Source organism: Acinetobacter nosocomialis NIPH 2119 (assembly GCF_000368085.1).
Lineage (GTDB): Bacteria > Pseudomonadota > Gammaproteobacteria > Pseudomonadales > Moraxellaceae > Acinetobacter > Acinetobacter nosocomialis.
Genome location: NZ_KB849239.1, coordinates 2682527 through 2740197, shown reverse-complemented (window position 1 = coordinate 2740197; position 57671 = coordinate 2682527). Strand labels below are relative to the sequence as shown.

General features: G+C 40.5%; 46 protein-coding genes and 1 pseudogene (1 of these 47 cut by a window edge). 20 read left to right on the top strand and 27 right to left on the bottom strand.

What is annotated here, in order from left to right; all coding sequences use genetic code 11:
- The 13 genes and pseudogenes from F984_RS16610 to F984_RS16555 all read right to left on the bottom strand — a co-directional run.
- A protein-coding gene (locus F984_RS16610; RefSeq protein WP_002156972.1) for a Na+/H+ antiporter subunit E crosses the window boundary here: on the bottom strand, positions 1–481 show its 5' portion. 47 nt of this gene lie to the left of the window's left edge; the window shows 481 of its 528 coding nt (coding positions 1–481); the start codon lies at positions 479–481; its stop codon lies off the left edge, out of view.
- 2 nt (positions 482–483) lie between these two features.
- Positions 484–2295 carry a monovalent cation/H+ antiporter subunit D gene (locus tag F984_RS16605; RefSeq protein ID WP_004710816.1) on the bottom strand — a complete coding sequence of 604 codons (1812 nt, stop codon included), beginning with the start codon at positions 2293–2295 and terminating at the stop codon, positions 484–486.
- Entirely contained in the window at positions 2295–2663 is a 369-nt protein-coding gene (locus tag F984_RS16600) for a Na+/H+ antiporter subunit C (protein WP_000624229.1), read from the bottom strand. Before F984_RS16600 ends, F984_RS16605 begins: the two co-directional genes overlap by 1 nt.
- Positions 2660–5509 (bottom strand): monovalent cation/H+ antiporter subunit A, encoded by a 2850-nt coding sequence (locus F984_RS16595; protein ID WP_031944811.1) that lies wholly within the window; start codon positions 5507–5509, stop codon positions 2660–2662. Before F984_RS16595 ends, F984_RS16600 begins: the two co-directional genes overlap by 4 nt.
- 314 nt (positions 5510–5823) lie before the next feature.
- Entirely contained in the window at positions 5824–7206 is a 1383-nt protein-coding gene (locus tag F984_RS16590) for an AAA family ATPase (RefSeq protein WP_004710811.1), read from the bottom strand.
- 23 nt (positions 7207–7229) lie between these two features.
- Entirely contained in the window at positions 7230–8732 is a 1503-nt protein-coding gene (locus tag F984_RS16585) for a UvrD-helicase domain-containing protein (RefSeq protein ID WP_002156955.1), read from the bottom strand.
- Between the two features lie 9 nt (positions 8733–8741).
- A complete protein-coding gene (gene hisIE, locus F984_RS16580; protein ID WP_004710809.1) occupies positions 8742–9515 on the bottom strand; it encodes a bifunctional phosphoribosyl-AMP cyclohydrolase/phosphoribosyl-ATP diphosphatase HisIE in 774 nt (257 codons plus the stop codon).
- Between the two features lie 162 nt (positions 9516–9677).
- Positions 9678–10075: pseudogene (locus F984_RS0104025) on the bottom strand (VOC family protein).
- A 26-nt stretch (positions 10076–10101) separates the two neighbouring features.
- Positions 10102–11415, bottom strand: a complete 1314-nt coding sequence (locus tag F984_RS16575; RefSeq protein ID WP_004710807.1) for an FAD-dependent oxidoreductase — start codon at positions 11413–11415, stop codon at positions 10102–10104.
- 120 nt (positions 11416–11535) lie between these two features.
- On the bottom strand, positions 11536–13155 hold the full coding sequence (locus F984_RS16570; protein ID WP_004710805.1) for an ABC1 kinase family protein: 1620 nt from the start codon (positions 13153–13155) through the stop codon (positions 11536–11538).
- Positions 13156–13167: 12 nt separating this feature from the next.
- The gene (locus F984_RS16565) at positions 13168–13836 is read right to left on the bottom strand and encodes a ubiquinone biosynthesis accessory factor UbiJ (RefSeq protein ID WP_004710803.1); all 669 of its coding nucleotides are present in this window, start codon (positions 13834–13836) and stop codon (positions 13168–13170) included.
- 11 nt (positions 13837–13847) lie between these two features.
- On the bottom strand, positions 13848–14795 hold the full coding sequence (gene ubiE, locus F984_RS16560; protein ID WP_002156970.1) for a bifunctional demethylmenaquinone methyltransferase/2-methoxy-6-polyprenyl-1,4-benzoquinol methylase UbiE: 948 nt from the start codon (positions 14793–14795) through the stop codon (positions 13848–13850).
- 148 nt (positions 14796–14943) lie between these two features.
- Positions 14944–15651, bottom strand: coding sequence for a DUF8198 family protein (locus F984_RS16555; RefSeq protein WP_002157018.1), 708 nt, complete (start codon positions 15649–15651; stop codon positions 14944–14946).
- A gap of 209 nt (positions 15652–15860) precedes the next feature.
- Here F984_RS16555 and pap point away from each other — a divergent pair, with 209 nt between their 5' ends.
- The gene (pap, locus tag F984_RS16550) at positions 15861–17279 is read left to right on the top strand and encodes a polyphosphate:AMP phosphotransferase (RefSeq protein ID WP_002157012.1); all 1419 of its coding nucleotides are present in this window, start codon (positions 15861–15863) and stop codon (positions 17277–17279) included.
- A gap of 23 nt (positions 17280–17302) precedes the next feature.
- On the opposite strand, the gene tcuC is transcribed toward pap, so the two are convergent.
- Positions 17303–18622: an MFS transporter gene (gene tcuC, locus F984_RS16545; RefSeq protein WP_004710798.1), complete on the bottom strand. Its 1320-nt coding sequence runs from the start codon at positions 18620–18622 to the stop codon at positions 17303–17305.
- 180 nt (positions 18623–18802) lie between these two features.
- On the bottom strand, positions 18803–19315 hold the full coding sequence (locus F984_RS16540) for a hypothetical protein (RefSeq protein WP_004710796.1): 513 nt from the start codon (positions 19313–19315) through the stop codon (positions 18803–18805).
- A 171-nt stretch (positions 19316–19486) separates the two neighbouring features.
- On the opposite strand from F984_RS16540, the gene F984_RS16535 reads away from it, so the two are divergent.
- From F984_RS16535 to recD, 3 genes are all read left to right on the top strand, one after another.
- The gene (locus tag F984_RS16535) at positions 19487–23122 is read left to right on the top strand and encodes an exodeoxyribonuclease V subunit gamma (protein WP_004710794.1); all 3636 of its coding nucleotides are present in this window, start codon (positions 19487–19489) and stop codon (positions 23120–23122) included.
- A gap of 3 nt (positions 23123–23125) precedes the next feature.
- On the top strand, positions 23126–26824 hold the full coding sequence (locus F984_RS16530; RefSeq protein ID WP_004710792.1) for a UvrD-helicase domain-containing protein: 3699 nt from the start codon (positions 23126–23128) through the stop codon (positions 26822–26824).
- A gap of 108 nt (positions 26825–26932) precedes the next feature.
- Positions 26933–28684 carry an exodeoxyribonuclease V subunit alpha gene (recD, locus tag F984_RS16525; RefSeq protein WP_004710790.1) on the top strand — a complete coding sequence of 584 codons (1752 nt, stop codon included), beginning with the start codon at positions 26933–26935 and terminating at the stop codon, positions 28682–28684.
- A 717-nt stretch (positions 28685–29401) separates the two neighbouring features.
- Here the strand turns inward: recD and F984_RS16520 are convergent.
- Positions 29402–30700 (bottom strand): serine hydrolase domain-containing protein, encoded by a 1299-nt coding sequence (locus F984_RS16520; protein WP_004710788.1) that lies wholly within the window; start codon positions 30698–30700, stop codon positions 29402–29404.
- 212 nt (positions 30701–30912) lie between these two features.
- On the opposite strand from F984_RS16520, the gene rpsO reads away from it, so the two are divergent.
- From rpsO to F984_RS16505, 3 genes are all read left to right on the top strand, one after another.
- Positions 30913–31182 carry a 30S ribosomal protein S15 gene (gene rpsO / locus F984_RS16515; protein WP_001229357.1) on the top strand — a complete coding sequence of 90 codons (270 nt, stop codon included), beginning with the start codon at positions 30913–30915 and terminating at the stop codon, positions 31180–31182.
- Positions 31183–31439: 257 nt separating this feature from the next.
- Positions 31440–33527 (top strand): polyribonucleotide nucleotidyltransferase, encoded by a 2088-nt coding sequence (pnp, locus tag F984_RS16510; RefSeq protein WP_170318156.1) that lies wholly within the window; start codon positions 31440–31442, stop codon positions 33525–33527.
- Between the two features lie 84 nt (positions 33528–33611).
- Positions 33612–34823: a magnesium transporter CorA family protein gene (locus F984_RS16505; protein WP_004710786.1), complete on the top strand. Its 1212-nt coding sequence runs from the start codon at positions 33612–33614 to the stop codon at positions 34821–34823.
- Between the two features lie 230 nt (positions 34824–35053).
- On the opposite strand, the gene F984_RS16500 is transcribed toward F984_RS16505, so the two are convergent.
- The 6 genes from F984_RS16500 to F984_RS16475 all read right to left on the bottom strand — a co-directional run bounded on the left by F984_RS16500 (position 35054) and on the right by F984_RS16475 (position 42441).
- Positions 35054–35383 carry a chaperone modulator CbpM gene (locus tag F984_RS16500; protein ID WP_002157040.1) on the bottom strand — a complete coding sequence of 110 codons (330 nt, stop codon included), beginning with the start codon at positions 35381–35383 and terminating at the stop codon, positions 35054–35056.
- Positions 35384–35394: 11 nt separating this feature from the next.
- The gene (locus F984_RS16495; protein ID WP_004710785.1) at positions 35395–36357 is read right to left on the bottom strand and encodes a DnaJ C-terminal domain-containing protein; all 963 of its coding nucleotides are present in this window, start codon (positions 36355–36357) and stop codon (positions 35395–35397) included.
- Between the two features lie 149 nt (positions 36358–36506).
- Positions 36507–37118: a LysE family translocator gene (locus tag F984_RS16490; protein WP_004710783.1), complete on the bottom strand. Its 612-nt coding sequence runs from the start codon at positions 37116–37118 to the stop codon at positions 36507–36509.
- Between the two features lie 136 nt (positions 37119–37254).
- Positions 37255–38130, bottom strand: coding sequence for an Hsp33 family molecular chaperone HslO (hslO, locus tag F984_RS16485; RefSeq protein ID WP_004710781.1), 876 nt, complete (start codon positions 38128–38130; stop codon positions 37255–37257).
- 165 nt (positions 38131–38295) lie between these two features.
- Entirely contained in the window at positions 38296–40137 is a 1842-nt protein-coding gene (locus F984_RS16480) for a monovalent cation:proton antiporter-2 (CPA2) family protein (protein WP_004710778.1), read from the bottom strand.
- 75 nt (positions 40138–40212) lie between these two features.
- Positions 40213–42441 carry a primosomal protein N' gene (locus F984_RS16475; protein WP_004710776.1) on the bottom strand — a complete coding sequence of 743 codons (2229 nt, stop codon included), beginning with the start codon at positions 42439–42441 and terminating at the stop codon, positions 40213–40215.
- 148 nt (positions 42442–42589) lie between these two features.
- Between F984_RS16475 and gspF the strand changes: the two genes are divergently transcribed.
- The 3 genes from gspF to F984_RS16460 all read left to right on the top strand — a co-directional run bounded on the left by gspF (position 42590) and on the right by F984_RS16460 (position 44944).
- Positions 42590–43795, top strand: coding sequence for a type II secretion system inner membrane protein GspF (gene gspF, locus F984_RS16470; RefSeq protein WP_004699003.1), 1206 nt, complete (start codon positions 42590–42592; stop codon positions 43793–43795).
- Between the two features lie 23 nt (positions 43796–43818).
- Complete coding sequence (gspG, locus tag F984_RS16465) at positions 43819–44334, top strand: type II secretion system major pseudopilin GspG (RefSeq protein ID WP_004710774.1); 516 nt, start codon at positions 43819–43821, stop codon at positions 44332–44334.
- A gap of 265 nt (positions 44335–44599) precedes the next feature.
- Positions 44600–44944: a hypothetical protein gene (locus F984_RS16460; RefSeq protein WP_004710773.1), complete on the top strand. Its 345-nt coding sequence runs from the start codon at positions 44600–44602 to the stop codon at positions 44942–44944.
- A gap of 60 nt (positions 44945–45004) precedes the next feature.
- On the opposite strand, the gene F984_RS16455 is transcribed toward F984_RS16460, so the two are convergent.
- Positions 45005–45265, bottom strand: a complete 261-nt coding sequence (locus tag F984_RS16455; protein WP_004710772.1) for a DUF2798 domain-containing protein — start codon at positions 45263–45265, stop codon at positions 45005–45007.
- Positions 45266–45505: 240 nt separating this feature from the next.
- Here F984_RS16455 and F984_RS16450 point away from each other — a divergent pair, with 240 nt between their 5' ends.
- On the top strand, positions 45506–45844 hold the full coding sequence (locus tag F984_RS16450; protein WP_004710771.1) for a tRNA-binding protein: 339 nt from the start codon (positions 45506–45508) through the stop codon (positions 45842–45844).
- Between the two features lies 1 nt (position 45845).
- Here the strand turns inward: F984_RS16450 and lnt are convergent, their stop codons facing one another.
- Complete coding sequence (lnt, locus tag F984_RS16445) at positions 45846–47405, bottom strand: apolipoprotein N-acyltransferase (RefSeq protein ID WP_002156963.1); 1560 nt, start codon at positions 47403–47405, stop codon at positions 45846–45848.
- Entirely contained in the window at positions 47402–48241 is an 840-nt protein-coding gene (locus tag F984_RS16440; protein WP_002156911.1) for an HlyC/CorC family transporter, read from the bottom strand. The genes lnt and F984_RS16440 overlap by 4 nt, the downstream gene beginning before the upstream one ends.
- A 184-nt stretch (positions 48242–48425) precedes the next feature.
- On the opposite strand from F984_RS16440, the gene tusA reads away from it, so the two are divergent.
- Positions 48426–48683: a sulfurtransferase TusA gene (gene tusA, locus F984_RS16435; RefSeq protein WP_002053527.1), complete on the top strand. Its 258-nt coding sequence runs from the start codon at positions 48426–48428 to the stop codon at positions 48681–48683.
- Positions 48684–48815: 132 nt separating this feature from the next.
- Positions 48816–49196, top strand: coding sequence for a hypothetical protein (locus tag F984_RS22955; RefSeq protein WP_004710769.1), 381 nt, complete (start codon positions 48816–48818; stop codon positions 49194–49196).
- A gap of 43 nt (positions 49197–49239) precedes the next feature.
- Here F984_RS22955 and F984_RS16425 read toward each other — a convergent pair whose 3' ends face one another.
- The gene (locus F984_RS16425; RefSeq protein WP_002053275.1) at positions 49240–50952 is read right to left on the bottom strand and encodes an electron transfer flavoprotein-ubiquinone oxidoreductase; all 1713 of its coding nucleotides are present in this window, start codon (positions 50950–50952) and stop codon (positions 49240–49242) included.
- A 184-nt stretch (positions 50953–51136) separates the two neighbouring features.
- Here F984_RS16425 and F984_RS16420 point away from each other — a divergent pair, with 184 nt between their 5' ends.
- The 5 genes from F984_RS16420 (at position 51137) to F984_RS16400 (ending at position 55546) form a co-directional block, all read left to right on the top strand.
- Positions 51137–51748: a DUF1285 domain-containing protein gene (locus tag F984_RS16420; protein ID WP_004710766.1), complete on the top strand. Its 612-nt coding sequence runs from the start codon at positions 51137–51139 to the stop codon at positions 51746–51748.
- 48 nt (positions 51749–51796) lie between these two features.
- Positions 51797–52663: a glutamate racemase gene (gene murI / locus F984_RS16415; RefSeq protein ID WP_000125351.1), complete on the top strand. Its 867-nt coding sequence runs from the start codon at positions 51797–51799 to the stop codon at positions 52661–52663.
- Positions 52664–52783: 120 nt separating this feature from the next.
- A complete protein-coding gene (locus F984_RS16410; RefSeq protein ID WP_002053430.1) occupies positions 52784–53788 on the top strand; it encodes a DUF4062 domain-containing protein in 1005 nt (334 codons plus the stop codon).
- Positions 53789–53861: 73 nt separating this feature from the next.
- Entirely contained in the window at positions 53862–54878 is a 1017-nt protein-coding gene (gene hemH / locus F984_RS16405; protein ID WP_004710764.1) for a ferrochelatase, read from the top strand.
- 23 nt (positions 54879–54901) lie between these two features.
- The gene (locus F984_RS16400) at positions 54902–55546 is read left to right on the top strand and encodes an MBL fold metallo-hydrolase (protein WP_004710763.1); all 645 of its coding nucleotides are present in this window, start codon (positions 54902–54904) and stop codon (positions 55544–55546) included.
- Here the strand turns inward: F984_RS16400 and F984_RS16395 are convergent.
- Positions 55543–55737 (bottom strand): DNA gyrase inhibitor YacG, encoded by a 195-nt coding sequence (locus F984_RS16395; RefSeq protein WP_001138289.1) that lies wholly within the window; start codon positions 55735–55737, stop codon positions 55543–55545. The genes F984_RS16400 and F984_RS16395 overlap by 4 nt on opposite strands.
- Positions 55738–55824: 87 nt before the next feature.
- On the opposite strand from F984_RS16395, the gene F984_RS16390 reads away from it, so the two are divergent.
- A complete protein-coding gene (locus tag F984_RS16390) occupies positions 55825–56463 on the top strand; it encodes a class I SAM-dependent methyltransferase (protein ID WP_080631572.1) in 639 nt (212 codons plus the stop codon).
- Positions 56453–57658 (top strand): TIGR03862 family flavoprotein, encoded by a 1206-nt coding sequence (locus tag F984_RS16385; RefSeq protein ID WP_004710761.1) that lies wholly within the window; start codon positions 56453–56455, stop codon positions 57656–57658. Before F984_RS16390 ends, F984_RS16385 begins: the two co-directional genes overlap by 11 nt.
- Positions 57659–57671: the final 13 nt, after the last annotated feature.

Below are 57671 nucleotides of genomic sequence, written 5' to 3'. Positions count from 1 at the left end.
GTGGAGCCTCATAGCGTTGTTTGATGTCTTGCACATCACTTTCAGTATTTTCTGTACTGAGCGAGTGTACCAAAATGTCACCACGCTCTTGATCAATACCAGCAGAGACCGTACCTGGTGTTGTGGTAATAATCATTGCGAGTAAAGAATTTACTTGTTCATGTTCTGTTTCTAATGGAACACGGTACCATTTGGGATGTAATTTTTTAGGTGACCCTAATACCAGTTTAGCAACGCGAAAATTGGAAACAATAATATCCCACAGTACAACAAAGCATAGTTTTACTGCTGGTTGCCAATGAATGTGCGGTGTTCTAGTAATAAAAGGTCGAACCAATCGAGGAATCACAAGCCCCAAAATTACAGCCATGAGCAGGTCACTTGCATCAAGACTATGCGAGAGCATTAACCAAAAAACGATAATTAAAAAAGAAACAAATGGATGCGGAAACCAGCGGTCAAGCAATTTAGATAGCTGCATTGTTATGGCTCCATAGGTTTCAGTTGACTTTCATCAGCAATGGTTGGGGTTTGCAATTTTTCTTGCTGCTGAATTTGGCGGTGTTTGTATTCGGAAATATGTACACCGTTGTATGTGTCTTTAGAAATAATGTCAGGTATCAGATAGGCATTATGATCTTCAACTTCTCCACCATATTTTGTTTCTGGTAAATAAGTTGAATCATAAGGCTGCACACTAATGATTTCGCCATTTTGATCAGTTTTAAGAATAGATTGCTGATATAAGGCGTGATTTTGAATTTGCTGAGCAGTGCTTGTGGTGTATTGCAACACAGGTGAAGCAAATACGACATAAGCCACTAAACCTGCAAGCAAAATATAAATCACTGAATCATTACGTGGTGGTGCACGTTCAGGTAAAGCCCGATAAATAATATAAGCAGGATTGATCGGATCTTCTTCTGGTGCTGAGGCACGCCAGAATAAAATAAATCCGACACGTGTTAACGCAATAATGCTTAATAGACTGACCACAAGTACAATACCAATTACCCAGCCTTGATATGCTGTTTCAACAGTTGCTTGTAAAATAAACACCTTTCCAAAGAAGCCACTAAAAGGTGGTAAACCAGCGAGCATCATGGCAATTAAGAAATAAGTCAGCATGGCTGCTTTTTCTTGCTTAATTCTTGGTGCGATTTTTAAGTGATCTTTGAAATCACCGCGTTGCGAAGTCATCCAACCACAGAACAAGTAAAATGCAGCACCGATCAGTGTACTGTGGACTAAATAGAATAGTGCCCCTGACCAAGCTTGCGTATTTGACATAGCAATTGCAGTCAATAATGTACCAATCGAAGACAGCACCATAAAACCAACAAAACGTCTAAGGCGATCTGCACCGATTGCTCCAACCACACCGTATAGAGACGTAATTAAGCCAATTGGAAGAAGCCAACTTTTAAAGATTTCTTGGCTAAGTACATCATTAAATACAGTCCCATTTACACGCAAAATGGCATAGATGCCCACTTTAGTCATAATGGTAAAGATCGCTGCGACAGGTGTACTTGCAACGGCATAAGTTTTTGGTAGCCAAAAACCCACTGGTAGCATGGCTGCTTTAATACCAAACACGACAAATAACAGTAGGGCACCAGCGACTGCTAATTTATGTTGATCTGCATCTAAAGTTGGTAAAAGGCGTGAAACGTCAGTCATATTTAGACTGCCTACACTGCCATAAATCATACCAAGGCCAATTAAGAATAGGGCAGAGGCTAAGAGATTGATAATGACATAGTGTACGCCAAGCTGAAAACGTGGTTTGCCTTGTCCATGCAACAGCAAAACATAGGACGCCATAAGCAAGATTTCAAAGAAAACGAACAGGTTGAATAAGTCACCTGTAAGAAATGCTCCGCATAGGCCCATTAAAAGAAAATGGAATATAGCGTGGAAATAGCGACCTCTCGTATCCCAATTCTCACTTGCATACCATAAAACCGGGACTGCTAAGGCATAGGTTAAAACCAGCATAAATGCTGAAAGTCGATCAAGTACCAGCACAATACCAAATGGTGCTGACCACTCGCTCAACTGGTAAACAGTAATTTGGCCTGTATTAGCAACAATCAGATAACTAACAGCAGTGACTAAACCTGCGATTGCTGAGAGCAAGCTAATGCCACGTCGCCAAGGTTGACGCCAGTCTTCTTTTAATGCACCAGCGCCAGGATTGCCTAGAAGCAGTAAAATAAAACCAGTAAATGCCGGGATGAGGATGCTGAAAATTGGTGTATTTACTTGCCAAAAAGATAAAAAATCAAACATCACGGCTCATCCTCACGTGGGTCGTATGTTGGAGAAATATCTTCTTTTGCATCAACGTGGTCACTACCTGATTCATAACGGCTGCGTAAAGCCAGTTGCACAATAAACGCTGTGGTTGCGAAACCGATAACGATCGCAGTTAAAACAAGCGCTTGTGGAAGCGGATCTGTAATATTGGTAGTCTCCGTTAGGATAGCTGGCGAGCTGACTTGCAGACGGCCCATCGCAAACAAAAATAAGTTAACCGCATAACCTAGTACGGCTAAACCCAACACAACAGGAAAGGTACGCGCACGCAAAATAAGATAGATGCCTGTAGCAACAAGTAGCCCAATGGCAGAGGCCAGTAAGAATTCTAAACTGATCATGATGATTTCTCCCCATGAGGTACAGGACCAGACATACTCGAGTGGCGAGAGTCTCCTAATACAGAAATGAGTAGCATAGTGGCACCTACCACGGTGATATACACTCCCAAATCAAAGCTTGCTGCTGAAGCCAGATGTAGTTTTCCTAAAATTGGTAACTCAACATAGACATGAGCACTAGTTAAGAATGGACGAGCCCAGAACCATGCGGCAATGCCAGTAAGGCCTGCAATTGTTAATCCGGAACCAATCCAGATTTCGTAAAGACGACCGGATTGGGCTTTTAACATTTGTTCTGCTTGATCTTGACCTAAAGCAATGTATTGAATAATGAGTGCCATTGAGGTAATTAAACCTGCAATGAAGCCACCGCCAGGGTAGTTATGTCCGCGCATAAAGATATAGACACTTACCACCAACGCTAACGGTAAAACCCAAGAGGCCGTAATACGGAACATAAGCGGAGATGGGTTAAAGCGGTAGGTGAGGCCTTGTGTCATGGTGGTACCGTGTACGCGCATGCCATCCATAAGACATAGCGCACCAATCGCAGCAATGCCTAATACGGTAATTTCACCAAAGGTATCGAAACCACGGAAGTCCACCAAAATAACATTCACGATGTTAGAACCACCGCCAAGTGGTAAAGATTGCTGAGCAAAGAACCATGAAATCGAATTGTGGTCACGCGTTAAAATGAGCCACGTAATCCAGCCGATACCTAAGCCACCAATGATTGCTAAAAATGCATCTCTTAAACGTCTTGAGCGAGTAGATTCATAAGGTGTCAGCTGTGGTAGTAAAGACAAACTCATCAACAAAAGAACAGTCGTAACCACATCTACCGTAATTTGAGTAAGTGCTAAGTCAGGTGCAGACATGGTAACAAACACCATGGTCACCACGAGACCAATTGCACCGCTAATGAGTACAGCTTTGATGCGTTCATGGTGAAACCAGAGCATCATCCAGCAACCTGAGAATAAGGTTAGCCAAAGCACAACTGCAATCCATGGGGCATGAGTAAGCTCGCGTGTACCAGTGGTAAGCCCTTGATTGAGCAAAGGCATGGTCACCATGATGATGCTAAAAGCAATGATTAAAAACAGGTAGCTTTGTAAAGAACCATTTTCGGTTTTTTGTTTGATTTTTCGGCTCGTTAATAATAAATGCTTTAAGAATAAATCAAATAAAATACGGCCTTGTAAGCGACCAAGTCTTGGGTCAAGGTCGATCTTACGAATCATGCCATCTTTTGCTAGGGCAAAATAGAAAAGCGTACCTCCAATCAAGGCAATAATACTCATGACTAATGGCGCATTGAATCCATGCCAAATTGCAAGATGAGTTCCTACAAAATCAGGCTGCATAAGACTTGCGCGTGTCACACTGTTAACTAAAGGCTCGACCAGTAGGGCAGGGAAAATACCGACCAAAATACATAGTGTCGCGAGCAATATAGCTGGTGCTCTCATGCCGATAGGCGGCTCGTGGGCATTTTTATTTGGAACTTGTTTACCCAATGGGCCATCAAAAAATACGCCGTGAACTAACCGAATTGAATAGCTCACTGCAAAAATACCGGCAAGGGTCGCAATAATACTGGCAAAAATAACAGCCGATCCTGAAAGGTTCGCTAACAGTTCGGTAAAGAACATTTCTTTAGAAATAAAGCCATTGGTAAGAGGAACACCTGCCATTGAGGCTGCAGTGATCATAGTGAGCGTTGCGGTAAACGGCAGTAGCTGCCAAACGCCACTTAATTTTCTAAGATCACGTGTACCTGTTTCATGGTCAATAATCCCTGCAATCATAAACAGGGCAGCTTTAAAGGTTGCGTGGTTAATAATATGAAAAATTGCAGCGGCAACCGCTAAAGGTGAACCAATACCTAACAAGCAGACAATAAGACCTAAATGACTAATAGTGGAATAGGCTAATAATCCTTTTAAATCTTCTTTGAAGATAGCAAAGCATGCCGCCATACAAAGCGTGAATAGGCCGACAAACGTGACAATGTTGTGATAAAGCGCCGCACCAATAAAGATAGGTGCAAGACGTGCTAATAAGAAAATACCTGCCTTAACCATAGTGGCAGAGTGCAAATAGGCTGACACCGGGGTGGGTGCTGCCATTGCATTGGGTAACCAAAAATGAAAAGGGAACTGAGCACTTTTAGTAAAAGCACCAAGTAGGATAAGCAAAAGCGCTGGAACAAAAAGATGATGACTTTGAATGAGCTCTTTCATTCCGACAATATCATTAATTTCATAGGTTCCTGTGATTTGCCCTAATAAGACAAATCCACCTAGCATGGCGAGTCCCCCCATTCCTGTAATGGTAAGTGCCATGCGCGAGCCACGTTGAGCAGCTTCGTAATGACTCCAGTAACCCACTAATAAGAAAGATGAGATACTGGTAAGTTCCCAAAACACTAATAAAATAATTAAATTGTTTGAAAGGGAAATACCCAGCATTGCTGCCATAAACAGCATGAGTAATAAATATAATTTACTTAATGAATTTTTAGGGCCTAAATAATAATAGGCATAAATATAAATGAGTGTACCGATACCGGTAATAAGAAGAGAAAATAATAAACCAAGGGCATCAAGTCTAAAGCTCAGATTAATTCCTAATTGCGGTAACCAATCCCAACTTTGTTGAATGCTTGCACCACCAAGCACAGTTTTAGCCTGAGTCAGTAATAAACCAAAACTGGTTAAACTGACTCCGATCGCCCCTAAAGCCGTTACTCCACGTGAAAACCGTTGAAGCAATGAAACAAGGGTGGTGCCTAATATTAACGGTAATAAGATAATTATCGGTAGCACACTCGTATCCATATATAATTTAGACCGAAGCCTAAAGGTGAAATTTTCATTTCAGAATAGATAGGAATTCAAAGAGATTTCCAAAGCTTATATTCTGAAAACCCGACCAAATTAGAAAAATAAAGCGAGAAACAAGTTGTATTGCGCAACTTGAATAATAAAAACGCAAAATGAAATTTATTGTACACTAAAAAATCATTAAAAATCTGATGTTATTACATGTGGTAACAACATCTAGTGATTTTTCAGCTCAAAAAACAGATTTCATCGTATATTTAGCGAATCCGGTTTTTATTATAAAAATTGAGCTATATGGATAATAACGTCTACAGAGATGAGGTTTCTTCCGAAGTATCTCCTGCATGAATCATACGTAATAATTCATTTTTTTGTTGTTCATTTAAGTTTTGAATTTGTTGGTACAAATTGTCGATCTGGGCTGTTGTAAGTTCAGTATCAGGTGGCAAAGTATCTATATGTGGTGCTAAAGCTTCATCTCGATGCAAGAGGGTATAAAGGTGTTCGAGCTGCTGCTGAGCCGTATTTAAATCAAGTTGACCTACTTTGCCATGTTCTAATTTAAAACATTGATAAGCAGTCGCATGCTCAAGTAATTCTTCACGGCTCCCAGTCACAATAATTTGTAAACGCGGAAATGCTTGATGAAGTCGATTTAAAATTTCTGAACAATGTTGAGCATCTAGTTGTGAATCAATCTGGTCAATTAATAAAATTCCTTCGCCTTCAAGGCAAGGATCTAAGCTGAGTGGGTTGAGCAAACAAAGTCTGCGTACAACATCCCCTACGAGTGCGATCCATGTTTTTGTGGTATTGGAAAGTTGTTGAAATGCTAAAGCTTCACCTTTGTAATGTACCATGAGTTGAAGCCGTGGATGATATTGTAGGTAAAGGTCTTCAAGTTCTGGAAATATAATCTTTAACGCTGATTTAAGCGCATATAGATTTGGTGAAGGAAGCTGTTTAGGTTGCCCTGCCAATTCGATTTGAAGCTGATGTAAAAGTTCTTCCTGATTTTGTGGATTAGATTGTTTTGAAATAATTCGTTGTACAACCTGCGCTGCTTGCGCATTTTCAATATCGCTAATTTCACGTAACCATTCAAAAAAGCGAGTAAAAGTTGTAAACGGGATTAAACTAATTTCATAAGCAGAAATAGACTGAGTAATACCTGGAAGGTTTTTATTGAGTAAATTTATATCGTTAACAAATCGTTCAGATGGGTAATAGGCAAGTAGAGGAAGTCCTTGAAGCGGGTCTTTTCTGGTGACTTGATGATAAAGCGTAACAGTTTGATCGAGCTGCTGAGTTTCAACTTGACTAATACCCACACCAGTTGCATTTAAGGTCTTAAATAGTTTCCAACTACAAACGGATGTGTCGGTTTGCTGTGCAGATGTAGTTTCAGGTAATTGCCCGAACTCTGAAGGAATATGGATACTCACTTCTATTTTAGATTGTAAACGAGAATGAGTAATGTCTTGATCGGGCATGACAACACCCGGAGTGCGGACATCTTTAAGACGCGCAGGAAACCACGTTAAAGCATGATAAATATGCTTAAGTAGCATACTTTTACCGGTTGCCTGCTCACCTAAAATTAAAGTAATCGGTTGCTTATCATATTGAAATTGGATCTTTAGGTCATGAAACAGAGCAACATGTTTAAATTGGATGGATTGAAGTCTCATAGGCTCACCTAATTATGAGCGCTTCAACCAACCGACTTACGAAGACTTAAAGGCGCCCTTACTTTTAATTGTTGTATCAGATCATAAAGATGATGGATGTTTAGACTTACTTTAGCACGAGTACAGGCCACGTAAAGTAATCTTAATTCCTCATCTGTAATCTTGTGTTCTAAACCATTAATTTTAAATTGATAATCATCTTCAATATGGACGCGGTTCCACTCTAGTCCTTTTGCTTTATGGGCAGTCGAGATGACATAGTCAGCTTGCTCAAGTGGGGTAATCTTTGCAAGTGCTTTTTTCAGTGGATCGGTACCGTGATCATCCACCAGTTTAACCAATGGTTTAATATCGCTTCCTTCATTGGTTTCGCAGTACTCATGAACATCATGCCATGAGTTAAACCATGCCAACTCAGGAACGTCAGTAACTCGTTTTCCTTGCTTCAAGAGACTTGCAGCATCTACAAAACGGTTTAGTTTTTGATGGTCAGCTTGCAAACTCACTTTATCGCCGTGAACTAAGCCTGCCAATAACAGCTCCATTGCGCGAGCATTAGTACGACATAAAATCGCATCACGCATTTTTGTATGCGGTTTATTGACTACGCTTGATTTTTGGTTCGGATTACCAAGTAAAGGAACTGTCTCATTTAAGCCACCTAATAACGCATTGGCAACATCGGCAATTGCCTCTCCAAAACGAAAAGAGGTCGTTAGGCGAGACTCTGGCAAAGGCAGTTGTTGCATGGCATTTACTGCACCACGCCACGCGTAGATTTGCTGGTGGGCATCACCTACATAAATAACCTGCGTACTTTTTTGACGTAGCAAAATACCCAACATTAAAGGGTCAGCATCTTGGGCTTCATCAAATAAGACATAATCTGCCGGAATGTTAGGTTCAGACAATGCCCAAAGCTTGAGATAAATATCATGACCAATTCCCGCTTGATGGTTTGGGTCGATGGACTCAAGCCAGCGGCGTTCAACAGCAGGGTAAAGGTGGGTCTGTAGCTCAGTAATATCGTCTGGATGTAACCAGTTTGGCGCCTGAATATGTCGAGGCGCTGGATATTGAGAACTGGTCGAACAGAAATAGCTTACTGCATTGGCGACAAGACTCGCTAATCGACTTGGCATTAAGACGTATTTTTCATAACGTCCACCCATCATGCGTCGTAAGGTAATCGGTTCTAGTCGATATTCTTTGGCAATAAAACTTGGACTTAAGCGAGGTAAGCGTAATTTATCAGTCACACCACGTGGCACACTACGAAACGCGAGTGAGTGAAAAGTACGGCAGTCTACATTGCGATGAAATTTGTTCTGAGCTTCGCCTGCAATGGCTTTGTTAAATGCCAAATACATTCCACGCCGTTCAGGCATGGCATCACTAATCATTTGTAAGGTAGTAGTTTTACCTGTACCCGCATAGGCAATCACTTTAAATGATTGCCCAAGACGTGCGTTATCTATGGCAATTGCTTGCTCATAGGTGGCTTTAGGTTTTTCGATATTCGACACTGAGTGATTTTAAACCTTATTGCGGTTAGCTTTTTCAACTAAACCAGATAAACCCTGACGACGAGCTAATTCGTCAATAATAAGCTGTGGATTAAGATCGAAATAACCCAACATGACAATGCTATGGAACCACAAATCGGCAGTTTCATAAATCAAGTCATTTAAATTGCTTTCTGTATTTTGAGCAGCGTAGTCTTTTGCAGCAATAATAGTTTCTACGCTTTCTTCGCCAACTTTTTCTAAGATTTTATTAATGCCTTTTTTGTAGAGGCTTGCAACATATGAAGTGTCTGCTTCTGCTTGCTTACGCTCTTGCATCAATTGCCCTAAGTGAGCAAGCACATCAACTTGTTCAGTGGTGTGAGCATGATCGTGGCTTTCAGTTTTAGCTTTGTCACCATAAATTGCGGTAGGGTCTTTTAATTGTGCATCGACAATTTCCCAACCCTGTGGGGTAAGTTTACGGTAGAAACAAGACTCACGACCTGTATGGCACGCTATACCGCCGTGTTGCTCAACTTGTAATACGATTACATCACCATCGCAGTCCAAACGAATTTCATAAACTGTTTGAAAATGGCCTGATTCTTCACCCTTGTGCCAGAGTTTTTGGCGAGAGCGAGAGAAGTATACAGCCTGATTTTTTTCTGCTGTGAGCGCAAGTGCTTCACGGTTCATCCACGCTACCATCAAAATACGTCCGGTTTGATGATGTTGAGCAATGGCAGGGATAAGACCTTGTTCGTTAAATTTTACTTCATCGAGCCATTGCGTGTTATTCATGAGGAATCACCAAAGAAATATGAACTATAAATTGATTTCTGTCAGATGCTAAAAAATAGCTTGTATAGTGTACGGCATCAACGCCACTTTGCGGAAAAATTCTTTGTTCTTTTTGTCTTTGTCAACGTAATGAATAGCTTGCACTTCTTACTTATGAAGAGCCTATTTAGGTGGCTGAGTCGTTATAATATTTGAAATCTCAATCAAATTTTGATCTGGATCGCGAATATAAACTGAAAGGATAGGGTGCATTGCACCAGTACGTTCAACGGGGCCTTCTTCAATTTGAATATTTAACTGATTAAGGTGTGCAACCACTTCTGAAATGGGAGTATCTGAAATAAAACACAGGTCGGCAGATCCGGGAGTTGGCTGTAATGCCTTAGGTTCAAACTCGTTACCTTGCTGGTGTAAATTTATTTTTTGATTTCCAAACTGTAGAGCCTTTCTATCACCTTTAAAGGTAATGACTTTAAACCCCAGCGCGGTTTGATAGAAATTACATGTATTCTCAATACTGGCAACAGTTAAACAAGATGATCAAGATGGCTGATTTTCATATGCTATTCACTATCATTTGGATGGGTTAATAGTCAGACAGAGATTCATTTTTTAAATGAAACGCACTGCTTTCTTTAGGTAATTGAGCTATTTGATCATATTCAAAATGTTGGAATGGCCCTGTCTTTAAGCCTGAAATCGTAATTGCCATTTCTTTTCGAAAATAAGGAATTTGATACATCCAAGGGAAAACTAGATCTCTTAAACTTCCCGCCCACCAATGGTCAGATTGATATAGTGGTGTTAGTAAGCGACTAAGAAATTGATAAAACTGGGTAGATGAACCGCGAAGCTGATGATAATGCTGCCAGAGCAGGGACCAATCAATATTTTGGTTCTTTTGAGCTTGTCGCAATGATTGAGAAAAAGCCCAAGCATCTAATAATGCCATATTGGCCCCTTGACCCAACTGAGGACTCATTGCATGAGCTGCATCTCCAATTACCCCAATTCGACCTTGACCAAATTGGGTCATGACGACATCACGATAGTTTGCAGATAACCATTTGGGCTGAGTTTGACTGTTATACAAAATTTCTTTGAGCCACTCTGCAACTGTAGGCCAACGTTCTGAGACTTGCTTTAACCAAGTCTGTTTAGCTTGTTCATCTTGCAAAAAGTTTTGTAATTGTGGAGTAGGTAGACTCCAAAATATACTCGAAAGGCGCTGTTGAGGTTTGGTTGGAACCGCTCCCGTAGGAAGAATTCCCATCATAATTTTCGAGCGATCATAAAATTGATGCAGAATTTCAGAATCGAGTACTTTACACTCAGGCACGATACTCCATGCCGCACCCCATGGATAAGCTTGATCAACTTTTACCCATGCTTTAGGGCGTAACTGGCTACGAGCACCATTGGCAATGAGTAGGCCATCAAAACAAGCATCAAACTTTTGGTTTTGATGACTGCCGAATATCCGAACTTCATCGTTATGTTCTTCAAATTTTTCAACAGAATGGTTCATATGCCAAGTAATCTGGCTTGAATACTCGCTAAGCTTTTGAGTGAGTACATGACACAAAGTGGCACGGTGTATACCTAAACCATAAAGATTTGCTGATGCTTCGTGATAGTGACTGTTAACTAAAAGAAGCTTGTCCGGAAGTTGCCCTTCTAGGCCTGTGACTCTCGCACCTAAGGTTAAGGCTTTGTCGAGTACACCTAAATGTTGAAATACAGCTAAGCCCGCGGGTTGTAGTAATAACCCAGCACCTACCGGGGATAACTCATCAACTTGTTCAAAAATAGTAACGTGGTTGCCTTCACGGGCAAGCAAAATGGCAGTTGCTAAACCTGCCGTGCCTGCACCAACAATGGCAAAATGAGGTGTTTTCATTGTTTGTTCTTTTCAAGCATTTACAGCTTCAATTTAGCAATGAACGAATAAACGATCTATATTTTTTAAAATTAAAGTTTAGGCATAAAAAAATCCCTTGCGAGGCAAGGGATTTAGAATTTATTTCAACACACGCCAAAGCGCTATTAAACTACTCAGCACAATTAAAATAATGGAAACAAACCAAGGGCTAATAATGGCAATGGTTAGTAAAATCAGCATGGTACTGCCAAACATCCAGCTACGACGCTGTTGATGTTCCATTTGCAAACGAAGTTGCTGAATTTCACGTAACTGACGGTCCTGCCAAGCAGATTGGTTCTTTAAACCATTTAAGCTATCAATAATTAAGCTTGGGAAATCTTGAGCACCTAAAAGCAGGTCAGGTAACTGCTGGCCAAGTTCTTTTACATTTTTGACTGGGTTCATGTTAGACTTAACCCATTCTGTCAAAATAGGTTTTGCCAATTTCCAGATGTCGAGTTGCGGATAAAGGTCCGTACCTAAGCCTTCTACATGCACTAAAGTTTTGAGCAGCAGCATGAGCTGTGGTGGAATCTCAAGATGGAAGCGACGGGCAATGTCCATCACTTGAATTAAGATACCTGCAAAATCAAGTTGATCCATTGGTTTAGACACCATTGGCCCAACAGTACGGCGCATCTCACGTGCTAAAGCATCTTGATCGGTACCCGGTGGAATCCAGCCAGCTTGATGCACAATTTGAATAAGCTGCATAAAGTTGCTATTCATTACGGCAAGCAACATGCGGGCAACCGTCATCTGGTCGTGCTTAGAAAGCTCACCCATGATCGCACAATCCAGTGCAATAAAGCGTGGATTGCTTGGGTTGATGGTTTCTACAAAGACATTACCGGGATGCATGTCGGCATGGAAAAAGTTATCGCGGAATACTTGCGTAAAGAAAATCGTTAAGCCTTTTTCTGCAAGTTGTGCGCGGTCCATGCCTAAACGGTCAAAGGTTGCCGTGTCTGAAATAGGCACACCAGTAATACGTTCAGCCACCATAACATCTTTGGTGTCCATGTAGACTTCTGGCACATACATCATGGTCGAACCAGTGAAGTAATGGCGCATACGACGAGTGTTATCTGCCTCAATACTCAAGTCCAGCTCATTTAAAATGATCTGGCGGTAGTCTTGAATAATTTCAGATAAATGTAATGCACGAGCAGCTTCAAGACGGCTTTCTAGTGTATTTCCTAGCCATGCCAAAATTTCAAAATCTTGTAAAATCTGGCTACGAATATCTGGACGAGTGACTTTAACAACAACTTCTCGGCCATCATGTAGTGCCGCTGTATGAACTTGTGCAATTGAGGCAGCAGCAAGGGGTTGGTCATCAAAGCGAGCAAATAGTGTATTTACGTCTGCTTTTAAAGAGTCTTGAATACGTTGTTTAGCAACATTGCTATCAAAAGGTTTCACCTGATCTTGAAGTAAAACCAATTGAGCGAGTATTTCAGGTGGAATTAGGTCGCGTCGAGTTGACAGTAACTGCCCAAGCTTAATTGCAAGTGGTCCCATGTCTTCTAAAGCTTCTTTAAGCTTTAAAGGATTCTTGCGCTCACGACTCGACCATGCTGCCGGATGCATTTTAATAATATTTAATGCATGTTTAGCTTTAACTGGTAGTTCATCCGCAGGGAACAACGTATCGAGTCTATAGTGCGCTGCAATACGCCAAAGTTCGAGTAAACGTGAAACGTGCGGAATCATATACGGTCTTACCTAGTCTTGAGTGGGTTGTAGTTGTGCATTGAGCTGCTGTAATTTAGCTTCTAGACGGTCAATATCTTGATTAAGCTTACGCGTAGCTTGATTTAAATCGTCCATTTCCCAACGTGGGGCAAATAAACCACTGTCTTCTTTTAAAGCATCTTCAGCGAAAAATAGATGGCTTTGAAGAGAGCGTTTTAGATGCTTGGGTGCAAGTTGAATCTTACCAATTTCATGAGCGAGTTGAGGGCCAACCCATTTTGATAAATGCGCAGCTAAATCAGGTTCAGTCTGCTGCATAATTTTTTGAATATCCTGTAATAGGTGATAGTCACCTTGTAGCGGGATATTACCAATCTGGTCGGGATCGCTCACCAATAGTTTGATGAGTTCAACAACATCTTTGACATGTAAAGTAGCTGTTGCTTCAGAAATTTTAAATTGCGGATCAAAAGGGCGTTGTTCAAAAATAGAAGGTTTTTCGCTGTGCCCAGTTGCAGTAGGTTCAAGACGTACTTTTTCTTGGTCAAAGAATACATCGACAGAAAGCTGCGGGCTATTGATGACAACACGCAACATTTTGCCCTGTAACTGATTGAGCTGAATGCGGGTTAATGCATCCAGATCGATCAGATGATGAATGATACGTTCGACTGCACCGAGTGCTAGAATCGACCACATATCGCTATCCCTTACAGTTTGAAACCGCGGTGAACAGCAACAATACCGCCAGTCAGGTTGTGATAGTCACAGTTCTGGAAGCCAGCATTTTCCATCATGCCTTTTAAGGTACGTTGGTCTGGATGCATACGAATTGATTCAGCCAAATATTTATAACTTTCTGAGTCATTGGCAACCAATTTACCCATAATCGGTAAAGCGGTGAATGAGTAGAGGTCATAAAGTTTTGAAAAAGGCTCAAATACTGGTTTAGAAAACTCAAGAATCAGTAAACGACCACCTGGTTTAAGTACACGGAACATAGAGGCAAGCGCAGCATCTTTATCCGTTACGTTGCGTAGACCAAAGCTAATGGTAACAAGGTCAAAGCTGTTATCTGCAAAAGGTTCTAAAGTTTCAGCATTGGCAAGTACGAAATCGACATTGGTACAGCCTGCATCAATCAGACGGTCACGGCCAACATTCAGCATAGATTCGTTAATGTCTGAAAGTACCACATGACCTTGTGGGCCCACTTCACGGCTAAATACTTTTGCTAAGTCGCCTGTACCACCAGCAATATCCAACACGTGTTGACCACGGCGAACACCAGACATGTTAATTGCAAAGCGTTTCCATAAACGGTGAATACCAAATGACATCAAGTCATTCATAAGATCATATTTGCTTGCAACCGAGTGGAAAACTTCAGCAACTTTTTGTGCTTTATCTTCGGTTCGAACTGTTGAATAACCAAAGTGAGTTGTTTCACCAACGTTGCCAGTGTTGCCTGCACCACGTGGTAAATTGTATTTTGGTACAGAACCGCTAACAGGTGTATCTGTTAAGGTTTGCTGTAAAGTTTGTTGTTGCCCTTGAGGGGTACCTTGCGGTAAAGGTGAGCTTAGGAATGGGCTAACTTTGTCTGAACTTTGTGCCTGCTCAGTTGGAGATGTTGGCTTTTGGTTTTCGTTAGACATATTGTCTCTCCTAGACTCAAACTCAAGTGAAACGGAATAAGTTCTGCATGATGACAGATTTTGTCTATTTTTACAGGCATCATCATGCAAATATAATGAATAAAATCTCAACTTCGCGAGGTTGAGTTTTTTCTATGTGCCGACCTTATCACACTCTAAACGGATTCGGATGTCCTGAATGTACTTTTTCAACAATCTGACGTTCTTTTTCCGTAAAAGTCTTAATAAAAGCCTCTGCTGATTTTAATGGTTTCATTGCGGTAAAACCATCTTGAATAAAATCATACATCAATTCGAAGTGATATTTTTGTGCAATACCTTTACACATTTTAAAAGCAGTGAACATCATAAATGAACGCATGTATTTATCGAGTGCTATCCCTAAGTCATCCAGAAGGGCAAGCTGCTGGTAACGGGCTTCGGCCTGATCAAGCTTGATTAAGGTTAAACGCATGATCTCATCAGTGAGTACTGTATCTGCTGGATAGTCTTCAAGAAGCTGCATGGCCACTTGTTCATCAAGTTGCGTGGCAAGTACAGCCAAACTTACCGACTTTGTTCCTGTTTTAATTGCGTTTTCAGGTAGGACTTTTTCTGCTTTATGGGCATATTTCAATAGTCGTTCAATTTGTGCAGCAAGCGCATCAAACTCTGGGCCGCCATATAAACGGTTTAAAAAATACTCTGACATGAGCTTGTGCTCTGGCAGATTAAAAAAGTCGTGATGCGTTTCTTTCATCCGCTCTTTTAACCATGTTTGTACATCTTGCAAACGCTGGGCAAGCACTGGATTATCGTGATAATTAAATGTTTTATATTGTTGTAAAAGATCATCAAAAGCAGCGAGTTTAGACATTTAAGGCTCTAATATTGGGCTATTTGCAAAAAATCATAAAAGGCATTGTAACCTTCTACTATGGCGAGTAGATGTAAAAAAAATGATTTATGCGTCAATTTTTAGACAGAATCTTGCTGCAATGACATAATTTGTATAGCAATTCATCATCTAAGCGCATAAGTTAAATAACAACGAAATTAAACAATAAAAGATTAGAGCAGTGGACTATGAGTGAACAACAACCAAAATTTGAAATTCGAGACGAAGAACAGCTTTCGGTCGATTTGATTGAAGCACAATATGCTTTAAAAGATAGTCGCGGTAAAAAAAATGCTAAAAGTACGCTCATTTTAATGAGTGGTATCGAACTGGCCGGAAAAGGTGAGGCTGTTAAACAGCTTCGAGAATGGTTAGATCCAAGATATTTAAGGGTAAAAGCAGATGCACCGCGTGTGCTGACAGATACAGAAGCTTTTTGGCAGTCATATTCAGAGTTTATTCCGACTGAGGGCCAAATTGTGGTGATGTTTGGCAATTGGTATAGCGACTTGTTGGTTACCGCGACGCATGTGTCAGAGCCTTTGGATGAGGCACGCTTTGATGCATATGTGGAAAATATGCGTTCATTTGAACAAGACCTAAAAAATAATTATGTCGATGTGATTAAAGTCTGGTTTGATCTTTCTTGGAAATCATTGCAAAAACGTTTAGATAAAATAGACCCTTCTGAACAACATTGGCATAAACTCCACGGCCTAGACTGGCGTAATAAAAAACAATATGACACTTTGCAAAAGTTACGCCGCCGCTTCACTGACGATTGGTACATTATTGATGGGGAAGATGAAAAACAGCGCGATCAATTTTTTGCTCAGTATCTTTTACAACATATGCGTCAGCTACCTGAACATGAAAGTGAAGTCAAAGGGAAATGGCAGCAGGCCAAGATTCCCGAGAGTTTATTAAAACCTGCTCAAGAACAGCTTGATAAAGCTGAGTACAAAAAAGAGCTCGATAAACTCAGCAAAAAAATTGCCGATACCATGCGTTTTGATAAACGTAATTTTGTGATTGCTTTTGAAGGAATGGATGCTTCGGGCAAAGGGGGGGCCATTAAACGAATTGTGAAAAACTTAGACCCACGTGAATATGATATTCATTGTATTGGAGCACCTGAACGTTTCGAAGCAAGGCATCCTTATTTGTGGCGTTTTTGGAACCGCATTAATGAAGCCGAAAAAATTACGATTTTTGACCGTACTTGGTATGGCCGAGTGCTAGTAGAACGTGTGGAAGGTTTTGCGTCACCTTTGGAATGGCAAAGGGCATACGACGAAATTAATCGCTTTGAAAAAGACTTATTTGATAGCCAAACGATTGTGGTAAAAATTTGGCTAGCGATTAGTAAAGATGAGCAAGAACAACGTTTTAAAGCCAGAGAAGAGACACCGCATAAACGCTTTAAAATTACCGCAGAAGACTGGCGTAATCGTGACAAATGGGATGATTATTTAAAAGCAGCAGCAGATATGTTTGAACGAACCAGTACCGAATATGCTCCTTGGCATATTGTTGCCACTGATGATAAATATACTGCGCGTTTAGAAGTGTTAAGAGCGATTTTAAAACAGTTAAAGGCAGACTAATGTCTCCTTTAACTGTTTGAATATTATTGAACTGTTGGTTGTACAAATTGATCCTCAATTGAAGAGGATTTTGTAGCAAGAGTTTGTCGATTGCGAAATACAATAAGCGTTGCAATCAAACTAATGATTGCGGCAAACATTAACCAGAAAGCAGGCATACTTTTGCTGCCAGATTCTTGTACAAGATATGTGGCAATCATAGGTGTTAACCCACCAAATATAGAAGTGGCAAGACTATACGCTACAGAAAAACCAGCAATTCTTACAGAGCTTGGCATCATTTCAGTTAGTGAAACAACCAATGCGCCGTTATAGAAACTATAGAGCAGAGATAGCCATAGTAGTGAAAGTAACATGTGTGCCAAACTAATGTTTTGAGTTAGCCAACTTAATAAAGGATAAGCACTTACAAAAATTAAAATGGTTGTGGTGATTAATAATGGCTTTCGGCCAATTTTATCTGATAAATAACCACCAATAGGTAATAAAATAAAATTACTTGCTCCCACCATCACTGTTGCAAATAAGCTTTCTGTGCTTGTTAAGTGTAGGACTTCTTTTCCATAAGTTGGGGTATAAACTGTAATGAAATAGAACATGGTTGTGGTTGTTGCAACCATACACATTCCAACAACTACAATTTTCCAATTCGCTGCAAGCGTTGACATAATTTGTCTAGTAGTTGGATGCTCTTTTCGAGATGAAAAAGCTTCAGTTTCGGCTAAGGATTTACGTAACCAGAATATAAACGGAATAATTGCACAGCCGACAAAAAATGGAATACGCCAAGCCCAGGCATCAACTTGAGCTTTTGTAAAGGCTAGACTGACTAAATAGCCTAATGTAGCAGCAAAAATTACAGCGACTTGTTGGCTGGCAGATTGCCAACTGGTAATAAAACCACGGTTATGTGGTTCCGCAATTTCAGATAAGTAAACCGAAACACCACCTAACTCAACGCCCGCTGAGAAACCTTGGGCTAAACGGCCAACAAATATTAAGACAGTGGCTGCAAAGCCGATAGTGGCATATCTAGGTGTTAGTGCAATTAACAATGAGCCAATTGCCATAATACTTAAGGTGACCATCAATCCTTTCCGGCGTCCAATTCGATCGACATATGGACCTAAGACGAGTGCACCAATTGGACGCATTAAAAAACTAACGGCAAATACCAAAAAAGTTTTCATTAGCGCGGCATAGCTGCTATCAGAATGGAAAAAAGTTTCACCTATGGCTTTTGCATATAGACCGAAGAGAAAAAAGTCATATTGTTCTAGGAAGTTGCCACTGGTCACATTAAAAATGGCACGTAAACGGGATGTTGATTGTCCATATTCCACAATGGCTCTCCGTATTTCATTTGGCATTGTAAACTGAATAATAGACTTTTAAACTTTAGTAAAACTTAAAAAAATAAGTGAAGATTAAAGTTTTTAATATATCTTTTGTTTTATTGTGTAAATTTTAAAAGTAAAAAAATAAGGCACAGTCATGTGCCTTAAAATTATGATAGGACTATATTAATGCTCAAGTACTGTTGAGTTGCGTCCTTTTTGTTGGATACGTTTAGCAAGATTGTAGCTGTCATTTAAGTGAGTTTGGGCTATTTTTTTCATCATAAAATAACCTAAACTTGCTGCAACAATTTGTCCGCCTAACGGAATAAATTTCGTCACTTGTTTCGTTACGATTTTGCCAAAGAAACCGTTAAAGGTTTTTTTAACGGTTGTACGCGCGACCACAAAACCTGAAAATTGAAAGCCACGTTTACGCAATTCATCCCAATGAATGGTTTTTGTTTTTGGATCATAGACGCTGACATGTTCAGGTGCTAAACCAAAACGGGAATTAATATCGGGAATAAGCTGTGACAAAATTCCCAAATCTACTACCACGTCAAAAAAAGGAATGGGTACAATTGCTGCACCAGCAGAGACGTAAGCTCTTTTTTGAATGAGATCGTGGCACTCATCGCGAATTTGTTCCAGATTTAGGCTAGGATCAATATAGTCAGGAATGTTATCAATTTTCATAATGTTTTACCTGTAATGTGTTCCTTAAAGGTGCCTTGCCAACATAAGGTAAGTGACACCTAAAATGAGATTATGCTGTGTTTAAACCAACGTGACATAGTCAGATTCAGTTGTATAGTAATGAATGTTTATGATTTTGTGCATAAATTATGCGAGTAGGATATGAAATAAATGGGCATCCATGTTATTCAAAGTCAACGTATTGATGTGTTGTTGCAGGGCGTACTAGCGTCTACGTCCCAACCTTCAACGCATCCTTTACAGGTTTTGAAAGCCCAGCATTTCATTGTGCCAAGTCCTGCCATCGAGCAATGGCTGATACAAAAACTTGCAGAACAACAAGGAATGAGCGCTAACTACCAGTTCCACCAACGTGTGCGCGGGTTTCAGTGGTATGCCTATCAACAGGTCCTCACGGCGCATAAGGAGCAAGTTCGTAAAGCGAATATTCCACGCTTGATTTTTAAATGGCGTGTACATCAAGCCTTACAGGAATTTATTCAGCCTGATGTCATGAGCATAGATAGCTCTCATCCACTGCATTCTATTGTTCAACGTATTTATGACAGCGCAGATCGACTCGAACAAGGGATTGAGAAGCAGCTAAAAAAACAAAAAATGTTGTATTGGGTTGCCGAGCAGGTTGCCGATTTATTTAGTAACTATATGGTCTATCGGGGACAGTGCCAGCGTGGTTGTGAAAATACCTGTACTTGTCCAAATAACTGGTTAGCAGCGTGGGGACAAGGTCGCGCGCTGGATATCGAAAAGTATATTGCGCAGAAAGATAAAGAAGTTTCGGCATTTACTTTACAGCAAACACAAGAGTTAGAGCGTTGGCAGCGCTGGTTATGGCAGCAGCATTTTCATGATGATTTTATGCAAATGCAGCAAATTGATGAGTTGTTTTGGCAAGAGTTAGAGCATCCTGAGCGCCAGAAGAAGGCATTGGCTCGTTTGCCGGAGCAAATAGTCATTTTTACTTTGCTAGACTTACCGCCTAGCCAGCTTCAGTTTTTGCGCCGTTTAGGGCAATACATTGATGTGTTGATTTTGCACTATAACCCTTCGCAAGAATATTGGGCCGATAGTGTCGACCCACTCTGGAAACAGCGCTATGACTTAGGGGTAAAAGAGCGTTTTATAGCAAAGAATCCCCAAGCGACCGATGCGGAAATTGCCGATTTCTTTAATAAGTTTACGCTTAACTTTAATGCTGAGGCGCGTGAGTCAAGACATCCACTTTTAACCAGATTAGGGAAACAAGCCCGCGACCACTTCTCTTTACTCTCAAACTTGTCCACAGGTGAAGAGGGTAAGTGGGTGGATGCCTTTGTAGATGATTTTCCTGAAAGTTTACTTGGTAAAGTTCAGTCAGATATTTTGCACTTGGTGGAACCCCAAGCAAAGCAATATGAGCTTGCCCCTAATGACGATTCAATCCAAATTCATGTTTGCCACTCGACATTACGGCAACTTGAAGTATTGAAAGAACAATTGATTGGCTGGTTGGCAAAACCGCACGAACAGCCGCGTCGTCCAAATGATATTTTGGTTTTGGTTCCTAATTTGGCTGAGGTAGAGCCTTTAATACGAAGTGTTTTTCCTGCTACAGCGACTGAGCAAGGCGTGCATTTGCCTGTAAAAATAGCAGGTGTTGCCTCACTTGATGCACTCAATGCATGGCGTGCCGTAATTGGCCGAATTAACCTCATGCAAGGGCGATTTGGCTTTGCTGACTTTGCTGACTGGCTTGGTTTACACGCGACTCAACAGCGTTATGCACTTGAATATGCTCAAGTAGAGCGAATTTTAAACTTACTTGCCGATGCAGGGTTTAAACGTGGGCTTGATGCAGAGCATCTGAAACGTAGCTTATGTGACGGCGATGATGATTATCGATATAGCTTTAAATTTGCTTTAGAGCGGTTAGCGCTCGGTATAGCAATTCCTGAACACGCTACATTTAATCAGGTGCTGAGTTACGCTAAGGTCCAACCGAGTGATTTTGAACTTATTGGTACGCTCATTCAGATTTATCAAGATTTAAATGAGCGCCGTGACTGGCTCATTATGCATGAGCAGAAAAAGAGTCATACGGTGGAATACTGGCTACAAATACTCTCGCAAGATATTATCGAGTTTGAGCAGGCCGGTGTGGCTGCTTTAAAAACTGCGCGGGAAATTGTAAAAAAACAAGAGCGTATGTTAACGCTTGCAAGCTACTATGCCGAGACAGAAACAGGCGCCTTACGTAAAATCACCTTGCCTTTGCCTTATATTCTGGATGAGATTCAGCGAACTTTAGAAAATCAGACAGCCCAAGCTGAACCGACCGGACAGATTACCTTTGCCCAGATTGGACAAATTCGTCCCTTACCTTATCGCTTAATTGTGATGTTGAACCTTGATGCAGGGCAGTTTCCAAACCGTGATACCCACGTGCCATTTGATTTGATGGATGCATTACGTCAACAACTAGGTGACCGTTCCCGTCTTGAGGATGATCAAGGTGCTTTCTTGGATGCCTTACTTTTAGCTCAAGAAAACTTATGGCTGTTTTATAACGGTTTTGATGTTAATGACGGTGAGGTGAGAGATCCTTCTAGTATTCTTCAAGAGTTCCGTGAGCATCTTGCGCTTATTGTAAAACCGGAGCCAAATGCACCTGACCGTGAAGTGATTGAAGGCATTGAAATTCCGTCTCAATTAAAACAGCTCTATCACTTACATTATTTACAGCCGTTTGACCCGAAGGGTTTTATGGCCGAGAAAAGTTATATTCGCTACCAAGATCACTGGTTTAATGTGGCGATGCAAATTCAGCAAGCTTCTGGTGTTCTTAAGCCTTGGGCAAATACATCTTATCCTTTAGAAATACCTGACATGTTGGTTTTAGACAGCCATCAGTGGATACAGGATGTGATTTTCCCCGCACGCCTATATTTAAAAACTTTAGGTGTAGAAAACTTGGGAAGTGTTGGGGAGCTAGATCAGAATGAACCTCTGCTTTTAGATGGTTTGGGCCGCTATGCCATTCGACATTTTTTACAACAAAATGAACAGCAGGCACAGCCAGAAGCTCTACTTGATCAGTTGCCTGTAGGCAAAGTTCAGTACAGTGCTTGGCAACAGGGCATTTTTGAACAAGAGTGTTTGCTTGAGCGTCTTCATCACTATGCGTCAGCCGTGACTCAAACCACGCAGCGTGTGTGGCGAATTGCCAAACAGCTTCATATGAATATTACGGTGCCAAAATCTGAAACTCAAGATTGGGCCAGCATGGAAGCATCAAGTGCCCGAGCAAAAAGACGTGCAAAAGTCTGGTTAGAGTACTTGCTTTGGTTGGCCTATTTAAATGAAGGAAGTGCAGGAACTGAAAGACGCCGTATTGTGGTTTTTAGTGACCAAACCGTCATCTGTAAAGGTATTAGTTCGGAGCAAGCTCGGCAGTATTTACAGCCTTGGTTTAAAATCTGGCGTTATGCTCAACAGCAGCCACTCGTGTTACCAGCAGCTTTATTATTAAAACCACTTGAAAAAGCTAAGGCATATCAGTGGGAAACAACAAATCCGACAGAAAAAATAAAACTCGATGAGAAGAGCTATGTGGAGCTGTTAAAATACTGGAATGAAAAAGGGTCATTTACTTCTATCGATATGACACAAAATGAAGCGTGCAAGTTACATCAAGACTGGCGTTTCATTTTGCAAGAACAAGATGCACAAGCATTACTTCAACATGCTTGTGATGAGTTTGCTTATGACCTGTATCATCCGGTTTTTCAATTTCAACATTCGGAGTAAGGCATGAACTCAAGAGTACAGGTGTCTTATCAACCTATTATTGATATTGAATTTAGTGGGCTGCATTTAATTGAGGCTTCGGCGGGTACCGGAAAAACCTATACACTGTCGAGTTTAATGGTCCGTATTTTTCTTGAGAAATATTTACCGGGCCAAGTTATTGCAACAACATTCACCCGTGCTGCCGCTGCCGAGTTAAAAAGCCGAATTCGTGCGCGTTTGGTCGAAACCCACCGTTACTTAGATGCTAAGCGGAGCTTGACTGAAAAAGAGATCCTTTTACAGGCTGAGCAAGAATCTGACTTATTACTGCAACATGTTCTCAAGCATTTTGCGACACGTATTGCCTATGCCTGTGAGCGTTTAAAGCTCGTTATCGATCAGCTAGATGAGCTGTTTGTGGGAACACTCGATAGCTTTAGCCAAAAGTTGTTACGTGAGTTTGCCTTTGAAAGTGGCAAAATTGAACGTGCTCAAATTACCGATGATGCCAAAACCTATAGCCGACAACTGATTCATGATGTTTTACGTGAATGGATACAGTCTCAGCCTCAAACCGTGATTGATGCGTTGTATCTGGCAGGTGAGTTAAAAAGTGTCGACAGTTTTGTCAAACTGGTCGAAGACTCACTGAATTTTAGTTCGGCTCATTTTAAACTTCCCGAAAAGCCTACCATTCAGTTTGAACAGCTTGCTCAGCTCAAACAGTTGGCAGCAGAAATTGATATCAGTCTTCTAGAACCGTATTACTCGCTTGATGGCGAACACTATAAACATGTAAGCGGCACAATATTTCGTAATGGGGCATTTAATAAGTTATTTAGTGAATGTTTGCCACAGTTATTACAAGTTTTAAAGCAAAGCGACAGTATTTTAGTTTTTGATGGGTCTTTGGCAGTACAACGGGAACTCATTTTTAAGTTTTTAGGCCAGCTTGCCGATCAGAAAGTTTTCAAGAAATGTCCTGCTGAAATTTCAGATGGATTTTATCAGCATCCTTGTATTCAGCAGATTCAGCAGTTATTTGGTGTGCTGAAAAACTACGCTGAACAGTTCGATCAGCTTCATATTTATTTAAAAGCTTATTTGTGTGTAGAGGTTAAAAAACGTTTACCACAGGTTTTACAAAACAAGGGTGAGACGACTTTTTCTCAGCAAATTCGCACTTTGTCAGAAGCTTTAAAGGGCGAGCAGGGGCAACGTTTCGCCGTATTTGTGCAGGCTCGATACCCCTTAATTTTGGTTGATGAGTTTCAAGACACCAACCAAGACCAAGATGACATGCTCGCCAGCATTTGGCGTCATCCAGAACGTTATCAAAAAGGTTGCATGATTATGGTGGGTGACCGTAAGCAGGCAATTTACGGTTTCCGTGGTGGGGATATGCTCACCTTCTTGAATGCCTACAAAGATATTCAGGCAAAGCATGGTCGCGAATATAAGTTAATTCATAACCACCGTTCAGTCGCTGACTTGGTTGAAGTGGTTGATGCCTTATTTCAAAGGCAAATCGACTTTGGTGAACAGGTTCAATATGACCCAATTCGGGCAGGGACTCGACCACATCCAGTTTTAATCGATCAAAACCAGCCTAATCCGCATCCTTTACGTTGGGTCATGCTAAAAGACAAGGAAACGGAAGCACAGCAAGTCGCGTGGAAAATACGTGATTTACTCAATCAGTCACATGCTGGACAACTTTATTTTCAAAAAGATGCTCAGACTCAAACCTTAAATGAAGATGATATTGCGGTCTTGTCCCGTAATCATGATGGTCTTGATAAAGTTCAATTTGAATTAGAACGTTTAGGAATACGAGTTAACCGGCCATCAAAACGAAGTGTTTTTGATTGCACAATTGCTCAGGATGTTGGAGCCTTACTCACAGCGATACTCCATCCTTACGATGAGGCCAAAGTGAAACGAGCTTTGATTAGCCGTTTATTTGCTATGGACCTTAAACAGCTATTGCAACTCGAACAAACGGCCGAAGGTTTAAGCCAGTTTATGACTGGTTTTGATGCTATTCGTGAGCTTTGGTCAGCTCAGGGCTTTTTAGTAGCATGGCAGCAATGTTTAAACCAATTTGACATTTGGAAAAATCTGGTTGCTGTCCAGAGTAAAGATAATGAGCGGGTTGTGGTGAACTTGCGTCATTTGACCGAAATTTTGAGCCAACATAGCGAGAAATATCAGGGCGCGCAAAATCTCTATCATTGGTATCTCAAGCAACTACAGTCACCGCTTGACCGTGAATGGGAGTTAGAGCGTAGGTTGTCGAGTGAAGCTGGCGTACAGCTCATGACCATTCACCAGTCAAAAGGTCTTGAGTTTAAAATTGTCTTTTTGCTCGGGGCCGACAAGCCATTTCGGGAAAATAACAAAACGCTTAACTTCTCGACCCAAGATATAACGGTTCCGGAGTCGGCTCAAACTCTAACACAACGTGTTGTTGCGATTGCCGATAAAACATATTTAAACGAAACCGAGCTGAAGCAGCATGAAGAACGGGCTTTGGCGGAACAAAACCGTCTATGGTACGTTGCTTTAACACGGGCAAGTCATCGTGTTTATGCGCTCTTACAAGATACGGATGGTAAGTCTGTTTCAGGTTTGGCATTTTGGAAAAACAGAGCTGAACCATTCCAGCACCGTTGTTGTACCGATGAAATAATTTTGGAGCAACCACCTGCTGCAAGACATTTAAATCAACACATCAATATTATTGAGATACAGGCACAGCATTTTCCTGATCAACGCTTTTATTCAAGAGGCAAAACCAGTTTTAGTTATCTGGTACAGCATTTAAGACATAAAGTAGGTACAGATTTACTCGCGAGCCAGAGCCATGAGGCTGTTTTAGCCGAAGATGAACTCGATCAGGTTATTTCTGTTGAGGCGGCTACAGCACAACCCATTAGCTGGATCAAAAGCAATTTTCCGAGAGGCACACTCGCAGGTAATTTCTTACATGAAATTTTTGAACATATTGATTTTCAATGTTCAGATGAGTGGGTAAGTGAAATACGCCGTCGTTTTAAAAATGACTACAGTAGTTTGTGGCAAGATTTATTAATCAAATACCAAGAAAGCTTTCCCGAAGAACAAGAAGCGGAATATTCGCTTTATCATGCTGTGGCGACATGGTTGCAAGAAATTCTAAGCACGCCGTTATATCAAGGCTTTCGCCTAAATCAGTTACAACCAGAGCACTATTTATCAGAGTGTCCTTTTTATTTGGCCCTGTCAGATCGGGTATTAGCCATGAAACGTATTCAGCAGTTGTTTGCTGAATATGGTATGGAAATGCCTGAGTTATTAGAGGCTCGTTCTGCTCGCTATTTAAATGGTTCGATAGACTTGGTTTATTTTGATGGGCAGCGTTATCACATTGCTGACTATAAGAGTAACTACTTGGGTGAGAACCTTGTTGATTACAGTGTAGAAAGCATTGCACAAAGTATGTCTTTAGCCAGCTATTGGCTACAAGCGGGCCTGTATTTGGTTGCGTTACATCGTTATTTAAAAGTCAAAATGCAGAATTATGATATTGAACAACACTTAGGTGGGGCAACTTATCTTTACTTACGCGGTATGAATGGCGAAGCTGAGCAAGGCTATTATTATTGGCAGCCAAGTACAGAATTTGTTCTACGACTTGATGCTATTTTAGGGTACTTTGCTGAGGATAAAATTGCATAAAAAATGCTGATAAATGATCTAATTTTAGTATTAACAAATACTTGGGGTGTGGATAAGCCTGTCTATAACCATGTGGACAAGCGTGTGGAAAACTAGGTGGATAAGTGTGTGGACAATCTAAATAGCCCTGAACAAAGCGATTTAAGCTGGTTAACGACTTGGAGTACCTTTCTAAATCAAGCCCCGTTTACTGCACAGACACAAGCTCCAGAGGCAGCTTATTTTTTGCAGCAGCTTGTTGAAGCGAGCTTGCAAGGTGACAGTTGTATTGAGATTAGCCCAGAGCAAACAGAAGCACTTGGTCAACTGGTGATATCTGCTGAACAAGCCATGTCTCAAGTTGGCCCTTGTGTCCACGACGGGCAGGGGTTGGCATTATACCGATATTGGAACCTAGAGCAACGTCTAGCTGAGCAAATTCGCCGATTAAAGCAGCAACCAATTCAACCAGTTTCGTGTGAAGAGCATTTAGACTTACTCACTGATCCTCATCAGCGAGCTGCCTTGCAAATGGTGACTCGGCAGAGTTTGAGTATTATTACAGGTGGGCCGGGTACAGGTAAGACCTATACGCTCGCTCGTATTATTGCTGTGCTGAGCCAAGCAATTCCTCACATTCGTGTAGCAATGGCAGCTCCGACGGGTAAAGCTGCACAGCGAATGCAAGAAGCCTTACAAAATTCGTTTAATGATCCGAAACTTCTTGAGTCGGGACTAGTTAGTGATGAGCTAAGAAACCAAAGTACCCAAACCATTCATCGATTATTAGGTATGGGGCATAGTCAAACTCCACGGTTTAATCAAAAACAGCCTTTGCCTTATGACGTTATTGTGGTGGATGAAGCCTCTATGCTGGATTTAAATCTGGCAACGTTATTATTTGAAGCTGTTCCTGAGTCTTGTCGAATTATTTTATTAGGTGATGCCAACCAGCTTGCTTCTGTAGATGTTGGAGCGGTACTTGCAGATTTACAGCAAATCGAGGCTTTATCTGAAAACCGTGTTCACCTTCAAACCAGCCGTCGTTTTGCAGAAGGTGCTTTGATTGGTCAGGTGGCACGATTTATTCAAATGCAAACCAGTCAAATCAATCATGAGCAAGTTTTACAACAGTTTGAAGTCGATATTGTTCAGGTTTCAGAATTACGTTCAATTCCTTTAGAGGCTGATATGCCTGATGTAGTTCAGCTTGAATATTTACCTGAAGGATCATTTACAGAGCTGGAAGCTTACTACCAAAAATTGATGGTGGGCTTTCAAGGCTATGTGCAAAGCCTAAAAGCTTATTTACAAGATGATCGATCACTTGAGCATATTGAAAATATTGTTAAGTCATTCGATGACTACCGTATTTTAACGGCAGTTCGTCATGGGCCATTTGGCTTGCAGCAACTTAATCAATATGCCGAACGCTGGTTACAACAACAGCTAGGTATTGTGACTTTAGGAGGATGGTATGTAGGCCGTCCGGTCATGATGACTTATAACGATTACCAGCTTGGTATTTCAAATGGTGACATTGGTTTATGTTTTGAACATAGAACCCAGCCTCAACAGTTTGAAGTCTATTTCCCAAGTTTAAATAAGTGGGTTGCTGCAAACCGATTACCTAAAAGTATTCAAAGTGCATTTGCTTTAACCATTCACAAATCGCAAGGGTCTGAATTTACCCACACAGCTGTTGTTCTCGATCAGGCCGCTAAGAATTTGTTAAGCCAAGAGTTAATTTACACTGCGATTACACGAGCGAAAAAAGTGGTCAGTCTGTTGGTTCATCCAGAGGCTTTATTGCAATCTTTTACAGTTCGTACGACCAGAAAAAGCGGTTTAGTTGAAAAAGTTAATCGGTTAGTTCGTTAAGGCAAACTTAATATTTTTACCCTTGTAAGAAAAAGCTTACATGGATTCGAGATATTTGCTGCTAGAGAACATACCCTGTTTTTGAGATTATAAACGCACAACGAGCTTGGCAAGGAATGTCGGGCAAAATCGCACAATAATAACAACTTAAGTCGAGAGACTGCGAACTTACAATGAAGTAGGTGAATAAAGAGGAAACTTACAGCCGCTAAGCCTTGTAGTTTTGGGAGAGACTACAGGGCTTTTTTATATTTTGAGTTTTTATCACGTTAAATAAATTAAATAACCCCTTGTTTGCGTCGTGCTATTTCTTATTCTGATTATCAATAATTTAACTCAAGCATATTAATATATTTATTTGTAATATGATTCTTAAATGGGCATTTTTCGCGTGAATTGTTAAGTTAAATGTTATACAGAACCGTACGTTATTTAGCTGTTACAGATAAACGCTAAATATTAGACAGACCTGTACGTTTTCGCTTACATGATGATAAGAAAAATACTACTTTTCTTCATAATTGGATATGACAAAATACATCACATAAGGAAATAGAAATAAAAACAACGGAAGTGAGTAAAACGAGAAGAAGGATGTGGAAAGCATCTCACACATAACAATAAGAACAGCGATAAACACGATAAACAAGAACTACAGCGCCAAAAACCCAAGCAGAAATGCTTGGGTTTTTTATTTTAGCGCTAAGTTATTACGATTTAGACTAGATCTGTTTCATGTGAATCGCTACCAAACAATGAGCGACGCTGATCTCTAGGAATTCGTGGGCATTGGCTAGAAATTTGATAGAGCAAGCTGGCTAGAGCCGGAAGGTGAGTGCCTACTACGGACTTTCCAGTGGTTAACAGTGAAACGCTAATATCTCGCTCTGGGTCGGCCCAACATAAAATATTAGAAAAGCCGAGATGACCAAAAGCTTGTCCAGTCATTGGACCAAATAAACCTACTGGATTGCTACCGAGCATGGGACCTAGTGCATAACGCATAGGTATTAATAAGGTTCGGTCAATGTTAACTCCTGTGGTCGGTAGAGTTGCTCTAAAAATTGTTTTCTCACTTAAAATTTGTTTGCCTTGGTAACTTCCTCCACTTAAAAGCATTTCAAAGAAGCGTCCAGCTTGTTCGGCACTGGTATAAATGTTGCCAGCAGGGCAGATGGTATCCATAAAGCGGCTATCATTAGTTACATCTACAGCGAGTTGTAAGCCGCCACCTAGTACATGATTTAAATAATGATCTGTTCCTAAGCGAGGATGTAAACCTGTTGCACAATTGAGTGCAACTTTGGAGCGATACTCTGGCTTCAAACCATAGTTGAAATAAGGCATGTCCATCGGCTTCTCGATGGTCTCATGCACAAATTGGCGAAGGTCTTGCCCTGTGACTCGCTCAATAATTTCACCTAAAATATAACCTGCCGTTACTGCATGATAGGCGAGGTGATTTCCTGCTGGAGAAACAGGTCTTGCTGCATATAGGCGCTTTAAAATTTCATCTTTATCAAAAAGCAGTTCAGGAGTGACTTCTCCATCAACATAAGGAATGCCTCCCCGATGTGCTAACAAATGAAAGATGGTCGCACGGCGCTTCCCATTTACACCATATTCAGGAATGTAATAACTGACGGGGTCAAGTAAGTTGATTTCACCTTTTTCATCTAAAAGATGAATCAACATAGCAGTAATCATTTTGGATGCTGAAAATAAGCAAACAGGAGTATCCGGCGTTGCGATGAGGGCATTATTTTGCAAACCTTCTGGAGAGTTCCCTTGAGCATAGCCAATGCTTCGATTTAATAAAATTTTCCCTTGTCTACGTAAACAAAAAGTAATGAGCGGATAGTTCCCGGTTTTATAGAGCGACTCAATACTCTTCCAGATCTTTTGAACCTGACGTTCACTCATTCCACCTTGTTCAGCAGGTACCTCATCTTTGTGATGAATGACCGATCCAATATCGTCTGGTACTGGACAGGTGTTGGTCGAAAATATTTTCACACGTCCCTCGCGTTTCTTTCTTTTTATTGACGGTCAAGTGTGCAGGGTTCGGATGCGTATGTCAGTGTCTAAAATGACAGGTAACTGAAAACAATTTTGCAATCCATATATAGATACCTTAAAATAGGCAACTTGCTGTAGTGATGCACGGCAGTCAGTTGCGCTCAACTGATTCATATCATTTTATTTTTTAAGCATCTCGGAGAAATCGAATGGCTTTAACTAATGCAGACCGCGCAGAGATCATTGCTAAATTTGCTCGCGCTGAAAACGACACTGGTTCACCAGAAGTACAAGTAGCTTTATTGACTGCTCAAATCAATGATTTACAAGGTCACTTTAAAGCTCACAAACACGACCACCATAGCCGTCGCGGTTTGATCCGTATGGTTAACCAACGTCGTAAATTACTTGACTACTTAAATGGTAAAGACCACGAGCGTTACACTGCTTTGATCGGTGCTTTAGGTCTACGTCGTTAATTCGATTTTGCTTTGTTTTCGGTTTATCGCATGTTGCTATGCTTTGTTTCTGGAAAGAAAGTTTCGCCTAATCAACCGTTAGGCGATTTATAGAAGGGGCGCTTGTGCGCTCCTTCTTTGCGTTTAATATTATTTAAAATTTTTGGTCTAGTGTGATGGCTTCTAAGCTTTGTCATTTATCTACCAATAGTTGTAGCCTGAATGCCAAACCTTAGGGGTCTCACTAGAATAAAATTAGGAAAATACAATACATGTCAATGTTTAACATCGTTCGTAAAGAATTCCAGTTCGGTCAACATCAAGTCGTTTTAGAAACGGGTCGCGTTGCACGTCAAGCAAATACAGTTTTAATTACAATGGGCGGCGTAACTGTTTTAGTTGCAGTTGTTGCTCAATCTAAAGCAAAAGCGGGTCAAGACTTTTTCCCGTTAACAGTTAACTATCAAGAAAAACAATATGCAGCTGGTCGTATCCCTGGTGGTTACGGTAAGCGTGAAGGTCGTGCTTCTGAAGCTGAAACTTTAATTTCACGTCTTATTGACCGTCCAATTCGTCCATTGTTCCCAGAAGGTTACTTCAACGAAATTCAAGTAACAGCAACAGTTGTTTCTTCTGACAAAACTATGGAAGCTGATATTGCTGCAATGTTAGGTACTTCTGCTGCATTAGCAATTGCAGGTACACCATTCCGTGGCCCAATCGGTGCAGCACGTGTTGGTTTAATTAACGGCGAATATGTTTTAAACCCGAATTTTGAACAAATGGCTCAGTCTGACCTTGACCTTGTGGTTGCTGGTACAGAAGCGGCTGTATTAATGGTTGAATCTGAAGCAAAAGAACTTTCAGAAGACCAAATGCTTGGTGCTGTGCTTTTCGGTCATGACGAAATGCAAATCGCGATTCAAGCAATTAAAGAATTTGCTGCTGCTGCCGGTGCAGTGGAATCAACTTGGGTTGCTCCAGCTAAAAATGAAACACTTCGTGAGCAATTAAAAGCAGCTTTCGAAGCTAAAATTTCTGAAGCGTATACGATTGCGGTTAAACAAGATCGTTATGCAGCATTAGATGCACTTTATGCAGAAGCTGTAGCTCAGTTCGTTCCTGAAAATGACGAAACTGGTCTTGCTGACGAAGTAAACGAATTATTTGAAGACCTTAAATATCGTACAGTACGTGACAACATCTTGTCTGGTAAGCCACGTATTGATGGTCGTGATACTAAAACTGTTCGTGCGATCGACGTTCAAGTTGGCGTATTAGACCGTGCACACGGTTCTGCATTATTTACACGTGGTGAAACTCAGGCGTTAGTAACAACAACTTTGGGTAATACTCGTGATGCGTTAATGGTTGATACGCTTTCTGGTACTAAAACTGATAACTTCATGTTGCACTACAACTTCCCTGCATACTCTGTAGGTGAAACAGGTCGTGAGTCTGGTCCTAAACGTCGTGAAATTGGTCATGGTCGTTTAGCACGTCGTGGTGTTCAAGCTGTTCTTCCTGCTGCTGACCGCTTCCCATACGTTATTCGTATTGTATCTGACATTACTGAATCTAACGGTTCATCTTCAATGGCCTCTGTATGTGGTGCGTCATTATCTCTTATGGATGCAGGTGTTCCACTTAAAGCACCAGTTGCGGGTATCGCAATGGGCTTAGTGAAAGAAGGCGATCGTTTTGCGGTACTTTCAGACATCTTAGGTGACGAAGACCACCTTGGTGACATGGACTTTAAAGTAGCAGGTTCTGCAAACGGTATTACTGCACTTCAAATGGACATCAAGATCGAAGGTATTACTGAAGAAATTATGGAAGTTGCGTTAAACCAAGCGTTTGCTGGTCGTATGCACATCCTTAATGAAATGAACAAAGTAATTTCACGCGCTCGTCCTGAAATTTCAATGCATGCTCCAACATTTGAAGTAATTACAATTAATCCGGACAAGATTCGTGATGTAATTGGTAAAGGTGGTGCAACAATCCGCCAAATTACTGAAGAAACTAAAGCTGCTATTGATATTGAAGATAACGGTACAGTTCGCGTATTTGGTGAAACTAAAGCTGCTGCTAAAGCTGCAATTGCAAAAATCCAAGCGATTACTGCTGAAGTTGAACCAGGTAAAATCTACGACGGTAAAGTTATCCGTATTGTAGAATTTGGTGCATTCGTAAACATTATGCCAGGTACTGATGGTCTTCTTCATATTTCGCAAATCTCTAATGAGCGTATTGCGAACGTAACTGATGTTCTTAAAGAAGGTCAGGAAGTGAAAGTACAAGTTGCTGATGTTGACAACCGTGGTCGTATCAAATTGACTATGAAAGATATTGAGCAAGCATAATTGCTTAACTCACTAAAAAAGTCCGCTTGATGCGGGCTTTTTTTATGGCATGATGCAAGTAACACACAAATAGATCGACGTGGTATGCAGGTTTATTATTTTTATCGTCATCAAAAGGATGGCTATGTTTTTTTGAGCCGAGAAAAGCACACTGAACATGTTCTGGAATTTTTCTGGATTGATAGTGTGAGATCTGACGTTGTTAACCATAATGAAGAGTGGCAACAAAAAATTCAGCAGCTTTCAGATGTCGCAATTAATGAATTTCATATGCGAGATATTGCCAATATTGAGCATCCTTGTGCCTTTGATACGCTTGAAGAATATGACCTGCTCATTTTTAAAAAGCTTGTTACACCTGATGATGAAATTAAAAATGGAGAAACACACGAGAGTGTGTTTGGCTTAGCTACCACGCCAATTAGTTTTATTTTTACCCCTAAAGTTCTGATTAGTGTACGTGAGCAGGGCAACAAGTCGATTGAAAATTATATTCAGCGTCTTGAAAATATTTTATGTAAAACCTTAGAAGAACAAAATAAAACCCGTAAGTTGCCTAATTCACCTGTAGATTTATGTTTACGTCTGCTCAATAGCATGGTGGATGGTTATCTTGATATTCGTTCGCCTTTAACCAGACGAGTCGAGCACTGGCAACAACAACTATTACAGGGCAATCGTCGTTTTAAACAATGGCATCAACTGTTTCATGAAAACATGGCCTTTCAGCAGGTCGAAAACTTGTGTGAAGAACAAATCGAAACCCTACAAGAGTTTCGGGATGAAATTGTAGAAAATTATCATCATGTGATTGGTGAGCGTACGCATAGTTCACAAGATCTTTTATTAGTTCGTTTGAATGATTTAATGAGTCATGTAGAACGTATTCAAAAACATACTTTACGCTTACGGAGTGCGATTCAATCGGCAATAGATTTGCATTTCTCAGCGATTGCAAACCAGACTAATGAAAATATGCGTATTCTTGCCATTATTACCGCTGTATTTGCGCCTCTCACGCTTTTAACTGGTATTTACGGGATGAACTTTGAGTTTATTCCGGGGCTTAAATCGCCAGTGGGTTTCTGGATTATGCTCGGTGTCATGTTGCTCAGTACGGTTTTATTGTTGTACTACTTCTATAGACAGCATTTAGTTGGGCGTGGTGAGAAAAGCGTTATTGATTTATTGGCTCAGCAGCACCGTCAAGAGCGTATGAATTTGTTCTGGTTTTTGGAATATGAACCGATTAAGCAGACTTTGAAGGAAGTGGAGAAGATTACTCGGTTGAAGTAATAGGAATTTTCAAAGATCAGTAAAGTTGATTTGTTAGTACTGCCTCAAATATATGGATTAATTAGATATTTTTTGTATAGGCATATCCTTACTTTTGACTGGGCAAAAGTAACAAAACCCCTTTATTGGACTGACGGTACATCCATGTTATCGCAGTCCAAAAGGCGGCATCCATGCCGCCCATCACGTTAGTTCATACCTACTTTAAAGATTATTTAGAAGAAAAAATCTTAATGAAAATGCTTCAACTGTTTTCTAAGTTGTTGCACTTCATCAATCAAATCTAACATCACCGCAACTGCTGCCAAACTTGCATCAAAGTCACGTTGCAAACGATACGCTTTACGAGCACGAATAACATCTTCACCCAAAAACTGATGTTTTTCAGGTGGAGTATCAATCGCTAAAATATCGTACTCAATGAGCTCTAGAATCCAGTCCGGGCTTTGACCACAGGCTTGAGCAAATTGTTGCAGATCAAATGTACATTGTTCATCAACGACTTCAGCACTAAAGGTGTGGCCGTCACATACAATTTCTCGATAATGGATGGTTGTCATGATCTTGCTCCCTAATGAGATGAACGAGGTTCGAATGAAGCAAAGGCTTCTGCCAATTGCTGATAGGCTTCTTTTTCTTTTTCAGAATGCACAGGTGGGAATACAATATTTAAAATTAAATAAAGATGGCCTGGCGTTTTATTTGGTATCCCTTTGTCTTTTAAACGTAGCTGTTGTCCCTGTTTTGCATTTTTTGGTAAATTGACATGTAAAGGTCCTGCAGGTGTTTTTACTTCAATACCTTGACCTAATGCGGCCTCCCAAGGCGCTACATCTACAGTTAAATATACATCACTGCCTTCTACATGAACACGATCTGTATCTTTATATTGAATCTCGATATAAAGATCGCCGTTGGCACCACCATTGATGCCACTTTGTCCTTGTCCGCTTAGACGAATTTGTTGGCCTTCCTTCATCCCTTTAGGTATTTTCACCTGTAGGGTTTTGCGTTGTACCTCAGGCTCACCATAAACATTCACAGTCGGAATTTGTAAGGTAATCTGTTGTGTTGACCCATGATAGGCAATATCAAGATCGACCTCTATGCTGGCATGTTGATCTTCACCCCGATAACTACGTTGTTGCCTTTGGTATTGTTGTTGTCCACCACCAAAGCCTGCACCAAAACGACCAAATAAGTCTTCAAAACCGCTAAAGTCAGCTTGTTCACCGCTGCCGCCTGTAAAGCCCTGACGATAAAAGCGTGCGCCATCAAATCCACCTTGAGCTGCACCTTGGCCAAAGCCGTTGAAACCTTGTGGGTGGTCTAACATTTGGTCATATTCAGCCTTTTTTTCGGCATTGCTTAAGGTGTCGTAGGCAACGTTAATCGCCTGCATCTTTTCTTCTGCATCTTTTTCTTTGCTGATATCGGGGTGATATTTACGAGCTAATTTGCGATATGCTTTTTTAATTTCATCAGCAGAGGCTTCTCGTTTAACCCCTAATTCTTCATAATAATTTTTGGCCATAATGTTTTATCACGATGGTGTTGTTTATTTCATTATGAAACAATTTTTAAGGCTTTCAATGAGCTAGATTGTATAAGAGTTGTTCTCTTACAAAAATGGGAGACTAGGTGGAAGAGACATAAGTCGATTAGGACTATGCCTCTCATTCTTTATATGAAAGTTTGATATAAACCGTATAAGGCAATTAATAAAAGCAATAGGCCGCATAAGCCGAGTATTTTAGGATATAAGTGGCTGTTAGAAAGGCGACGGAAGAATACATAAACCAAAGATAGGGTTAAAAAATCTAAAACAATCCATGTCAGTGTAAGAAGGGTCAAACTGAAATTTAGGTTAGGGGAAATAGAGACAAATTGAGGAAAGAAAGCTGAAAAGAAAATAATATCTTTAGGGTTTGAAATACCCACTAAAAAGCCTTTTTTAAAACCACCATTTTGGGCAGAAACGGTTTGTATTGCCTCAGGATGCGGAGCTTGGATGACTTCTTTGAGAATATTAAATCCTAAATAGCCAATATAGAGACAACCTAAATTACGAATAATATTTAAATAGCTTTCATTAATACCGAGTACTCCTTTAAGTACGAGTACCGAAATAAAAATTAAAACCAGTGAGGCGAGATTTGTACCAAAAATGGTTTCCAGTGCTTTTTTATATCCGCCTTTCAGTCCGGCGCTTGCCACCAAAATCATGACAGGGCCAGGTGTGGCGATCATAATAATGACACTGAAAATAAAGAGAAAATAATCAAAATAATTCATGAAATATAAGCATCTTATTTATTGGGTTATAAAGTAAGCTCATATTAACTGATTTAAAATAACATGCTGAAAATTCTCATCAAAAATTATAGATAAATAAAAAGGCGGTTTGACCGCCTTTTTATAAAGTAAGAGATTAACTCAAATGTTCACCAAACAGACCTAATGCTTCTTCGGCAGTGAATTCATAACGAGTATTACAGAACTGGCAATCCATTTGAATCGGGTTTTGTGCTTCCAATGTTTCATGAACAGCATCAACACCAATTTGAATGAGTGCTTTAGCACAGCGCTCTTTAGAGCAAGTACAGCCAAATTTTAAATGTTCAACCTCTGGCAAGCGTACTTCTTCTTCATTATAGAGACGATACAAAATTTCATTCGCTGAAAGCTCAGTTAGTTCTTCAGGCTTGAGCGTTTCAGTCAGCATGGTTAAACGTGGCCATAAATCTTCATCAACCAGTTTTTGCTCTTCCTCATCATGACGAGGTAATAACTGAATGAGTAAACCACCAGAGCGTTTAGCTGTACTTGCCAACACAATACGAGTTGGAATTTGAGCAGATAAATCATAATACTGCATCAAACAGCCCGCTAAGTTTGTTTGGTCAAGAGGTACGATCCCTTGATAACGCTCACCATGCTCAGGTTCGATGTTAATAAATAAAATTGGATTAACTAAAGCGCCAAGGACTGTACTGCTGTCAGTTGCTTCAACAAAACGAGGATCTGTTTCGTAGTCTGCTAAAGCACGGACTTCACCTAAGTGATTACATTCAGCCATGGCCCATTTGAAAGAGCCGCTAGCCTGGATTTGCAAGCTGATACGGCCTTTGATTTTTAAAGTACTTGCAAGTAATGCAGTCGCGCTCAACATCTCGCCTAATAGAATCTTAACCGCAGGCATGTAGTCGCGTTGAGCTAAAATAGTTTGTAATGCTTCTTCCAGATGAACTACTTCACCGCGAACAGGAAAGTCCTCTATATAAAAGCGTTGGCGTAAATCAGACATAATATTCTCCAGGGCCCTAAGCAGATTATAACAACTTCGGTTTAATCAAGCTTAGGGAATGCAGCGTGGCTGCAAGCAGGACATCGGCAACTCTTGTACCGATTGTCGCAATCATTTAGGCAATGTGAATAAGTCCTTAATATAGCCATTTTGCGAAATCTCAAGTTATTCTTCGTGATCTCGTGTAATGTCGATACGATTTGGTTGTAAATGACGCTTTAAATTCACGTCATGTCTTGATGTGGCTTGCTGTGCATCGCTTTCAAAGAGATGTTCAAGTTCAGCCAGCGCATTACGATGAGTTTCAAAAACCTTTTGTTCATCGGTATAAATACTTTGCTGCTGAATGAGTAATTTCTCATCATAATCTCGAAAGATTTCGATATTGTTATAGGCTTGTTCATCTGAAATACCAAGTTCGCGTAAAGCGCGATAAGCCATACCTAGTGATGATAAATAGGTTTCACGCCAAATATGTTCAACACCTAAGTCTCTTAATAGATGTACATGATGTCGGTCACGTGCACGTGCTAGTAACTTTATGTGGGGATAGTTCAATCTTAGATGCCGCGCAACGTTCATAGAGTCTTCGACATCGTCTATTGCGAGAATAAATACTTGGGCTTTTTCGATGCCTGCCGAGCGAAGTAAGTCAGGTTGGGTGACATCTCCATAGTAGAGTTTACCGCCGTATCGACGCACAAAGTCCACTTGGTGAAGGTTGTTGTCGATGGCAGTAAAGCCTAAGTGCTGCAAACGGGCAATACGCGCAATAATTTGTCCAAAGCGACCAAACCCAGCAATGATAATTGGATTATCTTGTTGCGGAATTTCATCATATTCAGGTGGGCGTTCTTTATTAAACAAAGGAATGATTTTAGTTGCCATAATCCAGTAAATGACTGGGGTAAGAACCATCGACAACGTCACAATCAGGGTAACAGGTTCTAATAAAGCATCAGTCAAAACTTTTTCACTTTTAGCAAGGCTTAAAATGACAAATGCAAATTCACCACCTTGCGCTAAACATGTTCCAAGCAGCAGGCTATTGTTCCAACTATATTTTTTATAGCGGGCAATAGCGGTCAACACGAGGGTTTTTATAACGAGTAAGCCAATCGCTCCGCCAATAATGAGCCAAGGCATTTCAATAAATAAAGACAGTTGTGTGGTCATGCCCACAGTCATAAAGAACAAACCAAGTAATAGCCCTTTAAACGGAGCAATACTTGCTTCAAGTTCATGACGAAATTCTGAGTCGGCTAAAAGCACCCCAGTAAGAAAAGCGCCTAGTGTCGTGCTAATTCCTAAAGTGTCCATAAGTAGCACAACAGCGAGAATAATAAATAACCCCACTGCGGTAATCAGTTCGGTCGCACCACTTTTTGCGACAAAACGAAAAAATGGACGCATCACATAACGACTAAATAGGAATAGTCCACTAAATGTTGCGATGATAGCAGCAAAATAAGCAATACCATGATGGGTAGATTCGGTTCCTGCCAAGAGGGGAATGACTGCTAGTAAAGGTATTGCTGCAATATCTTGGAACAGTAAAATTGAAAATGATTGCTGGCCATAAGTCGTATTGAGCTGTTGTTTTTCAGACAGAAGCTGTAATACAAAAGCCGTAGAAGATAGCGCAAGCGCAAAACCAATCACAAAGCTCGCAGCGAGGTGTTGTTGAAATAGCAGGAATATGGTGAGCATGAGAATTATGCCCGTAATCACCACTTGCAAACTTCCCATCACGAAAATAGAGTCACGCATTTCCCATAAGCGCTGTGGACGTAACTCTAAGCCAATCAGGAACATAAGTAAGATGACCCCAAACTCAGCCAATTCCATAATGGCTTCAGGGTCATGGGCAATATTTAAAACACTTGGGCCAAGAAGTATGCCCGTAAATAAATAACCTAAAACTGTTGCAATCCCTAAGCGTTTACCCAAAGGGACTAAAATCAGAGAAGCTCCAAGAAAAATAGTTGCTTGCAGTAGGAATGACATTCATTACCCCGAATGTATTGATCTTTTTAAGTGTAAAGCCAAAAAGGTTTCTTCACACCATGATATTCAAGTCATCTAACTAAATTCTTGCGGGTCAACATCAATAGAGAGTCTGAGTTGATGCTGTCTTTGCGCATGGACCAACTGAGCCCACCATTGTCTTAAGTAAAAATGCAGACGAGCGCGGTCAGCAGACAAAATCACCATATGGGCGCGGTAACGTCCCGCTTTACGTTCCATTGGTGCGGGAATTGGCCCCCAAATATCAACAATACCACCTGCAATTTGGCGAAGTTGCTCAGCAGCTTCATTTAAAAAATGTAAAGTATAGTCACGATCTTTTGACTCAGCACGAATTAAAACTGCATAACGATAAGGCGGCAGTAAAGCAACTTTACGCTCAGCCAATGTTTGCTTTGCGACTGCCCGATAATCTTTTTCAATTAGCGTGGTGAGTAAAGGATGATCTGGCCTTAAAGTCTGTAAATAAACATGGCCTTTATGTTCTCCACGACCTGCACGACCAGCCACTTGTACAATCAATTGAGCAGTACGCTCTGGCGCTCGAATATCGACACTCAATAAACCTGCATCAATATCTAAAATAGCAACCAAGGTCACATGTGGAAAATGGTGACCTTTTGCCAACATTTGCGTACCAAGCAAAATCGAAGGTTTATTTTGCTGAATGCGATCATAAATTTTTTGCCAGCTACCTACTCGGCTGGTGCTGTCACGATCGACCCGAATCACATCATGATCTGGAAATAATTCTTGTAAATGCTCTTCAACCTTGGCTGTGCCAGCACCTAAAGTTTTGAGGCTCTTTTGCTGACATTCAGGGCAGTGGTCTGGCAAGCGATGAACCGTGCCGCAGTGGTGACAATGTAAATAAGAATAAGGCTGAGTGTGCAACGTAAAATGCGCATCACAATGCGGACAATTCGCTTGCCAACCACAACTTTCACAGACCAGAACAGGTGCATAACCACGTCGGTTTAAAAAGATTAGAACTTGTTCTTTTCTTGCTAGGGTATTTTTAATTTGCTCGATTAAAGGCTGGCTAATTCCATGCTGTTTTTTGACAATTTTAAGATCAATCAAATGCATTTTTGGTAAAAGCGCATGGCCTGCACGTTGGTTCAGCTGAAGTGCAGTTAACTTGCCAGTTTCGACTAAGTGATAGCTATCAATGCTTGGGGTTGCTGAACCTAAAAGAACAGGACAGCCTTGTAAATGTCCGCGGTAAAGCGCGACATCACGGGCATGGTAACGAAAGCCTTCTTGTTGTTTATAAGACAGATCGTGCTCTTCATCTAAAATGATAAGGCCCAAACGTGGCAGCGGGGTATAAATGGCTGAACGTGTTCCTAAAATAATAGAGGCCTTTCCAGCCTGTGCTTGTTGCCAGGCTTGTAGGCGTTTAGAGTCATTTAAGCCCGAATGTAATAAAGCAATGTCACAGTTAAAACGAGATTTAAAGCGTGAAATGGTTTGAGGGGTTAAACCAATTTCAGGAACTAACACCAGTACTTGCTTACCTTGCTTTAGCACTTCATGCATGATGTGCAGGTAAACTTCGGTTTTACCACTTCCGGTTAAGCCATCTAATAAAAACGCTTGATATTGATGCTGTGCATTAATGACGTGCTGAGTTGCTTTCTTTTGGTCTTCATTGAGCGTGAGTGGCATTTGAGCCAATTGTACGGGTGCTGGGCTAAAGTCATGTGGCTCAAGCGTACAGTCTACCAGTCCTTTCTTTTGAAGTGCTTTAAGTGTCGCAGTTTCTACACCACTCAAATTAAGAATATTTTCTGTGGTTCCGGCAGGGTGTAATTTTAAAATTTGATAAGCGTCTTGTTGTTTGATTGAGCGTTTTAGCAGAGCTTCAACATTGTCACATGGAATGATTTTCCATAGATGAAATAAAACATCCATGGGTTTACCCTGACGTAATAACGCAGGTAAAGCAGTTTGCATGACCTCACCAATCGGAAATTGGTAATATTGTGCCGACCATGTCAATAAATTTAAAACTTGTTCATCTAAAATAGGCTCATCATCTAAAAGTTCAGAAATGGCTTTAAGCTGAAAGTTACCTGTAAATGATTCTTGTGGGTCAACTTTTTCAGTAATGATACCAATCAGGTTTTGCCGTCCAAATGAAATTGCGACGCGTGAACCTACTTGAGCCCGTTCATATTGTGCTTTGGTGAGTGTATAGTCAAAAGTGTCGTACAGATGCACAGGTACGGCAACACGCACACGATAAACAACTGAATCAGGCTTTGGCGTTATGGTCATAGAGGCTCATTTCGTCAATTTTAAAAAACGGCATAGCGTCGTGAAGAGGACTTGGGTATTCTACACAGGCTATAGAATGAATATGAATGATTGCGTAGCATAGATGCAACAGCAGCGACTATTATTTTTGGAAAATTAGAACATTACCATGCCTGCATATCAATTTACTGCTATTGATGCTTCAGGGAAGCAGCAAAAGGGGGTGCTTGAAGGAGACTCAGCACGTCAGATTCGCCAACAATTACGCGATAAAGCATGGACTCCGATTAGCGTTGACCCTGTTGAACAAAAAGATAAGCATCAAAGCCACGGGTTATTCCAGAAAAAGTTTAGTGCTTATGATTTAGCACTGATGACCAGACAACTCTCCGTTTTGGTTGCTGCTGCAATTCCTCTAGAAGAAGCTTTACGCGCCGTGAGCAGACAAAGTGAAAAAGCACATGTGCAAAATCTTTTACTCTCGGTTCGTTCAAGAGTATTAGAAGGGCATTCACTTGCGCAAGGCATGCAACAGTCAGGTCGTTTTCCTGACCTTTATATTGCAACGGTTGCGGCAGGTGAGCGTTCAGGACACTTAGATCTTATTTTAGATCAGCTATCAGACTACACTGAGAACCGTTTTGCCATGCAAAAGAAAGTTCAAGGTGCCATGATTTACCCGATCATTTTAATGCTGATGTCATTTGGTATTGTGATGGGATTAATGACCTATGTGGTTCCAGAGATTGTAAAAACCTTCGATCAAAGCAAAGATGCCTTACCATGGATTACAGTCGCTTTAATGAAAGCGAGTGATTTTATTCGCCATGCGTGGGTCTTTATCATCCTTTTTGCTGTGATAGGCGTTGTTGCCTTTGTGCGGTTTTTAAAAACAACGGCTGGTCATTATGCTTTTGATCGCTTAACACTCAAATTGCCATTATTCGGTAAACTGTCTCGTGGTATTAATGCTGCACGCTTTGCCAGTACTTTATCTATTTTGACTCGTTCGGGTGTGCCGTTGGTGGATGCTCTAAAAATTGGTGCTGCTGTGACCAATAACTGGGTCATCCGTGACTCTATTGCCCATGCTGCTGAGCGTGTTACCGAAGGTGGTAACTTGGGTACGCAATTGGAGCGCAGTGGTTATTTCCCACCAATGATGGTACAAATGATTCGAAGTGGTGAGGCATCAGGTGAGCTTGACCGTATGCTGGAACGTGCATCAACTATGCAAGACCGTGAGGTGACGACATTTATTTCAACCTTATTGGCATTACTTGAACCGCTTATGCTGGTATTAATGGCAAGCATTGTGTTGGTTATTGTAATTGCGGTTATGCTGCCAATCGTAAATATGAACAATATGATTTAATAACTTTGATATTAGAGATAATGATGAAGATGGTCATGAAACAAAAAGAGCACGTTAAGGATGCTCAAAAAACCTCAAGCGTAGCTTTCGGACTTTCGGCACGTTCGAGCGGTGCTCGAATGAAACGTGCCTCAGGCTTTACCCTTATTGAAGTCATGGTCGTGATTGTTATTTTAGGTGTGTTGGCGGCTTTAATTGTGCCGAACGTCATGGGGCGTAGTGAAAAAGCTAAAATCGATACCACTCAAATTACCTTGAAGGGGGTAGCGGGTGCTTTAGATCAGTACAAGCTCGATAACGGACATTTCCCAACTATGCAAGAAGGTGGACTAGATGCACTTATTAATCAACCTGCTACAGCAAAAAACTGGATGCCAGGTGGTTATGTGAAAGGTGGTTATCCTAAAGATAGTTGGAAAAATGATATTCAATATGTCATTCCAGGAAAAGACGGTCATCCTTTTGACTTATATTCATTTGGTGCAGACGGTAAAGAAGGTGGTGAGGGCAACGATGCCGATATTTACTACCAACCTTAATTAAAATATAAGAGAGATTATCGATTCGGTTAATAAGATAAAACGATAATCCGAATTGATAATCTTTCTTAATCACAAAAATATAATAACTAATTGAAAATAAGGTAAAAAAGTTAATATCTAATTTTGAGATTTAAAATAAGAATTATTCCCATATTTAATAGTTACAAGAAAGTTAAAATATGAGAGAAAATAAGCTATATATTTAAATAAAAGCTTTGCATAATAAATAAAAACCACTTTATAAGACTATGGGAGAGATTAAATGAAAGCATTTCTCATACTTGATGAACTGAATCAGTTTCATTGGGCGATGCTTAAGTCTGTCCTATTGATTTTAGCATTATTACCAATTTCTGAAGTTTCATTAAAACTATGGCTGAGTACAGAAGGTAGCAGCCAAATCATGATTGGTTTCTTCGCATTAAGTATTGTCAGTGCATGGTTAATGGTGAGCTTTTTCACTGCATTAAAAGCAAGCATATGGCAAGCGAAACAAATATCATCTAAATATGAGCAATTAGTTTTTAAAGCTTATCGCTATGTACCAATGGTTTTTTTATCAAGTCTAGTTGCCTATTTATCTTTGCAGTTATCTATCGCTTTTTAATACTGATAGCTAACTTCATTTTTGAAAAAGACGTAGATATTAAATCTACGTCTTTTTTGTTTAAGCAGGCTGTACCAATAGTGTCGTGATTTTACGGACGATCGGTAAGACTAAAAGTAATGTTGGAAAAGCGATTATCCAAGAAATTGCCCATGCCGACATCCATACATATAGAGAAAATTCTTCTAATCCCAAACTTCGTAATGTACTAATCATTGAAACCACAAAAGTCATAATGATCGATAAAAGAAAGGGTAAAACGATAGAGGTATAGCGATTTGGAAGTTTTCTAAAACTAGATAAAGATTTTGAGTTTTTCATTTTAACTCCGTAAACCAACAAACGCCCGTGCCATTCAAAATATAAAAATATTTTGAATAAATAGCTCCAAGCATTGTTGGAGGTATGTTGGCACGTTGATTGACGTAAACGTTTACGGCTTTTGAATCAGCAGATTTAATTTAACATGAATTTTGAAAGCTGAAAATAAAAAGAGGGTGTTTCTTTATTTGTACATATTATATGCTTCAAATCAGATATTTAAGAACATGAGAAAAGTAAATGGAACAAATCGAGTGGAATGATTTTTTAAAAGTAGAGCTTCGTGTAGGTAAAATTATTCAAGCTGAGGTTTTTGAAAAGGCGCGTAAACCTGCTTATATTCTGCATGTAGATTTTGGTGAGGAATTGGGTGTACGTAAATCGAGTGCCCAGATTACTAAACTTTATCAACCGCAGAACTTGATTGATAAATTAGTAGTTGCCGTCGTGAATTTCCCTAAAAAGCAAATAGGGCCTATTCAATCAGAATGTTTAGTGACAGGGTTTCATAACGCAGATGGGGATGTAGCACTTTGTATCCCAGAGTTTGAAGTTCCTCTGGGTACAAAGCTATTATAATTTAGCGACGTGATTTATAAGACACATCAACTTTACGCGGGCGATAGATCCAACCTAAAACCAGCAGTAATACCGCAAATCCTAAAATTGGATAATCACCTAAACGGTTATAGAGAGTTTGACCTTGCATGGCTGGTAAATCGCCTCTCAACACAAACTCTTTATCAATCGGTGCTTGTTCAGTGATATGACCATTTTGATCAATAAACGCTGTTACACCTGTGTTGGTTGCACGAATAAACCAGCGGCCATTTTCTTTCGCGCGCATTTGTACCATTTGTAAATGTTGCCATGGGCCAGCAGTACCCGTAAACCAAGCATCATTAGATACAGTCACCAAGAAGTCGCTATCTTCTGCATTACGGCGTGTCAGGTTTGGATATGCCACTTCATAACAAATTGCAGCCGCAAGCGCGTGCCCTTTAATTAAAAGTGGTTTCTGGTTGCTCTCACCACGTGTAAAACCGCTCATGCTAATATCATTTTGCATGGCTGGTAATACCCAAGAGAGTAAACCTGAAAGCGGAATATATTCACCAAACGGCACAAGACGCTGCTTTTTATAAAGGCCGCTTGAATCGCTACCAGAAGCCATAATACTATTGTAATACAGAGGACTGCCGACTTGATGTGATTTTGCAACATCCCAATAAGGAATACCGGTTACCCAAGCAGTATGGTTCTTTTTCGCTTGTGCATCCATGGCATCCAAAAACGGTTCAATATCGGTTTGGAAGAGTGGAATTGAAGACTCAGGCCATACAATGAGGTCACGGCCCCATTCAGATTGAGTTAAACCTGCATAAATTTCTAATGTTCTAACTTGATATTCGGTTAGCCATTTTAAATCTTGTGGGATGTTACCTTGAATAAGCGAAACACTAAGCGGTTTAGCCGCTTTAGGTTGTACAAACTGAATATATGATGCTCCCCATGCACCTAAAACTAATAGGGCAGAAGGAATAACCCAGAAAATACGCTTACGCAGAACTTCAACTAAAGCACACGCCAATACAATTGCCACGAAAGAAATTGCATAAATACCAAATAGCGGTGCATAGCCATCAAGTAAACGTTCGGTAAAAGCGTACCCTACAAATAGCCATGGGAAACCTGTAAACACCCAAGTTTTAGCCCACTCAAAAACAATCCAGAGAGGGGCGAAAGTCAGCGGTGTTTCAGGGAAGAAGCGTCGATAAACCCAAGTTTGGAATGCTGTAAATAACCCCATCACAAGAGCCATAACAGCAATCATACATACGCTTAAAAAGGCATTGGTATCGCCGTATACATGGATAGATGTATAGAGCCAGAAAGCCCCTACAAACCATAAACCAAAACCATAACTCCAACCAATCGCAAATGCTTGTTTGGCTGAGCGTTTATGCAATGTTGCATAGAGTAGGGCAGGAGACAAAATTGCCAGCCACCACCAATAATAAGGTGCCAGTGCAAAACTAAACACGGCACCTGAAAATAAAGCAATGAGCAATGGAAAAATTAATGGAAGCTGTTTTTGTTGTTGCGAAGAATCTAACAGCTTTTCAAAGTATGCTCTCATTGACGTACAGCTCGAATCAGATGAATAGTGCGGGCATCTGCTTCAACAATCGTAAATAACCATTTTCCAAGTTCAACTGTCTGACCTTGTAAATCACTGACTAGACCAATTTCTTGAAGCAATAAACCGCCGACAGTTTCTACTTCATCGTCAGAAAAATCAGCATCTAAAACAGTGTTGAAGTGTTCAATTGGTGTAAGTGCCTGCACCATCCATGCATTCGCTACAGTATGGTCGTTATCTGGAACAATGTACTGCGCATCTTCATCAGCAGTATCATGTTCGTCTTCAATTTCACCAACGATCTCTTCAAGAATATCTTCAAGCGTAACAAGACCAGCCGTTGAACCATATTCATCAATGACAATTGCGATATGGGTTTGGGTATGTTTGAGCATACGAAGAACTTGATCTGAACGTGCGCTTTCAGGCACAAATAATGGCTGGCGCATAAGCGAGCCAATATCTAATTTGGTATTCGGTTCAGTCAAAAATGGCAGTAAATCTTTTGCCAATAAAATACCGACGACGTTATCGGGTTGGTCAGCTGAGAAAACTGGAAAACGTGAGTGAGCAGACTCAACCAATACGTGAAGAATATCAAGTAACTGATCATCTTCTTGCATACTGATCATTGCTGTTCGTGGCGTCATAACTTCACGAATTTTTGTAGCAGGAAGGTCAAGAACACCTTCAAGCATGGCAACAGTATCAGGTTCTAAAAAACGACGTGAATTTTGGACTAGTTTTAATAATTCATCTCGGGTTTCGGGCGCTGTACCTAACCACTTTCGTAAGCCTCGCATTCCCCACGACGGACTCGGTTCCTCTTGCATGATCTTTCCTAAAGACTCAATGTATCAAATGAATACATTGATCATACCGAAGAAAAGGCCCTTATGCATCTATAAAACAAAGTAAAAGACAAAACACATATTGTTATGTAAACACCAGTTACAGTTCATAAGTCAGTGATCGGTTTATGCTAAAATGTGAAAATTCTATTTGTTCGAGTTTGTTATGTCAGAACAACCTATTTCACCTACTGTACAACTCAATACGCGTGGTTTACGTTGTCCGGAACCTGTCATGATGTTGCATCAAGCCATTCGTAAATCTAAATCTGGAGATGTGGTTGAGGTCTTCGCAACAGACAATTCGACTTCGTGGGATATTCCTAAATTTTGTATGCATTTAGGTCACGAGTTACTTTTGCAAGAAGAACGCTTAGATGAAAATGGTCATAAAGAATTTCATTATCTGGTGAAAAAGGGTTAATAGAATAAATAAGGCTTCTAATGAATAGTGTTGGGAGCCATTAAACATTTAAATTATTTTAAAATGATAATTTTTTACAAATAAGAATCATTATATAATTTATAAAATTAAGTATATAAATGGCATATAAAAATGAAAGATTATTTTCTAAAACGAAGCTTATTTATTTTCCTTTGGTTCGCATGTCTTGCTGGTTTGTTAAGTATAAAAGTTTCTTGGTTAACTGAGACTATGGCTACAATAATTTTATTCACTTTTATAATTCTCGGTTCAATTATATTAGGTTATAGAAATACATCTTTTGCTCCTGAATCAAAAATTAATAATAGCCTCATCTTACATACAGGATTCATGGGATTTATGCTAATGATTGATTTATTGTTTGGAAAATCAGCTTGGTATATTGATCTAGCACGGAATTTTGGTTTTCTTAGCTTATTTTTATTAGGCACATTTATTTTCTATAAAAAGAATTTTAATCTAAAAGTATCAAAAATACCGCCTTTTCAATAAGTGGATACTAATAAAAAAGCCCCGATTATTCGGGGCTTTTTTATTACATATTAGGGTAATTCGGACCACCGCCGCCTTCAGGCGTTACCCATGTAATGTTTTGAGATGGGTCTTTAATATCACAAGTCTTACAGTGAACACAGTTTGCTGCGTTAATCTGGAAGCGTTTAGAACCATCATCATTTTCCATGATTTCATAAACACCAGCAGGGCAGTAGCGCTGAGCAGGCTCATCCCATTTTGGTAAGTTCACATTCACTGGAATTGAAGGATCAGTAAGCTTCAAGTGAGCTGGCTGGTTTTCTTCATGTACAGTGTTTGAGATAAACACAGAAGATAAACGGTCAAATGTAAGCTTGCCATCTGGTTTTGGATAGTTTGGCTTGAAGCTCGTTGCATCAACAGTTTTCAATGCAGCGAAGTCTTGTTTCAAGTCATGCAAAGTGAATGGAACTTTAAAGACGTTCTGGTCGATAAAGTTAAATGCACCACCAATCCATTGTCCAAATTTATGCATTGCTGGGCCAAAGTTACGAGAGTTATAAAGCTCTTCTTTTAACCAGCTGTTGTTAAATTTGTCAGTGTATGAAGTTAATTCTTTAACGAATAAATCTTCGCCTTCAGTAACACGAGCAATCGCAAGGTCACCGCCTTTTTCTACACCAGCAGCAATCGCTTCAAATACAGCCTCACCACATAACATGCCTGATTTCATGGCAGTGTGTGAGCCTTTGATTTTTGCAAAGTTTAAGAAACCTGCGTCATCACCAATTAAGCAACCACCTGGGAAAGTCAATTTAGGCAATGAGTTGAAACCGCCTTTCACTACAGCACGTGCGCCGTAAGAAATACGCTTACCACCTTCTAAATACTGTTTAATAAGTGGGTGAGTTTTCCAGCGCTGCATTTCCATAAATGGATACATGTGTGGATTTTCATAAGACAAGTCCACAATCATACCCAAAGTCACTTGGTTGTTTTCAGCGTGATATAACCACCAACCACCAGACGAACCAGTTTCAGATAATGGCCAACCAGCGCCGTGCATGACTAAGCCCGGCTTATGTTTTGCTGGGTCAATTTCCCAAAGTTCTTTAATCCCGATACCGTAGTGCTGAGGGTCAGCATCTTTATCAAGATTGTATTTCGCAATCAGGCGTTTACCTAAGTGACCACGGCAACCTTCGGCAAAGAGGGTGTATTTAGCGTGAAGCTCATAACCCGGAGTAAAGTTATGCGTTGGTTCGCCATCTTTACCAATACCCATGTCACCAGTTTGAATACCTTTTACAGTACCGTCTTCATGGTAAAGCACTTCAGATGCAGCAAAACCAGGGAAAATAGAAACTTCTAATTCTTCAGCTTTTTGACCTAACCAGCGAACAACATTACCTAGCGAGATAACATAGTTACCGTCATTGTGCATGGTTTTTGGAACCATCCAGTGAGGTGCTTCTTTAGACGTAGTTTCTGAAAGCAAGAAGAAAGTTTTGTCTTCAGTTACAGGCACGTTAAGAGGCGCACCTTCTTCTTTCCAGTTTGGGAAAAGTTCATTAATAGCACGCGGTTCAAGTACAGCACCAGATAAGATATGCGCACCTACTTCAGAGCCTTTTTCAACTACACAAACTGAAAGATCGGGTAAGTTATTCTCAATCGCTAATTGACGGATCTTAATCGCAGCAGATAGACCTGCAGGTCCTGCACCTACGATGACAACGTCAAACTCCATCGATTCGCGTTCGATGTGTTCCATGTAGGACTCCTCAATACTTAAAGGTGGCAACCGTAATGTCAGATCATCCGGTGCTGCCGTGAGTTTTAATCCATAGGCGCAAATATGCTATTGTGCCTTTTATCGTTTTGGCTAGTATAGTTTTAAACCATGATCTAGCCAATTGGCTGAGTCGTCATATTTTCTCGTCAGCAAGGCATAAACTATGGTAAATCAAAATAATTCCCCATCGGATATAGGAAAAATACCGTTATCTGATGATAAAAACTTAATGAACATTGCACAATACTTAAAAGGTGTACAGCAAAGTCACAAAAGGTCAATCCCACCTTTAGAGCAATGGCATCCAAAGCATTGCGGTAAAATGGATTTAACGGTTAAAGCCAATGGAGAATGGTGGCACGAAGGTCAATTAATCAAGCGCCAAGCTCTATTGGATTTGTTTACCAAAGTCCTATGGAAAGAAGAGGGTAAATTCTACCTGAAAACCCCTGTAGAACAAATTGAAATCGAAGTTGAAGATGAACCTTTATTGGTCAATCAGGTCGATCAGGTTGAAATTTCAGGTGATCAGTTTTTGCAACTGACTACCACCAATCAAGATGTGATTTTAGTTGATGCAGAACACCCGATTTTTATGCGCGAATATGCAGGAGAATTACGCCCATACGTGCATGTCCGATTTGGTATTAATGCGCTTATTCAACGTCAGGCTTTCTATCATCTCGTAAACTATGGAACACTGGTCGAAAATGATAAAGGCGAAACCATTTTGCAGTTAAAAAGTGGTAATTTGCACTTGCAATTAGGCACTTGAGGTTTAAGCTTTATAGAGTGAAATTTTCCGACACTCTTTAGTACTGCCATGACTGCCATACAGCCTTTATTTACTGAATTAGAATCTATGCCTAAAGCATCGGCAGATGCCCCAATTGGTATTTTTGATTCAGGTATTGGAGGTATGTCAGTTGCAGCAGAAATTGCCAGATATTTGCCAAACGAACATATTGTGTATTATGCCGATACAGCCTATGTTCCTTATGGCCCTCGTTCTGATGAAGAAATTAGAGAGCTTACCGCTCGCGCTGTCGACTGGTTATACCGCCAAGGTTGTAAAATTGCAGTCGTGGCATGTAATACTGCCTCAGCATTTAGTCTTGACCATTTACGTGAACATTATGGCGAGCACTTTCCCATTGTTGGTTTAGTACCGGCATTAAAACCTGCCGTATTACAAACCCGTTCTAAAGTAGTTGCAGTGTTGGCAACGCCTGCTACTTTTCGTGGGCAACTCATTAAAGATGTCGTTGAAAAATTTGCTGTTCCAGCGGGTGTTAAAGTCATGACTTTAACCAATCTGGAGCTTGTTCCTTGTGTAGAAGCAGGACAGCAAATGAGTCCTGTTTGTTTGAATGCATTAAAAGAGGTTTTACAGCCTGCAGCCGATCAAGGGGCTGACTATTTAGTACTCGGTTGTACACATTATCCGTTCTTAAATGAAGCAATTCATCATCTTTTTGATAACCAATTCACACTGGTTGATTCGGGATTGGCAGTTGCCCGACAAACAGCCCGTATTTTAATAAAAAATGAGTTATTATGTGACCAAATACGTCAGAATGTTGCACGTATTGAATGTTATGTAAGTGGTAATAATGCTGAAGCATTGCAACCTGTTTTACAGAATATGATTCCACAAGAATTGACATGGACGCTACACAATCTGAGTTGAGCTCTGTTGTAGGCATTCAGAAGAAAGCGTTTTTTTATATTTATTTTTCTTATTTGGGGCGGTTCATAATCTTGGCTTATTTGGGCCATATTAAGATTATGGGGCGATAAGGGTATTGTTATGCTCGATACACGCTATCAGATTTTTATTTCAACGTCAGGTCGCGAGATGCAACCTGAACGTATGGTTCTCTCTCAAACTTTAGTCAGTATGGGTTTTTTTGCTTGGGGTTTAGAGTATAGAAGTCCTTTAACTACAACACTTGCCCGTCGGCAAATTGATGAATCGGATTATGTTGTTTTGTTGCTAGGTAGCCAGTATGGTGAACAATCTATTTCTGGTGCTAGTTACTTTGCTCTAGAGTATGAATACGCTTTAAGTCGAGCTAAACCTATTGTGGTATTTATGCATGAACAGCCGGAAAGCCGCGAGATGCATTTACAAGAGGCTCATCCACAGCTTAAAGAAAAATTTCTCGCATTTAGAAAAAAACTATTACATGAAGCTCACCACATATTTTACTTTAAAAGCCCTCGTGACTTAGAGTTAGCGGTCCGTTTAAATATGCCTTTAATAGTTGAACAGCATGTGGGGCAAGGCTGGGTACCTGCACACCAAGCACATCAATTAGAAGATGAAATTAATCGATTAAAAAGTAAAATTTCACAATTAGAGCAACAGTTAGTAGAGTCATCAACTCAAACCAATGAAGTGGCTCCACATGATGTTTTTGCGTTTGAATATCACATTCAAGCTTTTCAAGATGGCAACTTTAGAGAGCTTAAGCGTCAGAGACAAATGACTTGGTCACAGCTCTTAAGTATATTGGCTAAACATTTTGAGACAGCCATGCCAGAAGAAAACTTTGGAACTTGTCTCAATGAATATCTCAATCATGCGGGACTAGAGGATGCCCGTCAGGAACTGCCAAGAGCACATGCGGTGGCTGGCGCACAGATTAATCACAAGGCACTATTCCGTATTAAAAATCAGATGCAATCACAGGGGTGGATTGTTCCAACCAAGATTGATCAGCAGCATAGTTTATGGAAGGTAACGACAAAAGCGCAAAAGCTCTTGCTCAGTTATAAATGGAACCATCGGGTGACTCGATTAAAAGCTTAGAGCAATTCAATTTAGATATGACCATGAAAACTGTTACATTAGTGTCATAAGATGAACTGAAAGGCATTTGCGCATGTCGTTTGAACAAAAACCGAAAGTTACTGTCATTTTAGCGAATTTAGGCACACCGGATGAGGCAACTGTCCCAGCGGTGCGCCGTTTTTTAAAGCAGTTTTTATCTGATTCACGTGTGATTGAAATACCAAAATTCATCTGGTGGATTATCTTAAATCTGTTTGTTTTGCCTTTTCGCCCAAAAAGAGTAGCGCATGCTTATGCTTCGGTATGGTCTACCGATTCGCCCATGCGTGAAATTGTATTTGAGCAAACTCAACGTGTGCAGGCTTATTTAGAGCGTGAAAATAAACAGTTTGAATTAACTGTATTGCCCGCTATGACTTATGGTAATCCGGGTATTGATGCAGTTTTAGAAAAATTGGCAGCTCATCCACAAGAGCATGTCATTTTATTGCCTTTATTTCCTCAGTATTCTGCGACATCGACAGCACCGTTATACGACGCATTTGCTAAGTGGATTCCTACTCAGCGAAATTTGCCGGGTTTGACTATTATTAAAGACTACTACCAGCATCCAATGTTTATTCAAGCACTGGCAGAAAGTGTTTTAGCTTACCAAGAGCAACATGGCAAACCTGAAAAACTGTTGATGTCATTTCATGGTATTCCGCAGCCTTATGCAGATAAAGGAGATCCTTATGCAGATCGTTGTCGTATTACTGCAAAGTTAGTCGCTGAAGCTTTGCATTTAAAAGATGATGAATGGGCTATTAGTTTCCAATCACGGTTTGGAAAACAAGAATGGGTGAAACCTTATACCGATCAGCTCTTACAAGATTGGGCGAAGCAAGGCGTTAAGTCTGTTCAGGTTTTAAGTCCCGCTTTCTCTGCTGACTGTTTAGAAACACTTGAAGAGCTCGCTATGCAAAACGCTGAGTTGTTTCAAGAGGCAGGTGGTGGAAGCTACGCTTACATTCCTGCTTTAAATAGCGATCAAGCTCATATTGATTTGCTTGCAGGTTTAGTTCAGGCTAATCTTGATGCCCTTACCCATACCTTAGCCCACCGTTAATTGCGTTTTAGCCAGAGGTTCTTATGCTGCAAGTCAAAATTGTTCCAGTTACTGCTTTTGCTCAAAATTGTTCTTTAGTTTGGGACAGTGAAACAAAAGAAGCAGTTTTGATTGATGCAGGCGGTGACGCTGCTGTTTTGAAGAAAGAAGTAGAAGCCTTAGGTTTAAAAGTAAAAGCGTTATGGCTCACTCATGGGCATTTAGACCACGCAGGGGCGGTGGGTGAGCTCGCACAAGAATGGAGTGTTCCTGTTGTTGGTCCGCATAAAGAAGATCAGTTCTGGCTAGATATGATTCAGGAGGTTTCAGCACGTTATGGTTTTCCAATTCCACAGCCAGTAAAAGTTGATCAATGGCTTGAAGGCGGTGAAGTGCTAAAACTCAGTGAAGATGAGTTTGAGGTGCGTTTTGCACCAGGACATACACCAGGTCACGTCATGTTCTATAACAAGAATCATGGTTTACTCTGGACTGGCGATGTCCTATTTAAAGGCTCAATAGGCAGAACAGACTTTCCACGTGGTAACCATGAGCAACTCATTGAATCGATTCAACGTGAATGCTTTAGCTTGCCAGATCAAACCCAGTTTATTTCGGGTCATGGTCCAATGAGTACCATTGGCTATGAAAAACAATTTAACCCTTTTGTCGCAGGTAAAGCGGGTTAATCTTCATAATCATCTTCATGCTGACTACCCTTGTCTTGCTGAGGAGCATCTTGGGTAGGCAGTCTATATTCATCGTTTGCCCAAGCGCCTAAATCAATGAGTTTACAACGTTCAGAACAAAACGGACGAAATTCATTGCCTTCCCAAACACTTGGTTCACCACAACGTGGGCAGGGGAATGTACGTGGCATAAAGCGATATCCTCAAAGTGAAGAGAAATAGATTAGGCAAAAGTCAGGTGACTTGTTAGACTTGTGCCGATTTTTATTTAGTTTGATGTGATTATGCAGATTCGTCAATTTCAAGCACAACGTATGCAAGCGCCTCGTGACTTTACCCCAATTGAAAATACTCCGATTTGTGTAGAAATTGGGGCAGGCAAAGGTAAACATGCTTTGCTATTTAGTGGGCAAAATCCTCAGCACACGTTATATGCAATTGAACGAACTAGAGAAAAATTCTTAGCCATGCAAAAGCAGCATGGTTTGGAACCAAGAGACAACTTGGTACCTGTACATGCAGATGCTTTACCTTGGGTTGTACATGCTTTACACCCTGCTCAAGTTGAACATTTTTTTATTCTCTATCCGAACCCAGAACCTCATAATCCAGCACAACGCTGGTTGAACATGCCATTTTTTGAGTTCCTGTTATCACGCCTGAAAACAGGTGGAACTATTACTTTAGCAAGTAATATTCCTGAATATATTGAAGAAGCTGAACAACAGTTATTAAACGTGTGGAAGCTGCCTTACCAAAAAGAAAAAATTGCGCAAACCTCTGCACGCACTCATTTTGAAATTAAATATTTAGAGCGTGGTGAGCTTTGTCAGCAGCTCATTATGACCAAGCCGGAAGGTTATAAAACTCGATTTGATGAGTTTGCGCCATTGCAAGGGCAAACACATGGCGAATAAGCGGATTGCCATTATTGGTGCTGGTCCGGCTGGTTTAATGGCAGCTGAGGTACTGAGTCAGTATGCTTATGATATTGATGTGTTTGAGCAAAAACCTTCGGCTGCGCGTAAGTTTTTGATGGCAGGCAAAACGGGCTTAAATATTTCGCATGCTGAACCATTAGCCCAGTTCATTGAACGTTATGACCATGCAGAATGGCTCAAACCGTGGGTTAAAAAATGGGATGCAGTCTGGATTCAGAACTGGATGAAAAGTCTGGGAATAGACTCGTATGTAGGTAGTTCCGGTCGTATTTTCCCTGTTGAAATGAAAGCGGCTCCTTTACTTCGTGCTTGGTTAAAACGTTTAGCAGAACAGCAAGTTAAATTCTTTTATCGTCATCGTTGTATTAATTTGCAAGGTACAAAAGTGACTTTAGAAAACCAAAATAATCAAAGCACTGAAACTTTTACCCAACAATATGATGCAGTGGTATTAGCATGCGGGGCTGTGTCTTGGTCTCAATTGGGTAGTGATGGCGCTTGGCAAAAATGGATGGATCAATCCAGTATCGAACCTTTTCAAGCGAGTAACGCAGGGGTATTGCACACTTGGTCAGCTTTTATGGAAAGTTGTTTTGGGGAACCTTTAAAACGTATCAATGCGTGGGTTGAAGCTAACCAAGTTACTCATGGTGATATTGTGATTACTCACTACGGTTTAGAAAGTGGGGTCATTTATAAACTCGGACGTGCCTTAAGAGAACAACAAAAACAAGGAAAAAGCTTAAATCTATTTTTAGATTTATTGCCAGATGTAGAGCTTACACAGTTAGTTAAAAAGTTACAGGCTAGCAAAAAACAATCGCTTACTAATATCTGGCGTAAAGCAGGCTTAGACACATCTAAAATTAACTTAATTAGAGAAGTTGTAGATAAATCGCTATGGAGCCAACCAGAGGCTATGGCTCAGCAAATTAAAGCACTTCAAATTAAGTTAGATGGTTTTAGACCGATTGAAGAAGCAATTAGTTGTGCTGGTGGTGTCAAGCAAGATGCATTAACTGAAAGTTTAGAGCTGAAACAAACTTCAGGTGTTTTTTGCTGTGGCGAAATGCTGGATTGGGATGCTCCTACAGGGGGATATTTGCTGACAGCATGCTTTGCTACGGGCCGAGCAGCTGGTGAAGGTGTGCATTCATTCTTAGAAAAATAACAGCGAATTTGGT

Excerpts from the sequence above, each read along its gene's own strand:
- F984_RS16495 (WP_004710785.1), bottom strand. The coding sequence starts at position 36,357 with ATGGCCAAAAATTATTATGAAGAATTAGGGGTTAAACGAGAAGCCTCT.
- F984_RS16420 (WP_004710766.1), top strand. The coding sequence starts at position 51,137 with ATGGTAAATCAAAATAATTCCCCATCGGATATAGGAAAAATACCGTTA.
- ubiE (WP_002156970.1), bottom strand. The coding sequence starts at position 14,795 with ATGTCTAACGAAAACCAAAAGCCAACATCTCCAACTGAGCAGGCACAA.
- F984_RS16575 (WP_004710807.1), bottom strand. The coding sequence starts at position 11,415 with ATGAAAACACCTCATTTTGCCATTGTTGGTGCAGGCACGGCAGGTTTA.
- F984_RS16450 (WP_004710771.1), top strand. The coding sequence starts at position 45,506 with ATGGAACAAATCGAGTGGAATGATTTTTTAAAAGTAGAGCTTCGTGTA.
- F984_RS16395 (WP_001138289.1), bottom strand. The coding sequence starts at position 55,737 with ATGCCACGTACATTCCCCTGCCCACGTTGTGGTGAACCAAGTGTTTGG.
- F984_RS16555 (WP_002157018.1), bottom strand. The coding sequence starts at position 15,651 with ATGTCTAAACTCGCTGCTTTTGATGATCTTTTACAACAATATAAAACA.
- F984_RS16400 (WP_004710763.1), top strand. The coding sequence starts at position 54,902 with ATGCTGCAAGTCAAAATTGTTCCAGTTACTGCTTTTGCTCAAAATTGT.
- F984_RS16480 (WP_004710778.1), bottom strand. The coding sequence starts at position 40,137 with ATGTCATTCCTACTGCAAGCAACTATTTTTCTTGGAGCTTCTCTGATT.
- F984_RS16605 (WP_004710816.1), bottom strand. The coding sequence starts at position 2,295 with ATGTTTGATTTTTTATCTTTTTGGCAAGTAAATACACCAATTTTCAGC.
- F984_RS16425 (WP_002053275.1), bottom strand. The coding sequence starts at position 50,952 with ATGGAACACATCGAACGCGAATCGATGGAGTTTGACGTTGTCATCGTA.
- hslO (WP_004710781.1), bottom strand. The coding sequence starts at position 38,130 with ATGTCTGATTTACGCCAACGCTTTTATATAGAGGACTTTCCTGTTCGC.
- F984_RS16535 (WP_004710794.1), top strand. The coding sequence starts at position 19,487 with ATGGGCATCCATGTTATTCAAAGTCAACGTATTGATGTGTTGTTGCAG.
- F984_RS16570 (WP_004710805.1), bottom strand. The coding sequence starts at position 13,155 with ATGATTCCGCACGTTTCACGTTTACTCGAACTTTGGCGTATTGCAGCG.
- hemH (WP_004710764.1), top strand. The coding sequence starts at position 53,862 with ATGTCGTTTGAACAAAAACCGAAAGTTACTGTCATTTTAGCGAATTTA.
- F984_RS16410 (WP_002053430.1), top strand. The coding sequence starts at position 52,784 with ATGCTCGATACACGCTATCAGATTTTTATTTCAACGTCAGGTCGCGAG.
- hisIE (WP_004710809.1), bottom strand. The coding sequence starts at position 9,515 with ATGAATAACACGCAATGGCTCGATGAAGTAAAATTTAACGAACAAGGT.
- lnt (WP_002156963.1), bottom strand. The coding sequence starts at position 47,405 with ATGAGAGCATACTTTGAAAAGCTGTTAGATTCTTCGCAACAACAAAAA.
- F984_RS16460 (WP_004710773.1), top strand. The coding sequence starts at position 44,600 with ATGAAAGCATTTCTCATACTTGATGAACTGAATCAGTTTCATTGGGCG.
- rpsO (WP_001229357.1), top strand. The coding sequence starts at position 30,913 with ATGGCTTTAACTAATGCAGACCGCGCAGAGATCATTGCTAAATTTGCT.
- murI (WP_000125351.1), top strand. The coding sequence starts at position 51,797 with ATGACTGCCATACAGCCTTTATTTACTGAATTAGAATCTATGCCTAAA.
- gspF (WP_004699003.1), top strand. The coding sequence starts at position 42,590 with ATGCCTGCATATCAATTTACTGCTATTGATGCTTCAGGGAAGCAGCAA.
- F984_RS16565 (WP_004710803.1), bottom strand. The coding sequence starts at position 13,836 with ATGTGGTCGATTCTAGCACTCGGTGCAGTCGAACGTATCATTCATCAT.
- F984_RS16500 (WP_002157040.1), bottom strand. The coding sequence starts at position 35,383 with ATGACAACCATCCATTATCGAGAAATTGTATGTGACGGCCACACCTTT.
- F984_RS16600 (WP_000624229.1), bottom strand. The coding sequence starts at position 2,663 with ATGATCAGTTTAGAATTCTTACTGGCCTCTGCCATTGGGCTACTTGTT.
- F984_RS22955 (WP_004710769.1), top strand. The coding sequence starts at position 48,816 with ATGAAAGATTATTTTCTAAAACGAAGCTTATTTATTTTCCTTTGGTTC.
- F984_RS16385 (WP_004710761.1), top strand. The coding sequence starts at position 56,453 with ATGGCGAATAAGCGGATTGCCATTATTGGTGCTGGTCCGGCTGGTTTA.
- F984_RS16540 (WP_004710796.1), bottom strand. The coding sequence starts at position 19,315 with ATGAAAATTGATAACATTCCTGACTATATTGATCCTAGCCTAAATCTG.
- F984_RS16530 (WP_004710792.1), top strand. The coding sequence starts at position 23,126 with ATGAACTCAAGAGTACAGGTGTCTTATCAACCTATTATTGATATTGAA.
- F984_RS16440 (WP_002156911.1), bottom strand. The coding sequence starts at position 48,241 with ATGCAAGAGGAACCGAGTCCGTCGTGGGGAATGCGAGGCTTACGAAAG.
- tusA (WP_002053527.1), top strand. The coding sequence starts at position 48,426 with ATGTCAGAACAACCTATTTCACCTACTGTACAACTCAATACGCGTGGT.
- gspG (WP_004710774.1), top strand. The coding sequence starts at position 43,819 with ATGAAGATGGTCATGAAACAAAAAGAGCACGTTAAGGATGCTCAAAAA.
- F984_RS16475 (WP_004710776.1), bottom strand. The coding sequence starts at position 42,441 with ATGACCATAACGCCAAAGCCTGATTCAGTTGTTTATCGTGTGCGTGTT.
- pnp (WP_170318156.1), top strand. The coding sequence starts at position 31,440 with ATGTTTAACATCGTTCGTAAAGAATTCCAGTTCGGTCAACATCAAGTC.
- F984_RS16590 (WP_004710811.1), bottom strand. The coding sequence starts at position 7,206 with ATGAGACTTCAATCCATCCAATTTAAACATGTTGCTCTGTTTCATGAC.
- F984_RS16455 (WP_004710772.1), bottom strand. The coding sequence starts at position 45,265 with ATGAAAAACTCAAAATCTTTATCTAGTTTTAGAAAACTTCCAAATCGC.
- F984_RS16505 (WP_004710786.1), top strand. The coding sequence starts at position 33,612 with ATGCAGGTTTATTATTTTTATCGTCATCAAAAGGATGGCTATGTTTTT.
- F984_RS16490 (WP_004710783.1), bottom strand. The coding sequence starts at position 37,118 with ATGAATTATTTTGATTATTTTCTCTTTATTTTCAGTGTCATTATTATG.
- F984_RS16595 (WP_031944811.1), bottom strand. The coding sequence starts at position 5,509 with ATGGATACGAGTGTGCTACCGATAATTATCTTATTACCGTTAATATTA.
- pap (WP_002157012.1), top strand. The coding sequence starts at position 15,861 with ATGAGTGAACAACAACCAAAATTTGAAATTCGAGACGAAGAACAGCTT.